The sequence below is a fragment of the Bradyrhizobium sp. CCBAU 11361 genome, assembly GCF_028128935.1.
Lineage (GTDB): Bacteria > Pseudomonadota > Alphaproteobacteria > Rhizobiales > Xanthobacteraceae > Bradyrhizobium > Bradyrhizobium niftali.
The window spans coordinates 1-57,671 of the sequence record NZ_LBJZ01000178.1 but is presented as its reverse complement, the minus strand read 5'-3'; the positions used below and the strand labels follow the sequence as shown (position 1 = coordinate 57,671).

The following is a 57,671-nucleotide window of genomic DNA, read 5'->3' as shown; positions in this document are numbered from 1 at the left end:
CGTCGGCTGGCGCACCCGGACCGGCCGCGAGCGCGGCGTCGGCGACTTGCCGGGGGCATCGCACGCGCCGCGCTCGCATGAGCTCCGGGCCGGGGGGCATCGCCCGGCAGCTCATCGATCTCCCGGTGGAAGATCGGCGGTATCAGTCAGCGAAGCAGACAGACGGCCGAGATCAGGCCGGTCCGAAGCCCGACAGGTGCAGCTTCACCATGCCTGCCCTCGCCCCCGTCCCCGGTCATTCGGCTCACCATTTGTAGGAGACGCTGGCGGTGATGCGCCGGCGGTCGCCGTAGAAGCAGGACGAGGCCGCCGCGCAACTCGCGACGTAGACCTTGTCGGTCAGGTTGATCACGTTCAGCGCCGTGCGCCAGTTCTGCCATTCGTAGTGGAGCGCGAGGTCGCCGAGAACCACCGCGGGAACTTCGAGCGTGTTGGCGGTGTCGGCCCAGGACGAGCCGACGTAGCGGACGCCGCCGCCGAAGCCGAACCCCGTCAGCGGTCCTTCCTTGAAGGTGTAGTCCGCCCATCCTGACGCCAGGAGTGAAGGCGTGTTGGTCGGCGTCTTGCCGATCAGCGTCGGATCGAGATCCCTGCTGGTGAAGATGTGATAGCTGGTGAAGGCGCCAATCAGCTTCAGCTCCTTCGTAACATTGGCCACCGCCTCGAGCTCGATGCCGCGCGAGGTCACCTCACCGGTCTGGTTCTGCAGCAATGAATTCGACGGATCGGTCGTCAGCGCGTTCTGGCGCTTCAGGTCGAAAGCCGAAACCGTGAAATAGCCATCGAAGCCCTTGGGCTGCACTTTCAAGCCGACTTCGGCCTGCTTGCCGGTTTCCGGCAAGAGCAACTGGTTGCTGGCATTCAAGCCAATGACCGGGTTGTAGCTCGTCGAATAGGAGACGTAGGGCGCGATGCCGTTGTCGAAATTGTAGATCAGGCCTGCGCGTCCGCTGAACCTGCTGTCGTCGCGGCTGGCAACCGTGGCGCCCGTAAAGCGTTTGTCCTGGGTGGTCTCGACCCAATCATTGCGGCCGCTCAGCACCAGCGTGAAATTGCCGAGCTTCATCTGGTCCTGGAGATAGGTACCGGCCTGCTTCTGCGTGATCCGGAAGTTTCGGAACGGATCGCCCGCGAACGGAATGTCGCTCAATCCGTAGGTGGGATTGAAGACGTTGATCGAGGGCACGCCGCCCCCGAAGAGCTGGTAATCGTCGATCTGATAGCCCTTCAGGTCGACGCCGAACAGCATCGTGTGTTTCACCGGGCCGGTGTCGAAGCGATACTCCAGCTGGTTGTCGAGATCGGCCTGGTTGGCGGTGTTCTTCGCATACCAATTGTAGCGGTTGAGAGTGGCCGTGTTGACGTCGGCCCAACCATTGCCGACGTAACCGCGATAGGTCACGTCGACATGGGCGAAGCGCGCATTCTGCCGGAACGTCAGATCGTCGTTGAGATTGCGCTCGAACTGGTAGCCGAGCATCTCCTGCTCGCGCGTGAACTTGTCGACACTGGGATCGCCGGTAAAGAAGCTGGTCGGAATCTTGCCGAAGGGCGCATTGGTCACCGTGCCCTGGTAGGGCAGGAAGTTGATGCCACGCGTGTCCTGCTTCGAGGCCGAGGCCAGCACCGTGAAGGTGGTGTCGGCATCCGGCTTCCAGGTGACCGACGGCGCGATGAAGTAGTTGTTGTCGGGCGTGAAGTTGACCTGGGTCGGGCCGTTCTGGACCTGGCCGACGACGCGATAGAACAGCTTGCCGTTCTCGCTCTGCGTCGTGACCGGCCCGCCGACGTCGAATCCGACATAGGCGTTGCCGAAATTGTTGACACCCGTCTCGACGTAGCGGATCGGCTCGGCCGGCGGCATCTTGCTGATGACGTTGACGATGCCGCTCGGGCTCGATCCGCCATAGAGCACCGCCGACGGGCCGCGCAGCACCTCGACACGTTCCATGTTGGGCGTCTGGAGCTTCCAGCTCGCATAGGACGTGTAGAACAGCTGCATGCCGTCGAGGAACAGCCCGACGTCGTCGGACTTGAAGCCGCGGATCAACCACCAGTCGTTGCGCGTATCCGCGCCGAAGGTCCCTGCCCGTACGCCGGCGGTGTAGCGCAGCACCTCGTCGAGCTTGTTCGGCTTCTGGTCGCGGATCTGTTCCGCGCCGATCACCGAGACCGCCTGCGGCGTCTCCATGATCGGCGTGTTGGTTTTCGTGCCCGACGAACTGCGACCGGCGACGTAGCCATTCACCGGCCCGCGCGGCGTCTCGACGAAGCCGACATTGCGCTGCGGTTGCGGCTTGTTGCGATTGGCGGCCTGCACCGACCGCCGCTGCGCGCTACGCACGACCGAAGCGGGTGCGCGGCGGCGCGCCTCCGGCGCCGTGACGGTCACCGACGGCAAGCTCTGTGCGCCACCCTGCATAGACGATTGTGCGAGCGATGCCTGCGGCACCAAGACCCAAGCGGATGCGGTCGCCAACACGGCCGACCGCAGCATTCCAAGATTGTTCAACGCGCCACCCCAAAGCTGCATGTTCGATGCGTCATGCCGCCTGTCCCGGGACGGCATGCGCTTAAGGGTGACGCTTATGAGAGGGCGCGCGATTTCGCTAATTGAAAGCTTCTTAGAGAGACTCTTAGAAGCGATCTATCATTTCCGGAGATTGCCGAGAGATCAGCGCGAATTCTTTTCCGCCTCGAGCATCTCGGCGGCAACCGCGCTGAGCTGATCGATCTGCCGCAGCAGCGCATCGAACTCGGCTTCGCTCAACTGTTCCAGCAGGCGCCGGTTGCGTTCCTGCGCGCCTTCGACGATCGCATCATGCGCGGCAAGGCCCGTTGCGGTCAGCGAGACCAGCACTTCGCGGCTATCCTTCGGATTTGCCGACTTCGCAATCAGCTTGCGCGACACGAGGTTCGCGAGCGCCCGGCTGATCTGTCCCTTGTCCTGGCCGACGGCCTCAGCGAGCCGCGCCACGCTCATCGGCGGGCGCCGGCCGAGCGAGGCGACGAGACCGAACTCGACGGAAGACAATCCGGTGAGGCGCTTGTAGCGCAGGATGGCGCCGCGCTTGAGCAGATTGGCGAGCACCATCAGCCGCGACGACAGCATGACGGTGATCGGCGCCGGCTCGCTCTCGTCCGCCTCGGGCGTCGTCCACCCGTCCCTCGGTGTCTGGTTCATGATCCACCTGTGCCAAGAAAGCGGTGGCCTGCCAAGCCCAAGCCAAAGCCCAAGTCCAAGTCCAAAGCCCAAGTCCGAAGCAAGTCCCAAGCTCAAGGCAGGCCGCCTCCCCCCCTCATCCGACTGCGACTAAGAGGCATTTGGAAGATCGTTGACATTGTCATCGAACTATTTTTCACTGAGGAAAAGGCATCAAAAAGGCCCAGCCAGCCCACAGCGGGAGGACCAGCATGACCATCACCCAGCGGGATCGCGATCTCGGCACGGCCTATGCGATGAAGCCGGCGCAGACGCGCACGGAGCTCACCTCGGTCGTGCGCGGCACGCCGATGGGCGAACTGCTCCGCCGCTACTGGCACCCGGTCGGGCTCGTCGGTGACGCCACCGGCACTCCGAAGAAGGTGCGCGCGCTGGGCGAGGATCTGGTGCTGTTCCGCGACAAGCTTGGCCGTGCGGGTCTCCTGCACGCGCGCTGCTGCCATCGCGGCACCACGCTCTACTATGGCAAGGTCGAGGAGGACGGCATCCGCTGCTGCTATCACGGCTGGAAGTTCGACACCGAGGGCCACTGCCTGGAGCAGCCCTGCGAGCCCGACGGCGGCCAGTTCAAGGTCAAGGTGCGCCAGCCCTGGTATCCGGTCGAGGAACGTTACGGGCTGATCTTCGCCTATATGGGCCCGGCCGAGAAACGCCCGGTGCTGCCGCGCTATGAGTGCCTCGAAAACATGGACGACGGCGAGTTCGTCGAGGCGGACGATTCCTCGATCGGCGGCGGCGGACCGGCAGTGATCCCCTGCAACTGGCTCCAGCATTTCGAGAACGTGGTCGATCCCTATCACGTGCCGGTGCTGCACGGCTCGTTCTCGGGGCCGCAATTCACTGACATGATGGCCTCGATGCCGGAGGTGAGGTTCGACACGACGCCGCGCGGGATCGCCGTGCGCTCGATCCGCAAGCAGGATGACGGCAAGGTGTTCTATCGCGTCACTGAAGCCGCCCTCCCCACCTTGCGCGTCGTGCCCAATCCGCGCGTGGCGCAGTTCGCCCGCGTCGAGTCGATCGGCTGGACGCTGCCGATCGACGACACATCGTTCCGCATTTACGTCGCCGGCCGCGTCAAGACATCAGGCGACATCGGCCGCATGCGCTCGAAGTTCAACGGAAAATTCTGGTGGGACATGACCGAGGCCGAGCACCAGCAATTCCCGGGTGATTACGAAGCCCAGGTCGGCCAGGGCGAGGTGACGGTTCACTCCGAGGAGCATTTCGGCCAGAGCGACCGCGGCATCCTGATGATCAGGCGCATGCTGAGCGAACAACTGGAGGCGATGGACGCAGATCGCGACCCGATCGGCGTGTCATTCGATGCAAGTGCTGCGCTGGTCGAATTCGAAGCGGGGAATTACATCCGCGACGCGTGAAGCTGCCAGCTCCAATCAGTGCTGGACCGACAACGACAACAAAGACAAATTGGGGGGATGCGATGGTCGATGTGACGTCACAAGTGTCGGTGCAAACGGCCACCGCGGCAAAGCCCTCGGCGCGGCGCTATTACGTGCTGGGGCTGCTCACCATCATCTACGCGCTGAACTTCCTCGACCGCACGATCTTCAACGTCCTGATCGAGCCGATCAAGAAGGAGTTCGCCCTCAGCGACACCATGATGGGCCTGCTCGCAGGCTTCGGCTTCGCGCTGTTCTACTCCCTGCTCGGCATCCCCATCGCGCGCGCCGCCGACCGGCTCAACCGGCGCAACATCGTGGCCGTGGCCTTCGCGTTCTGGAGCGCGATGACGGCGCTGTGCGGCGCGGCCTCGAGCGTGACCTCGCTGGCGCTGGCGCGCATCGGCGTCGGCATCGGCGAATCCGCGGGCTCGCCCGCCTCGCAGTCGATCGTCGCCGATCTCTTCGCCAAGAACGAGCGCCCGCGCGCGCTCGGCATCTACGCCATCGGCACCTATCTCGGCGTCTTCCTCGGCTATTTCGTCGGCGGCTACGTCAACCAGCACTATGGCTGGCGGATGGCGTTCTATGTCGCGGGCTTGCCGGGCATCCTGCTCGCATTGGTCCTGTGGCTGACGATCTCCGAGCCGAAGCGCGGCGCCATGCAGGAGAGCTTCGTGCCCGAACCGCTCGGACCGACGCTGCGGTTCCTGGCCTCGCAGCGGAGCTTCGTCATCGTGCTGATCGGCTTCTGCCTCACCACCTACACGAACTACGCGACCGCGGCGTGGATCCCGCCGTTCCTGGCCCGCGTGCACCATCTGTCGAGCGCCGAGATCGGCACCTATGCCGGCACCTTCAAGGGGCTGGCCGGCATGGCCGGCACCCTGCTCGGCGGCTTCGTGGTGGCGCAAGTGAGCCGCAGCGACGACCGCTGGAAGCTGTGGGCGCCCGCGATCACCTCGGGCCTCGCCGGCCCGGTGTTCGCGCTGTGCATGCTGACGCAGGATTTCGCAATGATGGTGGCGATGCTGGCGCTGACCTCGTTCCTGGTCGGCTTCCATCTCGGGCCGATCTTCGCGATCGCCCAGACCGTGGCAAAGCCGAGCATGCGGGCGCTGGCCTCCGCGCTGATCGCGCTCACCGCGACCTGCTTCGGCCAGGGCGTCGGCCCGCTCGCCGTCGGCATGGTCAACGATGCCCTGAAGGGGAGTTACGGCGCAGACGCCGTGCGTTACTCCCTGCTCTCGGCGGCGGTCACGACCACGCTGGGCGCCCTGCTGTTCGTCTGGGCCGCCCGCGCGATCCGGGCCGATATCGGCCGGGCCGCGGCCTGAGGCCATTTTCGGCCATAAGCCCGGCGAAACCAACCGGGCATATTAATGAAACCATTTTGCGGAACCCGCGAAACCATCCGGAAACAGATGGTCCTTAAGACATGAGCCCATAGACGGCGGCAAAGCCCGTCGGGAGGCTCAGATGAACCACTCAATTCACTCTGCTGATCGTGCGACCCACCTGAAGATCGTGGTGGTGGCGCTTGTAGCCGGCATTGTCGTGGCCGGCTTCGGGATCGCGGCCCGCACCAATGCCGATTACAGCCAGACCGCCCAGTCGACCCACGTGGTCAAGGCCGGCAAGCCGGTGGTGGTGACGAGCGCGGGCTCGTCGGAGATTCGCTGACACGCCCCGTTCCGGGCTGACCATTGGCCGCCTCCGGGCGGCCTTTTTCGTTTTCCAGAGCAATGCTTAGCCGATGTGTCCTGACGAAGCGCAACGTCCTTGACTTCAACAGGTCCCGCCTTTAAGTCCCCCCTCGTTCCGCGCGCTTTCAGCGAACCACGCGGGAGTAGCTCAGTTGGTTAGAGCGCCGGCCTGTCACGCCGGAGGTCGCGGGTTCGAGCCCCGTCTCTCGCGCCATTTTGGCAATACCTTCATAGTCTTAGCCCGACCCCCCCGATGCTTTCACGGCACTGACGGCGCTTGCCGGCGTCCGGCGGGAACTCGTGGCATAGTCAGCCCGCGCCCGAATCGTCTACGCCTTCCAGGACTTAGAGGGATCCCCACGCTTTACCGGCTTTTCCGGGGCTTCCCTGTCATTGAGGAGGCCAGACATGGCTAAAAAAGATTCGGCTAAGAAGGATTCGGCGAAGAAGGCAGCCGCTCCCGCCACCATCACGCTCAAGCACCTGGCCGCTGACATCGCGGAGAGCCAGGACCTGTCGAAAAAGCACGCCGAGGCCGTCCTGACCGACATGGTCGACCTGATCGCCAAGCATCTCAAGAAAGGCGACCGCGTCCGCATCGTCGGTCTTGGCATCCTCCAGGTCCGCAAGCGGGCCGCCCGGACCGGCCGCAACCCCGCCACCGGCGAGGCCATCCACATCAAGGCCAGCAAGAAGGTCGTCTTCCGCCCGGTCAAGGAACTGAAGGAAGCGATCTAGAGGCGGTTCCGACGCCCACTTCGCTCGAAAACGCTCTGGCCGCTACTTTTCGTTAAGCCTGATCCGCATCGTTCCGGCCGCATCAAAGCCCCGCTTTTCTGATATACCGCCTGCATCCCCAAAGACCCGGCGGTTTGATCAGAAATGTCCTCCCTCACCTTCGCGCATACCGTGACCGAGCGCTTCCTGCGCTACGTCACCATCGACACCCAGTCCGATCCGGAATCCCCTAGCTCGCCTTCGACCGAGAAGCAGAAGGACCTCGGCCGCGTCCTCGTCACCGAGCTGAAGGAGATGGGCGTCGCCGACGCCCATCTCGACGACTACGGCTACGTTTACGGAACGATCCCGGCCAACACCGACAAGAAGGTACCGGTGATCTGCTTCTGCTCGCACATGGACACCTCGCCCGACGTCACCGGCAAGGACGTCAAGCCGCAAATGGTGAAGAACTATCGCGGCGGCGACATCACCCTGCCGGGCGATACCAGCCAGGTGATCCGCTTCACCGAGCATCCCGCGCTGAAGAACCAGATCGGCAACGACATCATCACCACCGACGGCACCACGCTGCTGGGCGCCGACAACAAGGCCGGTGTCGCCGAGATCATGGATGCCGCGTATTTCTTCATCAACAATCCCGATGTGAAGCACGGCACCCTCAAGATCCTGTTCACGCCCGACGAGGAGGTCGGCCGCGGCGTCGACAACGTCGACATCAAAAAGTTGGGGGCCGATTTCGGCTACACCATGGACGGCGAGAGCGCGGGCTCTGTCGAGGACGAGACCTTCTCGGCCGACGGCGCCACCATCACCATCAACGGTGTCAGCGCCCATCCCGGCTACGCCAAGGGCAAGATGGAGCACGCGATCAAGATCGCGGCCGCCATCATCGAGCGACTGCCGAAGGAAGGGTGTTCGCCCGAGACGACGTCAGGCAAGCAGGGCTTCCTGCATCCGATCAGCATCGACGGCGCGCTCGAGCAGGCGACGCTCTCCTTCATCGTCCGCGACTTCACCGAGGAAGGCCTGAAGGAGAAGGAGATCCTGCTCGAGAACATCGTCAAGGACGTGATGAAGGACTATCCGCGCTCGACCTACACGTTCGAGGTCAGGGAGCAGTACCGCAACATGAAGCAGGTGATCGACCGTCACCCGCACATCCTCGAATACGCCATCGAGGCGATCCGCCGCGCCGGCCTGCGGCCGATGCGCACCGCGATCCGCGGCGGCACCGACGGCTCGCGCCTGTCCTTCATGGGCCTGCCCTGCCCCAACATCTTCGCCGGCGAGCACGCGTTCCACTCGCGCCTCGAATGGGTCAGCCGGCAGGACATGGAAAAGGCGGTGCAGACGATCGTCCATCTTGCCATGATCTGGGAGGAGAAGGCGTAGGCGCGCCGCTAATCCCGGCAACGGGCGCAAAAGCCTCCACGACGTCATGGCGCCCTCTGTGCGACTGCCCCGATGACGGGCGCAAAATAATTCCATGCCCCACGGAACGAGCCGGCGCGAGGCGCGTTGGTGATGCAAGTCCCAAGGATGAAGATTGTGAGCACAAAAGGCCTCAGCCGGTCAGCCCCGGGCTGGGGCCTTTCCGCGTTTGGCATGCCCGTCCGGCGAGGCATCGGGCAGTAGCATCGTACTCCGCGATCGTTCGAGACAGTTAACCACCCACGCGCTGCTCGCACACTCGTGAACCACCGGACTTTCCAATGTTGTTCCCGTGTGAGAGTGTCGCGCCATGATTGCTCGTCGCATCCTCAGGCTCGTGCTCGCGGTCCTCGTGACCGCGGGGCTGATGGTTGCGCCGCTGGTGACGCCAGCGGCGGCAGGACATCTCGTGGCCAGCGACATGCAAATGACCGACGCGCAAGACATGTCGGCCGGCATGCCTTGCTGTCCCGATCAGCACGACAGCAAGCAATGCCAGGACTGCCCTCTCCTCGCGATCTGCATGTTGAAGGTGTTGCAGGCTGGGCCGGCGGTCGTGACGGCAACTCTCGATCCGCGTGCGCTCGAGCTTCTCCGGCCGCTCGATGATACCATTGCCGACGGTCTTACCCGTCCACCTCCGGATCATCCACCTCGATCGATCGTCTGACCGGCGCCCCAGCGCCCGGTGAACATGCGTGTCGGAAGCGGCACGCATCGCTGCCTGCCGTCTGACCGCGCGTCACGTCGTTGCGCGCGGTCCCGGCGGCTCCATCAGACCCATCGAGGAATTGAAAATCATGACAACGTCCAACGTCGCGCGCGCCGCCATGGCCGCGCTGATCGCCACTGCGTTTGCGGCTTCCGCGCGCGCCGAAATCAAGAACTACGAATTCCAGCTGGTACAGCCGACCGTCAAGGCCGGCGCCGATCGCATCGTGACGGTGCGGCTGGTCAACAAGGCCTCCGGCAAGACCGTGCCGGATGCCGTGATTTTCGCCAGCCGGCTCGACATGGCGCCCGACGGCATGCAGGAGATGGCCACCAAGGTCACACCGATGCCGGGCACCGAGCCCGGTACCTACCGCTTCAAGGCCACCTTCGGCATGGCCGGGCGCTGGCAGTTGTCGCTCGGTGCCAAGGTGCAGAGCGAAACCGGGACGGTCGAGAACAAGCTCCTCGTCACGGCCGAGAAATGACCCGCCGCGTCCTCATCGGCACTGCCGCTGCGATTCTCGCCGCGGCAGGTGTCATGCCGTTCGCGGGGCTGCTGAGACAGCAGCCGAATGACGGCTCGATCGTATCCTCGGCAAACGCGGCGGATACGGTTGCCCCGATCTATTATCAGGACCCGGACGGCAAGCCGCTGTATTCGCTGACCCCGAAGAACACCGAGGACGGCCGCGCCTATCGTGCCGTACCTGCGGGCGCGGACATCAGCTTCGACGAGCCCGAGCAGCCCGCGGAGATGACGGCGGCCGAGCACAAGGCTGATCGCAAGATCAAATATTACCGCAACCCGATGGGTCTGCCCGACACCTCGCCGGTGCCGAAGAAGGATTCGATGGGGATGGATTACATCGCTGTCTATGACGGCGAGGACAGCGACGAGGGCTCGGTCAAGCTCTCGCCCGGCAAGATCCAGCGCAGCGGCGTCAAATCGGAGCCTGCCGAACTGCGCCGGTTGCGGACGCTGGTGCACGCGCCCGGCACCATTCAGCTGGACGAACGCCGCGTCTCGGTGATCGCGATGCGCGCCGAGAGCTACGTGCAGAGGATTGCCGACGTCACCACCGGAAGCCGCGTGACCAGGGGGCAGCCGCTGATGGAGATCTACAGTCCAGCGGTGTCGTCCGCAGCGGCCGAATATCTCGCGACCATCACGTCGAAGGCGACCGCGGGCATCGAACCCTACGGCCGCGGCTCGCGGCAGCGGCTGGTCAATCTCGACGTTCCCGAGCCCGCCATCGCCGAGATGGAGCGAAGCCGCGCGGTGCCGATCACCATTCAATGGTCATCGCCGCGCGACGGCATCGTACTCCAGCGCAACGCGGTCGAGGGCATGCGCGCCCAGCCCGGCGACGTCCTGTTTCGCATCGCCGATATCTCGCTGGTGTGGGCCACCGTCGACGTCGCCGAGCGCGACCTCGGCGGCATCGCCGTCGGCCAGCCCGTGGCGGTGCGGGCGCGCAGCTATCCCGGCCGTGATTTCAACGGCCGGATCGGCGTCATCTATCCGCAGGTGAACAAGGAGACGCGCACGGCCCGGATACGGATCGAACTCGCCAACGACGATCTCGCGTTGCTTCCCGACATGTATGTCGATGCCGAGATCGATACCGGCAATCCGGCGCCGGTGCTGGCGGTCGCCGAAAGCGCAGTGCTCGACACCGGCAGCCGGCAGGCCGTTCTGGTCGACAAGGGACAGGGCCGCTTCGAGCCGCGCGAGGTGAAGCTTGGACGGCGGGGTGACGGCTATGTCGAAATCCGCGACGGGCTTGCCGAGGGCGATGCGATCGTCACCTCCGCCAACTTCCTGATCGACGCCGAGAGCAACCTCAAGGCGGCGCTCAAGGGGCTCGCCGAAGGCGGCAACGCCATGGGAGGCAAGCCATGATCGCGCGCATCATCGCCTGGTCGGCCCGCAACCTGCTGCTGGTGCTGTTTGGCACCGGCTTTGCCGCGGCGGCCGGCCTCTATGCCTTGCTCCATCTGCCGCTGGACGCCATCCCTGATCTCTCCGACACTCAAGTCATCGTCTACACCGAATATCAGGGTCAGGCGCCCCAGGTGATCGAGGACCAGGTCACCTATCCCCTCACCACCGCGATGCTGACCGTGCCGAAGTCGAAGGTGGTGCGCGGCTTCTCCTTCTTCGGCGTCTCCTTCGTCTACGTCATCTTCGAGGACGGTACCGACATCTACTGGGCCCGCTCGCGCGTGCTCGAATTCCTCAACGGCGCGGCGGCGCGGCTGCCCGCTGGCGTCGCGCCCACGATCGGCCCTGACGCCACCGGCGTCGGCTGGGTCTACCAATACGCCGTGATGTCCAAGGAGTTGAACCTCGCCGAGACCCGGACGATCCAGGACTGGAACCTGAAATTCGCCCTCGCCAAGGCCGAAGGCGTCGCGGAGGTCGCCAGCGTCGGCGGCTTCGTCAGGCAGTACAACGTCATCCTCGATCCGCAGCGCATGCGCGATCTCGGCATCACCATGCAAAAGATGCGCGACGCCATCCGCGCCAGCAATGCCGACGTCGGCGGCCGCACCGTCGAGCTCTCCGAGTTCGAGTATGTCATCCGCGGCAAGGGCTATCTGAAAAACGTCGACGATCTCGGCAGCATCGTGCTGAAGACCGACAACGGAACGCCGGTCAAGCTGCGCGACGTCGCCCGCGTCGAGCTCGGGCCGGACGAGCGGCGGGGCATCGCCGAGCTCAACGGCGAGGGCGAGGTGGCGAGCGGCATCGTGCTGCAGCGTTTCGGCATGAACGCGCTCGACGTGATCGAGAGCGTCAAGAAGCGGTTCAGGGAGATCGCAACCAGCCTGCCGAAATCGGTCGAGATCGTTCCGGTCTACGATCGCTCCAACCTGATCAAGGCCGCGATCGAGACGCTCAGGCACACGCTGCTCGAGGAGAGCATCGTGGTGGCCCTGGTCTGCATCGTGTTCCTGTTGCATGTCCGCAGCGCGCTGGTCGCCATCCTGATGCTCCCCGTCGGGGTGCTGATGGCGTTCGGGGCGATGAAGCTGCTCGGGATCGGCTCCAACATCATGAGCCTCGGCGGCATCGCGATCGCGATCGGCGCCATGATCGACGCCGCGATCGTCATGATCGAGAACGCGCACAAGCATCTCGAGCGCGCCGAGCCCGGCCATTCGCGGGTGGCGATCCTGATCGAGGCCGCCGCCGAGGTCGGCCCGGCGCTGTTCTTCAGCCTGCTGATTATCACCGTCTCGTTCATGCCGATCTTCACGCTGGAATCGCAGGAGGGCCGGCTGTTCAGCCCGCTCGCCTTCACCAAGACTTTTGCGATGGCGGCGGCGGCGCTGCTGTCGGTCACGCTGGTGCCGGCGCTGATGGTGATCTTCGTCCGCGGCAGGATCATCCCGGAGCACAAGAACCCGATCAACCGCTTCCTGATCTGGATCTACCGGCCGGTGATATCAGGCGTACTGCGGGCGCGGATCCCGGTGATCCTGCTCGCGCTCGGCGTGCTCGCCGCCTCGATCTGGCCGGCAGGCCGGCTCGGCTCCGAGTTCATGCCGAACCTCAACGAAGGCACCCTGCTCTATATGCCGACGACGCTGCCCGGCATATCCGTGACCAAGGCGGCCGAGCTGATGCAGACCCAGGACCGCATCATCCGGTCGTTTCCGGAAGTGGCCTCGGTCTACGGCAAGGCCGGCCGCGCGGCCACCGCGACCGATCCGGCGCCATCGGAAATGTTCGAGACCATCGTCGACCTCAAGCCGAAGAACGAGTGGCGCGCCGGCGTGACTATCGACAGCCTGATCGCCGAGATGGACAAGGCGCTGCAGTTTCCGGGCGTCTCCAACGCCTGGACGATGCCGATCAAGGCCCGCATCGACATGCTCTCGACCGGCATCCGCACCCCCGTTGGCATCAAGGTCATGGGCACCGATCTCGCCGGGATCGACAGACTGGCCCGGCAGATCGAGCAGGTGATCAAGGCGGTGCCCGGCACCTCCTCGGCCTATGCCGAGCGGAGCCTCGGCGGCTACTATCTCGAGATCACGCCGGACCGCGAGGCGCTGTCGCGCTACGGCATCATGGTGCAGGACGTTCAGGACACGATCGCGACCGCGCTCGGCGGCCAGACGGTGACGACGACCGTCGAGGGCCGGCAGCGCTTCACCGTCAACATGCGCTATCCGCGCGATCTGCGCGACAATCCGAAGGCGATCGCCAGCGACATCCTGGTGCCGATGCCGGGCGGCGGCGCCGTTCCGCTCGGCGAGGTCGCGAGCGTCACGCCGGCGCGCGGGCCAACCTCGATCCGAACCGAGAACGGACAGCTCGCCACCTATATCTATGTCGACATCCGCGACCGTGACCTCGGCGGCTATGTCGCCGATGCGAGGGCGGCGGTGCAGGCGAGCGTCCAGTTCCCAGCAGGCTATTATGTGGTCTGGAGCGGGCAATACGAATATCTGGAGCGCGCCACCGCGCGGCTGAAGATCGTGGTGCCGGTGACGCTACTGATCATCTTCCTGCTGCTCTACCTCAACTTCCGCTCGATCACCGAGACCATGATCGTGATGCTCTCCCTGCCCTTCGCCCTCGTCGGCGGCCTGTGGCTGATGTGGTGGCTCGGCTTCAACCTCTCGGTCGCGGTCGCGGTCGGCTTCATCGCGCTCGCGGGCGTGGCGGCCGAGACCGGCGTGGTGATGCTGATCTATCTCAACCAGGCCCTCGCCGAGACCAAGGCGCGCTGCGCGCATGCTGGCCGTGCCCTGACCCGCGCCGATCTCGACAAGGCGATCATGGAAGGCGCCGTCGAACGCGTCCGCCCGAAGATGATGACGGTGGTTGCGATCATGGCCGGCCTGCTGCCGATCATGTGGAGCAGCGGAACGGGCTCGGAGATCATGCAGCGGATTGCCGTGCCCATGATCGGCGGCATGATCTCGTCGACGCTGCTGACGCTGATCGTGATCCCCGCAATCTTCGGTCTGGTGAAGGGCTTTGGGCTGCGCACCGGCGATGGGGTTATCGCGTCGGAGCAGCTTCCGGAGGCCGCCGAATGAACGCGTCACGGCCGTATGTTGCGAGCCGGTCGCAGTCGCATCGTGAGCTGCGGCTGCGACGTTGAGTTCCCCACACGTAACATTATTGCGGGTCGACACTGTTCCCGCCGCCATGCTAGGCCAGCCGAACCGACAGCGAGAATGAATTCGTGGTCCTGAACCGCCGGCCCTTCAGACTGAGCTACACGCGCAACTGGCGTGGGCTCGTGGCTGTGCTCGTCGCGGTCATGTATCTGCTCTCTAGCGCGCTCCACGGCGCCCACGACATCGACGTCACCAGCCCGTCCGGCGGCTCGGAGATCGCCTCGATGCTCGAAGACGGCGCGGCCGGCCATGGCGATCACAAGGCGTTTGCCGGCCATCACTGCCACGGCTGTTTCTCCGTCGCCGTCGTGCAACCGGTGCAACCGGAAGCCGCGGCCGAGGTGATGCCCGCGCCGGTCCCGCAGCGGCAGCCGGCGCTCGCCGGCATCGCGCCCGATACGGACTCTCCGCCCCCCAAACACCTGACCTGAACGGATCAGCCGGGCGTCCATCGCGCCCACCGGTTCTCCTTCACAGGTTCTGTTCATGTTTTGCAGGCGACTGGCCGCGCGCATCGCGTGCGCGACGGCTATTCTCATCAGCCCACCCCTGGTGCTGACGTCACACGCCCAGACGCTGACGATGCGCGCGGCGCTCTCGCGCGCGCTGGCCGCGAGCCCGCGCCTGACGGCGGCGGAGCGCGACGTCGGCATTGCCTCGGGACAACGCATCCAGGCCGGCGCCCTTCTCAATCCGGAACTGTCCTATGAACAGGACAATTCATTCGGGTCGGGCATCTATCGCGGCACGCGATCGGCCGAGACCACGCTCCAGATCAGCCAGGCCTTCGAGCTGTTCGGCAAGCGCGACGCCAGGATCGCGGCCGGACAGGCCGGCATCGAGGTCGCCGCGATCCAGCGCAAAGGTGTCAGGTTGGAGGTGCTGTCGGAGACCGCAATCGCCTTCCTGAGCGTGCTCGGCGCGCAGCGCAGAATCCAGATCATGGAAGAGCAGATCGCCGCGATCGACCGGCTGACGCCGCTGCTGCGCCGCCGGGTCGAGGCCGGCGCCTCCTCGCCGGCCGAGACCGGCCGCGCCGAGGTCGCCTCCGCGCTGGTCAAGGCCGATCGCGAACGCCTCAAGGCGACGCTGGCGAGTGCCCGGCGCGAGCTGGCGGTGCTGATGGGCGATCCAGCGGCGAAATTCGGAGAGGTCTCCGGCCGGCTCGACACCACGGGACGCCCGCCCTCCTTCCAGGCGGTGATCGCCGCCATCGATGCCAATCCGCAACTGGTGCGCTGGACGGCGGTCTTTGCCCAGCGCAATGCCGAACTCTTGATGGCGCGGCTCAAGCCCTATCCGGACGTGCGGATCGCGGCCGGCTGGCGCCATTTCAACGAGACCAATGACGATGCGGCGCGCCTCACCGTCTCCGTGCCGATCCCCGTGTTCGACCAGAACCAGGGCAACATCCTCTCCGCGCAGGAAAGCCTCGCCAAGACCAGGGCCGAGCGCGAGGCCAACCGCAACACGCTGATCGTGATTGCGGGCCGCGCCTACGACTCGCTCCAGGGCTCGCTGCGCGAGCTCGCCGTGCTGCGCGAGACCGCCATCCCCAAAGCCACCGAGGCTGCGGAAGCGATCTCGCAAGGTTACGGCCAGGGCCGCTTCACCCTGCTCGAAGTCCTCGATGCCCAGGCCAGCGTCGCGCAGGCGCGGCTGCGCGAGCAGGAGGCGCTCCAGAATTTCCATGCCGGTGTGGCGACCATCGAAGGTCTCGTCGGCAATCCCTTTGCACTGGCCCGGGAGGGCGCACGATGAAGACATCCTCCACCATCCTCGTCGCGATCGTCACCGCAGCGCTCGGTGCCTATGGCTACGCCATGCTTGCACCGGCCAAGGTCGCACCGACCGAGCATGCCGCCGACAAGAAGCCGGAGAAACCGAACGACCATGTCGAGCAGGACGAGCACGGTGCCGACCGCATCCGCATCTCCGACGTCAAGCTGGCCGCCGCCGGCGTCATGCTGGCGGAGGCCGCGGGCGCCACGCTGACCGACACGCTGGCCTTCAACGGCATCCTGCGCGCCAACCAGGAGGCGGTCGTTCAGGTCACCCCCCGCTTTCCCGGAATTGCAAAATCGATCCAGAAGCGCATCGGCGACAGGGTCGCCAGAGACGACCTGCTCGCCGCGATCGAGAGCAACCAGAGCCTCACCGTCTACGAGCTGAAGGCGCCGATCGCCGGCACCGTCATCGAGCGGCAGATCTCGCTCGGCGAATACGCCTCCGAGCAGAAACCGGCCTTCGTCGTCGCCGACCTCTCCAGCATCTGGGTCGATCTGTCGATCTACCGGCAGGACCTCCGGCGCGTCCGCCTCAACGACGAAGTGCTGATCGATCCCGACGATGGCCGCGGCGAGATCAAGGGCGCGATCTCCTACATGGCACCGATCGGCTCGAGCGAGACCCAGACCGCGCTGGCGCGCGTGGTGCTGCCGAATCCCGATGGCCGGCTTCGCCCCGGCCTGTTCGTCACGGCGCGGCTGATCCTGGCCGCCCGCAACGTCGCAGTTGCCGTGCGCCGAAGCGCGATCCAGACGCTGGAGAACAGGACCATCGTGTTCGTCCGCGAGGACGGCGACAAGATCGAGGCGCGCCCCGTGGAGCTCGGCGACTCCGATCCGAAATTCGTTGAGATCCGCGCAGGGCTCTCCGTCGGCGAGCGCTACGTCGCCGAGAACAGTTTTGTGGTCAAGGCGGAGATGGGCAAGGGAGACGCCGACCATGATTGACGCCCTCCTCGCATTCTCCATTCGTCAACGATGGCTCGTGGTCCTGTTCGCGCTCGCGGCCGGCGCCTTCGGCGCCTGGAATTTCACCCGCCTGCCGATCGACGCGGTACCCGACGTCACCAACGTCCAAGTCCAGATCAACACGCGCGCGCCGGGCCTGTCGCCGCTCGAAGCCGAACAGCGCATCACCTTCCCGATCGAGACCGCGATGGGCGGCCTGCCCAGGCTCGACTACACCCGCTCGATCTCACGTTACGGCCTTAGCCAGGTCACCGTCGTATTCCAGGACGGCACCGACATCTATTTTGCGCGCCAGCTCGTCAACGAGCGCATCCAGCAGGCAAAGGACCAGCTGCCTGCAGGCACCGAGGTCGCGATGGGGCCGATCTCGACCGGGCTCGGCGAGATCTATGTCTACTCGGTCGAGGCCAAGGCCGGCGCGAAGTCGCCGTCCGGCACCGAGTTCACGCCGACGGAACTGCGCACCATCCAGGACTGGATCATCAAGCCGCAACTGCGCACCATCCCCGGCGTGATCGAGGTCAACTCGATCGGCGGTCATGAGCGGCAATTCCACGTGCTGCCGATCCCCGGCCGGCTGATGGCCTACAAGCTCGGCTTCCGCGACATCATGACGGCGCTGGCCGCCAACAACGCCAATGTCGGCGCCGGCTATATCGAGCGCAACGGCGAGCAATATCTCGTCCGCGCGCCCGGCCAGGTCGCCAATATCGAGGAGATCCGCGACGTCGTGATCGGCTCGCGCGGCGGCGTGCCGGTGCGCATCCGCGACGTCGCCGACGTCCAGGAAGGCCAGGACCTGCGCTCGGGCGCTGCGACCACGAACGGCAGCGAGACCGTCCTCGGCACCGCCATGCTGCTGATCGGCGAGAACAGCCGCACCGTGGCCCAGCGCGTGAAGGCCAGGCTCACGGAGATCGCGAAATCGCTTCCCGACGGCGTGATCGCGCGCGCCGTCTACGACCGCACGCATCTGGTGGAAGCGACCATCCAGACCGTCGAGAAGAACCTCGTCGAAGGCGCGGCGCTGGTGATCGCGGTGCTGTTCCTGATCCTCGGCAACATCCGCGCCGCGCTGATCACGGCCTGCGTCATCCCGCTGTCGATGCTGTTCACGATATCGGGCATGGTCGAGAGCAAGGTCAGCGCCAATCTGATGAGTCTGGGCGCAATCGACTTCGGCATCATCGTCGACGGCGCGGTCATCATCGTCGAAAACTGCCTGCGGCTGCTCGCTGCCGAGCAGCGCCGGCGCGGCCGGCTGCTGTCGCTCGAGGAACGGATGGAGACCATCCGCGCCGCAAGCAGCGAGGTCATCAAGCCGAGCCTGTTCGGCACGCTCATCATTGCCGTGGTCTACCTGCCGGTTCTGACCCTGACGGGGACCGAGGGCAAGATGTTCACGCCGATGGCCCTGACCGTGCTGATGGCGCTCGCGGGGGCGGCGCTGTTGTCGATCACCTTCGTCCCGGCCGCGGTGGCGATCTTCGTCAGCGGCAAGGTCTCGGAGAAGGAAAACATCTTCATGCGGGCGGCCAAGCGGCTCTACGTTCCCCTGCTCGACCGCGCCGTCCGCTACCGCGGCAGCGTCGCGTTGGGCGCCGTGCTGATCGTCGCCGGCAGCGTCTTCGCCGCGACGCGCATGGGCGGCGAATTCATCCCGAGCCTGGACGAAGGCGACATCACCATCGAGACCATAAGGATTCCCGGCACCAGCCTGACCCAGAGCGTCGACATGCAGCTCCGGCTGGAGACGGCGGTCAAGCAGGTTCCGGAAGTCGCCACCATCTTCTCCAAGATCGGTACCGCCGAGATCGCCAACGATCCGATGCCGCCGAACGTCGCCGACACCTATGTCACGCTGAAGCCGCGCGACGAATGGCCCGATCCCGCCAAGCCGAAGAACGAAGTGATCGAGGAGATCGAACGCGCCGCCAACACCCTGCCCGGCACGGCTTACGGCATGACCCAGCCGATCCAGATGCGCTTCAACGAGCTCATCGCCGGCATTCGCAGCGACGTCGGCGTCAAGATCTTCGGCGACGATCTCGACGTGCTCGCCGGCATCGCCCAGCAGGTCAACGGCGTGGTCCGCGGCATCGAGGGCGCCGCCGACGTCAAGACCGAGCAGGTCGCGGGCCTGCCGATCCTCACCGTCAGGCTCGACCGTCAGGCGCTGTCGCGCTACGGCCTCAGCCTGAGCGAGGTGCAGAACCTGGTCGAGATCGCGATCGGCGGCAAGCCGGTCGGAAAGCTGTTCGAGGGCGATCGCCGCTTCGACATCGTGGTGCGGCTGCCGGAAAGCCTGCGTGCCAACCCCGACACGATCAAGTCGCTGCCGATCCCGCTGCCGCCGGGGGAGGATACCGCAGCCGTCACCAAGACCGCCTGGCCAGGTGCATCGGGAACGGCGCTGCGCTACGTCCCCCTGTCCTCCGTTGCGGCGATCGAGATCGCGCCCGGGCCGAACCAGATCAGCCGCGAGAACGGCAAGCGCCGCGTGGTCGTGATGGCCAATGTCAGGGGGCGCGATTTGCGCTCCTTTGTCGCCGAGGCCCAGAACGCGGTCGCGGAGAAGGTCAAGCTGCCGCCCGGCTACTGGATCGGCTGGGGCGGACAGTTCGAGCAGCTGGTCTCCGCCACCAAGCGGCTGACCATCGTCGTACCGGTGGCGCTGCTGCTGGTGTTCCTGCTGCTGTTCATGGGCATGGGATCGGCGGCGGATGCGGCGCTCGTGTTCTCCGGCGTGCCGCTGGCGCTGACCGGCGGCGTCGCCGCGCTCCTGCTGCGCGGTATTCCCTTGTCCATCAGCGCCGGCGTCGGCTTCATTGCGCTGTCGGGCGTCGCCGTGCTCAACGGCCTCGTCATCATCGCCTTCATCGAGCGGCTGCGCAGCGAGGGACGTCCCATTGCGGAGGCCGTGCGCGAGGGCGCGTTGACCCGCCTGCGCCCAGTGCTGATGACCGCGCTCGTCGCCTCCCTCGGCTTCGTGCCGATGGCGCTCGCCACAGGTGCCGGCGCCGAGGTGCAGCGGCCGCTTGCGACCGTGGTGATCGGCGGCATCATCTCCTCGACCGTGCTGACGCTCCTGGTGCTGCCGGCGCTCTACGTGCTGTTCCGGCGTGACGAGGCTACCGAAACGCCTACAATGGCGCCTGATTTGGCAGCTTCCGGGGAGCGCTAGATTTGGGCAGCCACGACCATCACGGCCATCATCATCATGACCATGCCGGCCACGCCCATGATCATGGCCATGGTCACGACCACAGCCATGCTCACGGTCTTGGCCACGCGCATGTCCACGCCCCCGCCAGTTTCGGCAAGGCGTTCGCGATCGGCATTTCGCTCAACATTGCGCTGGTCGTAGCCGAGGCGGTCTACGGCTATATCGGCAACTCCACCGCGCTGCTTGCGGACGCCGGGCACAATCTTTCCGACGTGCTCGGCCTGGTCGTGGCGTGGGGCGCCTCGATCGCGGCGCGGCGCGCGCCGCGCGGCCGGTTCACCTATGGCCTGCGTGCCTCGACCATCCTGGCGGCACTGGCCAACGCGGTGTTCCTGCTGGTCGCGACCGGCGCGATCGGCTGGGAGGCGATTTTGCGCCTGCGCGAGCCGGAGCCGGTCGCGGGGGTGACCGTGATGGTGGTCGCCGGCATCGGCATCCTCGTCAACGGCTTCACCGCCATGCTGTTCGCGCGCGGTCGCAAGGACGACATCAACATCGAGGGCGCCTATCTGCACATGGCCGCCGACGCCGCCGTCTCGCTCGGCGTCGTGGTCTCGGCGGCGCTGATCATCTGGACCGGCTGGCTCTGGCTCGATCCCGTCACCAGCCTCGTCATCTGCGCCACCATCCTCTGGAGCACGACCAGCCTGCTCCGCGGCTCCATCGACATGTCGATGGCGGCCGCCCCCAAGGGCACCGACCTTGCCGCCATCAGGGCGTTTCTGCAGCACCGGCCCGGCGTCTCCGCCATCCACGATCTTCACGTCTGGCCGATCTCGACCACCGAGACGGCCCTGACCTGCCACCTCGTCATGCCCGCAGGTAGCGGCGATGCGTTCCTGATGGAGACCGCGCAACTGCTGAAGGCGTCCTTCCGCATCGGCCACACCACGCTTCAGATCGAGACGCATCCGGACAGTGGCTGTGCGCTGGCGCCGGATGATGTGGTGTGAGGCATTCTGCCCCCACACCGGCATTGCGAGCGAAGCGAAGCAATCCAGACGACCACCGCGGCACATCCTGGATTGCTTCGTCGCAAGAGCTCCTCGCAATGACAGCGCGGTGAGAGTCGCTGACTTACGCCGCCTTCGCCGTCACGATCCAGATCGCGCCCTGGAGCGTCACCGACTGTCCCTTCAGGAACGGCGCCAGCATCTCGCGGATCGAGGCTTTTGCGGCCTGGTACGTCTCCGGCGGATGGCCCTGGAGCGCGCGGCTGGCCGGGCCGATCTGCAAGGCGCCGTCGACGGCCGCATCGAGACCGCCGCCGATCGCGACATCCATCGCGAGATTGTGCGGCTCCATCGCCACATCGACGAAGCCTGCACCTTTCAGGATGCGCGTCACGCGCTCCTCCGATGCAAAGGCGAACGGGCCCGGCTCCTCCGGCCCGACCGGCGGCATCTTCGGTACGTGTTTGTAGACCGCCATTAGCGGCGCCATCATCCAGGGATTTTCCTTCGGCTCGCGCCAGCAGGCAAAGGCAAGCCGCCCGGACGGCTTCAGCGCACGGCGAAGGTTGGTGAAGGACGCGATGGGATCGGCGAAGAACATGACGCCGAAGCGCGATGCGAGCAGATCAAAGCTCGCCGGCTCGAACGGATGGACCGTCGCATCCGCCAGCACGAACTCGAGCGGCAGGCCATTCGGCGCCAGCGCCCGTGCCTGCGACAGCATCGGCTCGGAGACGTCGAGCCCGAGCGCAAGCCCGTTCGGCGCAACCTCCTTTGCAAACGCGACCGTCGTCGCACCCGAGCCGCAGCCGACGTCGATCACGCGCTCGCCCGGCTTCGGCTTGGCCCGTGCGATCAGCACATCGGCGATCGGTCCGAGTAGCCGCTCCTGCGCCGCATGGCGGTCGGCCCAGCGCTGCCCGCTCGGTCCGTTCCAATAGGCGATCTGGTCGGCGTTCTGCGCGTCACCGCTGGGCTGTTGCATCGGAACCTCATCGCACGCACTCGCGCGCCGTTTACGCTTCGTAATGGTGCATATTCCGCAAGCCGGCGGCCCGCGCCGATCGCGGGGCCTCAAGCGATGCGCTTGACGAGCTGCGCCGGATTTCCGCCCATCATGACATTCGGCTCGACATCGGTACTGATCAGGCTGCCAGCCATGACCTGAACATTGTCGCCGATGATCCTGTTCGGAAGGACGCCGCTCTTCATGCCAAAGAAGCAATTGGCGCCAACCCTGACCCGGCCGCCGAACGTCACGCCGACCGTCACCTGGGACAGCGCACCGAGAGCACAATCGTGGTCGACGCTGGAAAGGGTGTTGACGATCGTGTCGCGCCCGATCAGGGCTCTGGAGCCGATGACAGCACCGGCCCCGATCACGGCGCCGCTCTCGATTTCGGCATCCCTCGCGACAAAGGCTGTCGGAGCGATGCACGGCGGCATATTCACCTTGGCTGCCCGCAAGCGCGATGCACAGAGTTCGCGCGCCGCGTTGGCTCCTATTCCGAGGTAGGCATCCCCGAGCGGGAGCTCACGGAAATACTCGTCCTCGGACATCATGCTTCCCGGCAGCGCCGCCTGGCCGTCCAGGCTGCGAACGACAAAGACCGGCGCTACATCGAGGAACGAGGCGATCACGCGCGCATGGCCACCCGCACCGAAGATATATGCCTTAGCCACGGGATGTCTTCGTCATCATGTAGGCCATCACGACACCTTCGCTCCTGGAAGCATTCCCTTGACCAGGGATCACATAACCCGACGCGGATGGCCGGATAGACCGCATCAGCAAGCGTATCTGGTGGGCGGTCACGGATTCGAACCGCGGACCCTCTCGGTGTAAACGAGATGCTCTAACCAGCTGAGCTAACCGCCCCTCGCCGCCTCTTTATCCCTACCCGCCCTCGGTGGGCAAGTACGGAACATCAATCCCCCGGCCTCCCCGGCAGCGCCGGCACGGCGTCGATCCAGACCGCCGCCGACTGGCACCAGATCTGCCGGCTGGGCCTCAGAGCGTCGCGCTGGCGGATGCTGCCCCAGCGGATGCCCCAATCATCGGCCTGGTCGCCCTCGCCGCCGGTGAACAGCGGGGAACCGCAATCGGCGCAAAAATGCTGGAAGCGCATCCGGCCGTTATCGCCGCGCTTACCGTAGATTTTCGGCGTGCCGCCGGTGAGCCTGACGTCGCCGGCGGAACAGATCGCGGTGACCCGGAACGGCGATCCCGTCAGCGTCTGGCAGTCCCGGCAATGGCAGATCGAGACCGCCTCGGGGTCGATCTCGGCCTCAAAGGTTATCTGCCCGCAATGGCATTGCCCGTCGATCTGCATCGCCCTCGTTCCCTTGCCTCAAAACAAAAACGGCGCCCGAAGGCGCCGTTTTATCATCTTTCGCTGGAGATCAGTGAGCGGTCAGGCCGCCGGCGGCTTCGTCGCCGTCCGGCTTCACCGTCACCTTGGTGTCCTCTTCCCAGACGATCGGCACCGGCTTCTTCACCAGCGCCTTGGCGACGACGTCATCCAGCCGCGAGACCGGGATGATCTCCATGCCGCCCTTGATCGCATCGGAGATCTCCGTGAGATCCTTGGCGTTGTCCTCGGGGATCAGCACCGTCTTGATGCCACCGCGGGCAGCAGCCAGCAGCTTCTCCTTCAGACCGCCGATCGGCAGCACGCGGCCGCGCAGCGTGATCTCGCCGGTCATCGCGACATCGTGGCGAACCGGAATGCCGGTCATGACCGAGATGATCGCGGTGGCCATTGCCACGCCCGCCGACGGACCGTCCTTCGGCGTCGCGCCTTCCGGCACGTGCACGTGGATGTCGCGCCGGTCGAACAGCGGCGGCTCGATGCCGTAGACGATCGCGCGCGAGCGGACGTAGGACGCCGCCGCCGAGATCGATTCCTTCATCACGTCGCGCAGGTTGCCCGTGACCGTCATCTTGCCCTTGCCGGGCATCATGACGCCTTCGATGGTCAAGAGCTCGCCACCGACATCGGTCCAGGCAAGGCCGGTGACGATGCCGACCTGCGGCTCGCTCTCGATCTCGCCGAAGCGGTACTTCGGCACACCCAGAAGCTCTTCGAGAGACTTCTCGGTGACCTTGACCGACTTCTTCTTGGAGATCATCAGCTCCTTCACCGCCTTGCGGGCGAGTGTGGAGAGCTCACGCTCCAGGTTACGCACGCCCGCTTCGCGGGTGTAGCGGCGGATCAGCAGCAGCAGCGCGTCGTCGTCGATCGAGAACTCCTTGGAGTCCAGGCCGTGTTTGGACACCGCGTTCGGGATCAGATGCTTGCGCGCGATCTCGACCTTCTCGTTCTCGGTGTAGCCCGCGATCCGGATGATCTCCATGCGATCCATCAGCGGTCCCGGAATATTGAGCGTATTCGCGGTCGTGATGAACATCACGTTGGACAGATCGTAGTCGACCTCGAGATAGTGGTCGTTGAAGGTCCCGTTCTGCTCGGGGTCGAGGACCTCGAGCAAAGCCGAGGACGGATCGCCGCGGAAGTCGGCGCCCATCTTGTCGATCTCGTCCAGCAGGAACAGCGGATTGGACGACTTGGCTTTCCGCATCGACTGGATGATCTTGCCGGGCATCGAGCCGATATAGGTGCGGCGGTGACCGCGGATCTCGGCCTCGTCGCGCACCCCGCCGAGCGAGACGCGCACGAACTCGCGCCCGGTCGCCTTCGCGATCGACTTGCCGAGCGAGGTCTTGCCGACGCCGGGAGGTCCGACGAGGCACAGGATCGGTCCCGTCAGCTTGTTGGCGCGCGACTGCACCGCGAGATACTCGACGATGCGTTCCTTGACCTTCTCCAGTCCGTAGTGATCGGAGTCCAGGATGGCTTGCGCCGATTCCAGGTCCTTCTTGACCTTGGACTTCTTGTTCCACGGGATCGACAGCAGCCAATCCAGATAGTTGCGCACGACGGTCGCTTCCGCGGACATCGGCGACATCTGGCGCAGCTTCTTCAATTCGTGCTGCGCCTTCTCGCGCGCTTCCTTGGAGAGCTTGGTCTTGGAGATCTTCTCTTCGAGATCGGCGAGCTCGTCGCGACCGTCGTCGTCGCCGAGTTCCTTCTGGATCGCCTTCATCTGCTCGTTGAGATAATACTCGCGCTGGGTCTTCTCCATCTGGCGCTTGACGCGCGAGCGGATGCGCTTCTCGACCTGGAGCACCGAGATCTCGCTCTCCATCAGGCCCAGCACCTTCTCGAGGCGCGTGGTGACCGACAGCGTCTCCAGGATACCCTGGCGATCCGCGATCTTGACGGCGAGATGGGAGGCGACGGTGTCGGCGAGCTTGGCGAAATCGGTGATCGCCTGCACGACGCCGACGACCTCGGCCGAGATCTTCTTGTTGAGCTTCACATAGCTCTCGAAGTCGGACACGACCGAGCGCGCCAGCGCCTCCGCCTCGACCGACTTCGCATCGGTGTCGGCCAGCGCGATGGCGGTCGCTTCATAGTAGTCGGCGCGATCGGTGTATTTCTGCACGCGCGCACGCTCGAGCCCTTCGACCAGCACCTTCACGGTGCCGTCGGGAAGCTTCAAGAGCTGGAGCACGCTGGCAAGCGTACCGGTCTCGTAAATCGCATCGGGCGCCGGATCATCGTCGGACGCGTTCTTCTGCGTTGCGAGCATGATCAGCGCGTCGTTCTTCATCACCTCTTCGAGCGCGCGGATCGACTTCTCGCGGCCGACGAAGAGCGGCACGATCATGTGCGGAAAGACGACGATGTCGCGCAAGGGAAGCACGGGATAAGCGTGCGTCTCGCCATGGACGATGGTTGGCCGGGGTTTTGGATTAGTCATGGCCTTTTCCTTTTGCTTTGCCCCCTTGCACGCAGCCCGCCATGCTCATGCGCAACCGCCACAAGGTGCCGAGGTGATCCACAAAACCGGTCTACCATTCGAAGGGCGGACCGGGCTTGCCGGATCGGAACTGAGGCGAATCTTGAAGAGAATTCACGCTCGCCGCCGACATTAGGTGGCTATCGACCCGGGGGGTGTCAAGTCATTGAAAAACGCGCGCCATCAGGCGCTTGCGCACACGGGTAAGCGACGCAAACTCGGCTGCGGAGATGCATTCCGCAGCCGTCACCTCTCAGGACGATTGGAGCGTTCCAGCGCCGCAAATCAGGCGCTGGCGTTCTCGACGGCACGATCGGATCGATCGGCGTAGATGTAGAGCGGACGGGCCGTGCCTTCCACGACTTCGCGCGAAATCACAACTTCTTCCACACCTTCCAGACCCGGCAGGTCGAACATGGTCTCGAGCAGGATCGCCTCGAGGATCGAACGCAGGCCTCGCGCGCCGGTCTTGCGCTCGATCGCCTTGCGGGCGACCGCGCCAAGCGCCTCGTCGGCGAAGGTCAGCTCGATGTTCTCCATCTCGAACAGGCGCTGATACTGCTTCACCAGCGCGTTCTTCGGCTCGGTCAGGATCTTCTTCAGCGAGGTCTCGTCCAGATCCTCGAGCGTCGCCACGACAGGCAGACGGCCGACGAACTCGGGGATGAGGCCGTACTTCAGGAGATCCTCAGGCTCGACGTGACGGAAGATCTCGCCGGTACGGCGGTCCTCCGGCGCGAGCACCTGGGCGCCGAAGCCGATCGAGGTCGACCGTCCGCGCGCCGAGATGATCTTCTCGAGCCCGGCGAAGGCGCCGCCGCAGATGAACAGGATGTTGGTGGTATCCACCTGCAGGAACTCCTGCTGCGGATGCTTGCGGCCGCCCTGCGGCGGGACCGAAGCCACCGTGCCTTCCATGATCTTCAACAGCGCCTGCTGCACGCCCTCACCCGACACGTCGCGCGTGATCGAGGGATTGTCGGACTTGCGGCTGATCTTGTCGATTTCGTCGATGTAGACGATGCCGCGCTGGGCGCGCTCGACATTGTAGTCGGCGGCCTGGAGCAGCTTCAGGATGATGTTCTCGACGTCCTCACCGACATAGCCGGCTTCGGTCAGCGTCGTCGCGTCCGCCATCGTGAACGGCACGTCCAGGATGCGGGCGAGCGTCTGCGCGAGCAGCGTCTTGCCCGAACCGGTCGGACCGATCAGCAGGATGTTCGACTTCGCGAGCTCGACGTCGTTGTGCTTGGTCTGGTGGTTGAGGCGCTTGTAGTGGTTGTGCACCGCGACCGACAGGACCTTCTTCGCATGGCTCTGGCCGATCACGTAATCGTCCAGCACCTTGCAGATTTCCTTCGGCGTCGGAATGCCGTCGCGCGACTTGACCAGCGAGGACTTGTTCTCCTCGCGGATGATGTCCATGCAAAGCTCGACGCACTCGTCGCAAATGAAGACCGTGGGACCCGCGATCAGTTTGCGGACTTCGTGCTGGCTCTTGCCGCAGAACGAGCAATATAGCGTGTTCTTGGAGTCGCTCGTGCCGACCTTACTCATTCATGTCTCCGTCCGCGGTTCGATCCCGTTCCGCTCGATCGCTCCATCCCGACACACCGGTCGGTATGAAGCTCAAATAGAGCAAATTCCGTACCAAAAAAGACCCTACGCGTTACATCCCGTGCGAATCGCGGTCACTCGATTCTTCCGCGATCATAGCGGATCATTCGTAGCCAACCATGCTGTCACCCGACTATCAAGAATTCGCTAATCGGGGCTCGCCGGCTACCCGTGACAATACCGTGATTTCAGGTCTTGGCACGGGCGAAGTGATCGAAATCACCCCGGCGTTGCTGGATTGCCACGAAAAACAAGCACGAAAGCGGAACTTTCAGCCTGTCGCAGGGCACAAAACGGCGTTTTGCGATGCGCACACGAGTTCTAAACGTGAACGCTCCCCTGGAGGTCCCCGGCGACCCCGAGGGATCGCCGTTGCCGACCAGTAGTGCTACTGGGTCTTCGCTGCTGCCGGCTCTTCGGCGCGCTTGTCGATGACCCTGTCGACCAGGCCGAACTCCTTGGCGTCGTTGGCGGTCAGGAACTTGTCGCGTTCCAGCGCATCCTCGATCGTCTTGTAGGTCTGGCCGGTGTGCTTCACGTAGATCTCGTTGAGCCGCTTCTTCAGGTTCAGGATTTCCTGCGCGTGCAGCATGATGTCGGTGGCCTGACCCTGGAAGCCGCCAGAGGGCTGGTGCACCATGATGCGCGCGTTCGGCAGCGAGAAGCGCATGTCCTTCTCGCCGGCGGCGAGCAGCAGCGAGCCCATCGAAGCCGCCTGCCCCGTGCACAGCGTCGAGACCGGCGGGCGGATGAACTGCATGGTGTCGTAGATCGCAAGGCCCGACGTCACCACGCCGCCCGGCGAGTTGATGTACATCGAGATTTCCTTCTTCGGATTTTCCGCTTCAAGGAACAGCAGCTGCGCGACAACCAGCGTCGACATGCCGTCCTCGACCGGACCGGTCAGGAAAATGATGCGCTCTTTCAGCAGGCGCGAGAAAATGTCGTAGGCGCGCTCGCCACGGTTGGTCTGCTCGACCACCATGGGCACGAGGTTCATGTAGGTTTCAACCGGATCGCGCATGAGTCACCTAGGGTTTTCGGAGGCGGTCATCGCCACTCTTGGCTGCCAGTTTGGCTGGAATTGCCGGAAGGCCGATGGACGCCCGTGATGCAGGAAGTTGGTAGCGTAGAAATTTGGGTACAGGGTGTACCGACAGATATAGCCCAATTCGCGCCAGACAAGTGCGGAGCGAATTAAGGCTTAATCCGCCGGGCACTTGAAGCTGATTCTCGCAAAAAGGCCCAGCCAGCCACATGGCTAGCCGGGCCCTTCCGCTGATCATCCTTAATAGAAGACTGTCTCAAAGCCTTCAGGCCGCGGTCTTTTCCGCCTCGTCGTCCTTGTAGAGGTCCTCGCGCGAGACCTTCTTCTCGGTCACGTTGGCGAGCTCGAGGATGAAGTCGACGACCTTGTCCTCGTAGATCGGTGCACGGAGCTGGGCCAGCGCCTGGGCGTTGCTGCGGTAATAGTCCCAGACTTCCTTCTCACGGCCGGGCATCGAACGAGCGCGCTCGATCACGGCGCGGCCGACCTCGTCGTCGGTCACGGTGATCTTGTTCTTCTCGCCGATCTCGGAGAGCACGAGGCCGAGCCGCACCCGGCGGTCGGCGATCTTGCGGTACTCTTCCTTCGCCTTGTCTTCAGTGGTGTCCTCGTCGGCAAAGGTCTTGCCGGCCGAGTCCATCTCGGCCTTGACCGAGTTCCACATCAGATTGAACTCCTCGTCGACGAGCGAGGGCGGCGCCTCGAAGCGATGCGCCTCGTCGAGGCGGTCGAGCAGCGCGCGCTTGACGCGCTGGCGCGTCGCACCCGCGAACTCGGCAACCAGACGCTCGCGCGCGGCTTCCTTCAGCTTGTCCAGCGATTCGAGGCCGAGCGTCTTGGCGAACTCGTCGTCGATCGCAATGTCCTGCGGCGCTTCGATCGTGGTCGCGGTGGTCTCGAACTCGGCCGGCTGGCCGGCGAGCTTGTCGTTCATGTAGTTCTTGGGGAACGACACCTTCAGCGTGCGCGTCTCGCCCGCGCCGATGCCGGTGAGCTGCTCCTCGAAGCCGGGGATGAAGGTGTTGGAGCCGATCACGACCTGGATGCCCTCGCCGGTGCCGCCCTCGAAGGCTTCGCCGTTGATGGTGCCCTTGAAGCTGACGGTGACGCGGTCGCCGGACTCGGCCTTGGCGCCCTCGGCCTTCGCGGCATAGCCGCGGTTGCTGTCGGCGATGCGCTTGATCGCCTCGTCGACGTCGGAGTCGGTAACGTCAGCCACGGGCTTCTCGACCTGGAAGGTCTTGAAGTCGGCGAGCGCGATCGACGGCACCACCTCGATCGCGACCGTGTAGGTCAGATCGGTCTTGCCGCTCAGCAGCTCCTCGACCTCGGCCTGCTCGCTCGGCATCGTGATCTTCGGCTCGGTCGCGAGGCGGAAGCCGCGCTCGGAGAACAGCTGCGTGTTGGTGTCGCGGATGGTCTGGTCGATGGTCTCGGCCATCACCGAGCGGCCATAGACCTTCTTGAGATGGGTGACCGGCACCTTGCCGGGACGGAAGCCGTTGATGCGGACCTTGTCCTTGAGGTCGACGAGCTTGGCGCCGGCCTTGGCGTCGAGATCAGACGCGGGAACGCTGATCTTGAACTCGTGCTTCAAACCTTCCGAGAGGGTTTCTGTGACCTGCATGGCGTCCAATCTTCTTCTCGTTCGGTCCCGGCACGCATGCGTCGGGACGCTGTCATTAATCGATCCGACGCGAGGCAAACGCCTCAATGCCGGTGGTTCATCAGAGCCCTGCTCCCGACGGAAAACGTCCGCACGAAGCGAGGCCCTTTGGTAATCCGTGCAAACGCTGAAAGCGCTTGGTGCGGGCGGAGGGACTCGAACCCCCACAACTTTCGTCACTGGAACCTAAATCCAGCGCGTCTACCAGTTCCGCCACGCCCGCGTGAATTTGCATCAAGACCGGCCGCGATGCCGCGGGCGGCCGGGCTTATAGCATGCGCCTGACTGTTCGCAGCAAAAAAATGGCCTGATGGCGGCAGGCTTCAAGTAGGCACGATGGCTGGACTTATCCAGCGCGGCGTGGTCCGGATCGGGCCATGAAACCGCGGATCATTGACCCGACGAGGCGCGAGGTTTTGGCCGGCCTTCTTGGCGGCCTCGGAGCCTCGGCGGCCGGGTTGATGGCCGGTGGCGCGGTCCCACCCGTGACCGCCCAGCTCGCCCTCCAGGCCCGCCTGGCGACCCTGGCCTTGAGGCCGGGTCAGCCGCCTACACCCGTCTGGGAGCTGGCCGCCGTAAGCCATACCAGGGGCGTCCATCTCAAGCGTGGCGACCGCTGCGAGGTGGTGTTCCGTAACAACCTGCCTGTGCCACTTGCGCCAGTCTGGTACGGCCTTAACGGCCCGGCTGCGGCCGACCCGCTACGGGGGCGCGCGCCGACCGCGCCAGATGCGACTGAAACTTCAATTATTTCAATACCAAACGCCGGTACCCTGCTGACCGACTTTCGTCTCTTCGAGGACGGCCTGAAGCAACCGGCGCGCCCGCTTCCGATCATCGCGGAGGAGACGAGCCGCATCGCCGTCGATCGTGACGAGGTTCTGCTGATCGAGGAATGGCGCCTGCGGCCGGACGGGACAGCGCTGCCCCCGGGCCGCGACCCGAAGGACACGACCCCGCTCTATACGATCAACGGGCAAACTTCATGTGAGCTCTCAGCCGCGGCCAATGAGCGGCTGCGGTTGCGCTTTATCAATGGCTCCCAACGCACTGTTCTGGCAATCAAATTGGAAAGTCACGACGTCCGCGTGATGGCCCTGGACGGACAGCCGGCCGAGCCGTTCCCGGCGCGCAATGGCGCGCTGGTGCTGGCTCCCGGCGCGCGTGCCGACGCCTTTGTTGATGCAGCCACATCGGCCCCCTTTCAGCTGCATGACGGCAAGGAGGCCCGCCCGATCGGAAACCTCACGATCTCCGGCACGATGGAGCGGCGCGCGCCGCTGTCGCCGCCACAGCCGCTCCCTGCGAATGCCCTGCCCGACCAGCTCGACCTCAGAGGCGCCCTGCGGTTCGATGTCGCGCTCGGTGCCCCCGACACCGGCTGGGCACGGCCTGCGAATTTCTCGACCGCCTCGGCGCCCGCCTTCCGCGCCAGGACCGGCCGCACCGTCGTGCTGACCCTCAAGAACCCTGCGCCCCTCACCGCTGTGTTCCACCTGCACGGCCACCACTTCCGCCTGCTCGACCGCCTCGACGATGGCTGGAAGCCCTACTGGCTCGACACACTCGCGGTCGAGCCCGGCCAGACCCAGCGTATCGCGTTCGCTGCGACCTCACCGGGACGCTGGCTGATCGAATCCGTCGTGACCGACTGGGCCGCGCCGCGGCTGGTGCGCTGGTACGCGGTGGAGTGAGCTATGCGCGCGCCCAGACGTAGCGGGCGTCGGGCTCCTTCTCCTCGTTCCGCGCCCCGTCCGTCTGCTCGACCAGCGCGAATCCACGGGCCTCGTAGAAGCGTCGCGCGCGTTCGTTGCACTGGAAGGTCCAGAGCTCCAGCCGTTCGCAGGCACGCTTGGCGACATCGAGGAGCTCGGTGCCGACACCGCGGCCCTGGGCAGCGGGAAGGACATAGAGCTGCCCGACCCAGCCATCGCGGAAGGCAATGAGCCCGCTGAGTGCGTCCTGGTCGAAGCGGCCCCACACGCGGCACGTTTTGAAGACATGCTCGCGATAGAACCAGCGATCTTCGTCCGGCGTGTGCAGCCCGACGAGCCGCGGCATGGCCCGGTCAAACGCGATCCGATGGACCTGCGCGGCCGCGCCCATATCGGCGAGCGCGAGCTGCCTTAGCACTAGTACTCGATCCCGAGCGCATTATAGATCCGCCGGTGCACGGCCGGCAGCGTTTCGGTCAGGTCTTCCGCGATCAGCCCCGGCCCCGCCTCGCTTGCCGCCTCGCCATGCATCCACACGCCGATGCTGGCGGCTTCGAACGCCGGCACACCCTGCGCCAAAAGCCCTGCGATGACGCCGGAGAGCACGTCGCCGGCGCCCGCTGTGGCCAGCCAGGGCGGCGCGTTGGCGGCGATGGTGGCGCGGCCGTCGGGCGCGGCGATGGTGGTATCCGGCCCCTTCAGCAGCACCACGGCGCCGGAACGTTCGGCGGCGGCGCGGACGCGCTCGAGCTTGGAGCGGCCGGGATGCTTGTTGCTGAGATCGGAGAACAGGCGCGGGAATTCACCCTCGTGCGGCGTCAGCACCACCGCACTGTCCTGCGAGGACTTGATCGATTCAAACAGGCGCTCGGGATTCGCGGCAAAGCTCGTCAGCGCATCCGCGTCCAGCACCAGGTGTCGTTGCGCGGTAAGCGCCGTGTGGACGAAATCGCAGGTGCGATCGCTGACGCCCGTGCCGGGGCCAATGATGCAGGTGTTGTAGCGCTTGTCGCCGAGCAGCTCGCCAAACTCGATCGCGGTGTCGACGGGGCGAACCATCACCGCAGTCAGCGCCGCCGCATTGATCGCGAGCGCATCGCGCGGGCTCGCCAGCGTCACCAAGCCGGCACCGGCCCGCAACGCGCCGCGCGCGGCTAGCCGCGCCGCACCGGTCGCGGCTGCGTCGCCCGAAACCGCCAGCACATGCCCTCGCGCATATTTGTGACCGTCGATCCGCGGCACCGGAAAGGCCGCGCCCCAGAAATCCGGATCGTTCTCGAAGGTCTGCGGCCTGATCTCGTCCAGCACCTGCGCGTCGATACCGATGTCGGCAACGCGGACGCGGCCGCAATGCATCCGCCCCGGCAGCAGCAGGTGCGCCGGCTTCTTGCGGAAGAAGGTGACGGTCTCGGTGGCGTTGACTGCAACGCCCAGCACGGCGGCGCTGGTGCCGTTGATGCCGCTCGGCAGATCGACCGCAAGCACCAAGGCACCGTTGGCGTTGATCGCCTCGATCATCGCGCGCGCCTCGCCGTCGACGGGGCGGCTGAGGCCCGCACCGAACAGCGCATCGATGATCAGCGCGGGCTTTCCGATCGCCTGCGGATTGAACGGGAGCACCGGATGTTTCCAGCCGCGCGCGGCGGAGGCCGCATCGCCCTGGAGCTGGTCGCGCTCGCACATCAGGATCACCGAGACCTCGCGGCCCTGGGCGGCGAGCTCGGCGGCTGCGACAAAACCGTCGCCGCCATTGTTGCCGGGGCCGGCCACGATCAGGATCGGCCCCTCCTCCACCAGCGCATTGGCGGCCTCAGCGACCGCCTGGCCCGCGCTCAGCATCAGCTTGAAGCCGGGCGTGCCGGCCGCGATCGAGAGCTGGTCGGCGCGCTGCATTTCGGCGTTGGTCAGAACTTCCATGCCACTTCCCTGTACAAACGCCTCTTCAGCAGGCATCTTCCGTGCCGATCTGACCGGCGGAACGTCGATTTGCACATAGATTGAACCGTTTGCCTATTTCGTAGTCTTCGGTATTTTGGGCCGGTCGGCTCCACCTATCAGAGATGCTCGTTAAAAGGCTGATAACGCTCCAATAATCAGGGCATTTGCAACTTGGCATAGACCCTGCTTTCGAGGAAGCCGCTTCGGTTCGTCGTGCTCACTGACGTCTATCAGGGTGTGACCGGCCGTTGGTGCCGGACTGGTCAGGGATCCCGGCATAGCGAGGACAAGATCGTGCGTGAGAAAAGCGCATCCTGACGAGACGTTGCTATTTGATCGAAATGCCGGGAGGCGCGCAGTGAAGAAAATCGAAGCCATCATCAAGCCGTTCAAGCTCGACGAGGTGAAGGAAGCGCTTCAGGAAGTAGGCCTTCAGGGCATCACTGTCACCGAAGCCAAGGGCTTTGGCCGGCAGAAGGGCCACGCCGAACTCTACCGCGGCGCAGAATACATCGTCGACTTCCTGCCGAAGGTGAAGATCGAGATCGTGATCGGCGACGATCTGGTCGAGCGTGCCATCGACGCGATCCGCCGCGCTGCGCAGACCGGTCGCATCGGTGACGGCAAGATTTTCGTCTCCAATATCGAAGAGGCGATCCGCATCCGAACCGGCGAATCCGGGCTGGACGCTATCTGAGCCGGGTGCTATCCCGCATTTTGCGACACTCTGACAAGAAATAAGGCTGCTTCGGCGGCCTGAATTCGTTTGTGCGGTCGCGCGCGAACTCGCCAAAAGCGAGAATAATCCTGCTCATCTGGAAACCGACCCGCAGAGCCAAAAGGGGTATGCATGAAGACCGCCAAAGACGTCCTGAAATCGATCAAGGACAACGACGTCAAGTACGTCGACCTGCGCTTCACCGATCCGCGCGGCAAGTGGCAGCACGTGACGTTCGACGTCAGCATGATCGATGAAGACATATTTGCCGAAGGGACGATGTTCGACGGCTCCTCGATCGCCGGCTGGAAGGCGATCAACGAGTCCGACATGTGCCTGATGCCCGATCCGGTGACCGCGACGATCGATCCGTTCTTCGCAGAGACCACCATGGTCATCACCTGCGACGTGCTCGAGCCGACCACGGGCGAGCCCTACAACCGCGACCCCCGCGGCATCGCCAAGAAGGCCGAGGCGATGGTGAAGTCGATGGGCGTGGGCGACACCGTCTTCGTCGGTCCCGAAGCCGAGTTCTTCGTGTTCGACGACGTGCGCTTCTCCTCCAGCCCCTACAACACCGGCTTCCGCCTCGACTCCTCGGAGCTGCCGACCAACACCGACACCGAATATGAAGGCGGCAATCTCGGCCACCGCGTCCGCACCAAGGGCGGCTACTTCCCGGTCCCGCCGCAGGATTCCGTGCAGGACATGCGCTCGGAAATGCTCGGCGCCATGGCCAAGATGGGCGTCAAGGTCGAGAAGCATCACCACGAGGTCGCCTCCGCCCAGCACGAGCTCGGCATGAAGTTCGACACGCTGACGCTGATGGCCGACCATCTGCAGATCTACAAATACTGCATCCACCAAGTCGCCCACATCTACGGCAAGACCGCCACCTTCATGCCGAAGCCGGTCTATGGCGACAACGGCTCGGGCATGCACGTGCACCAGTCGATCTGGAAGGACGGCAAGCCGGTGTTCGCCGGCAACAAGTACGCCGACCTGTCGGAGACCTGCCTCCACTACATCGGCGGCATCATCAAGCACGCCAAGGCGATCAACGCCTTCACCAACCCGTCGACCAACTCCTACAAGCGTCTGGTCCCGGGCTATGAGGCTCCCGTGCTGCTCGCCTACTCCGCGCGCAACCGTTCGGCCTCCTGCCGCATCCCCTACACCGCTTCGCCGAAGGCCAAGCGTGTCGAGGTGCGCTTCCCCGATCCGCTCGCCAATCCCTATCTCGGCTTCGCCGCGATGCTGATGGCCGGCCTCGACGGCATCAAGAACAAGATCGATCCGGGTCCGGCGATGGACAAGGATCTCTACGATCTGCCGAAGGAAGAGCTGAAGCAGATCCCGACGGTGTGCGGCTCACTGCGCGAGGCGCTCGAGAACCTCGACAAGGACCGCGCGTTCCTGAAGGCCGGCGGCGTGTTCGACGACGACTTCATCGACAGCTACATCGAGCTGAAGATGACCGAAGTCGAGCGCTTCGAAATGACCCCGCACCCGGTCGAGTTCGACATGTACTATTCGGGCTAAGCGGCCCGAACTGAATGCGACAGGCAAAAGGCGCTCCGCGAGGAGCGCCTTTTCGTTTGTGATCGACCCTTGCCGGAATCAGCAGGACCCACATGGGTCCGATCACCACGTCGCCGTAAAGGCCCGCTGGAGCTCGGCCGGAGCCGTCACGCCGCTCGCGATCAGCAATTGGGTCAGAACGCGCGCCTTCTGCGGATTGAGATCCTCAGAGACGACGAAACCGTTCTTGTCATCGTCGACCTCGACGTTCCGCGTGACGAAGCCGGACCGAACCCGCGTGGAACGGACGACGAGGATGCCCTTCTTGGCGGCGGCTTCGAGCGCATCGAGCGCCGGTTTCGACGTATTGCCGTCACCGACACCGGCCAGCACGATGCCCTTGGCGCCGTGGGAAATGGCGTCCTCGATCGGAACGGCGTCCATGTTGGCGTGCGAGTAGACGATCTCGACGCGGGGCAATTGCTCGCCCGCCGGAAGCTGATAGGTCGCGCGCTTGAGACCGGCAGCCTGTGCCATGAAACGGATGCCGCCCGCGGTGTCGACATAGCCGATCGGGCCGTCATTGGGGGAGCTGAACGTCTCGATGCTCGTAGTGTTGGTCTTGGTGACCGAGCGGGCTCCTTGAATCTTGTCGTTCAACACGGCCATGACGCCGCGCCCGCGAGAACGTGGATCGGCCGCCACCTGCACCGCTTCGTACAGATTGCCCGGGCCGTCCGCGCTGACGGCCGTCGCCGGCCGCATCGAGCCGGCGATCACCACCGGCTTGTCGCCGCGCACCACATTGTCGAGAAAGAACGCGGTCTCCTCCAGCGTGTCCGTGCCGTGGGTGATGAGGATGCCGTCGGCCTCATTCTTGTCGAAGGCCTCCTGGATGCGACGGGCCAGCGCAAACCAGACCTTGTCGTTCATGTCCTGGGACCCGATCGACGAAATCTGTTCGGCGTTCAGCTTTGCCAGCTTGTCCAGCCCTGGCACCGACTGCATCAGCTGTTCGCCGGTGATCTGGCCGGATTTGTACGCGCCGGTCGCACGCGGGTCGGCCTGGCCTGCGATGGTGCCTCCCGTCGCAAGCACGAGAATGCGCGGCAGGCTGGCAGCCGAAGCGTCCTTGCCCGGCTCCGCGGCGTGCGCCGCACCGATCTCCCACGACCAAAGTGCGAGGGCGACCAGCGGAACGGTGAGCGTCAATGTCCGATTTCGGCGTCGGCTTGCTGGTCTGGCGGCGTGCTTCGTCATCGAATTTTCCTCCCGTTTAAGTTGGGAGCAATATTCGACACGTGCATTTGGGCCGAAGATGGGTCATCCCGCCGCTTTTGGCTACGGGTTGTCGCGCCGCGGCAAGAAATGGTCGAGCAGGCCCATCGGCAGCGGGAAGACGACGGTCGACGACCGTTCGCCCGCGATGTCGTGCAGGGCCGCGAAATAACGTAGCTGCATCGCCTGAGGCTCCTGCGCGAGAATCCGGCCGGCCTCGACGAGCTTTTCGGCAGCCTGCTGCTCGCCCATCGCATTGATCACCTTGGCCCGCCGCAACCGCTCCGCCTCGGCCTGTTTGGCAATCGCGCGCACCATGGTTTCGTTGAGATCGATGTCCTTGATCTCGATCCCGGTGACCTTGATGCCCCAGACGTCGGTCTGCTTGTCGAGGATCTCCTGGATGTCGGCGTTCAACCTGTCGCGTTCGGCCAGCATCTCGTCGAGTTCGTGCTTGCCGAGCACCGAGCGCAAGGTGGTCTGGGCGAGCTGGCTAGTGGCGGCCATGTAATCGCCGACCTTGATGATGGCCCGTTCGGGGTCGACGATGCGGAAGTACAGAACGGCGTTGACCTTGACGGAGACGTTGTCCCGCGAAATCACGTCCTGCGGCGGCACGACCTGCACCATCACCCGCAGATCCACCTTCACGAGTTGCTGCACGATCGGAATCAGGATGATGAGGCCCGGGCCCTTCACGCCGGTAAAGCGGCCGAGCGTGAAGATGACGCCACGCTCGTATTCGCGCAGGATTCGAATAGCCTGGGACAGGAACATGATGACAAGCAACGCGAGCGCCGCATAAGTCAGATATTCCAGCATCATGACGTACCTCCCTCGCCTGTTGGTGCGCGCCGTATCAGCAGCGTCAGGTCGATGATGTTGGCGACTTCGACCCTCTCTCCGGGCTTGAACGTTTCGGCGCCGCGCGCCTGCCAGCGCTCACCATGGGCGAAGACATGACCTTCGTTCCCATTCCAGTCGAGAACCTCGGCGGGCAAGCCGCGCATGGCCTGCGCGCCGACCCGTGCAGGAGCCCTACCGACGCGCCGGAGCGAACCAAGCACGACGAGCGCAAAGCCAACGAACACAGCCGCAGTGATGCCGATCACCCACCACGACAGGTGGTAGCCCGGCGCCTCGCCCCTGAAAAGCATCAGCGCGCCCAGCACGAAAGCGACGATCCCTCCGAGCCCGATCACCACGGTCGGGTTGAAGGCTTCGATGGTGAGAAGCACAAGTCCAACCAACATCAGGGCGAGGCCGGCATAATTGATCGGCAGCAGATTGAGCGCATAGAGGCCGATCAGCAGGCAGATCGCGCCGACGACTCCGGGGGCGACGGCACCGGGAGACATGAACTCGAAGATCAAGCCGTAGATGCCGACCATCAGGAGAATGAACGCCACGTTCGGATCGGTGATCACCGCCAGGAAGCGGGATATCGGTCCGGGATCGATGGCTTCAACGACGGCATCCTTCGTCATCAGCCGTTGCGTCTTGCCGCCTGCAACCTCGACCACGCGACCATCGAGCTGTCTCAGCAATTCGGCCTGATCGCGCGCGACGAGATCGATGGCATGAGCCTCCAGCGCGGCGTTGGCGGAGAGCGTGGCGGCCTCACGGACCGCCTTCTCGGCCCAGTCCGCGTTGCGGCCACGCAGCTCGGCGAGGCTGCGGATGAAGGCGACGGCATCGTTCGTCACCTTCGCCGTCATCGCGTCCTTCGGCTCGTCCTTCTTGTCTTTGCCATCCTTGTCCGCTGGTCCGCTCGGAAGTCCCGGCAGCGGCCCGCCAATCTGCACCGGCGTCGCGGCGCCAATATTGGTGCCCGGCGCCATCACCGCGATGTGGGTCGCATAAAGGATATAGGTCCCCGCGCTCGCCGCGTGGGCGCCGGAGGGGGCGACGTAACCGACGACAGGAATCGGCGAGGCCAGCACATCCGCGATGATCTCGCGCATGCTGGAGTTGAGACCACCGGGCGTATTCATTCTCAGAATCACGATCTCGGCGTGTCGTTCGCCTGCCTTGACCAAGGCCTCCTTCGCGTAACTCGCCGACGCCGGGCCAATGGCTCCATCGATCGTGACAGTGAGTGCAAGACGGCGATTCTCCTCCGCTGAGCCGGGATGGAGACAGGACAAAGCGACGATGCCGATCGCCGCAACGAGGGCCGCCTTTATGATCTGCACGGCAAGGGCTCCCTTGCCGAAGATATGGTGTTCCGCTTCGGAACCTCAATGCCCGGATCGGGATGAGGGATCACGCGCGTCGTTGTGCAGTGCAATGGTGCAGGTCGGTCGAGGGACTTTTGCTGCCTGCGGTGCAGTCGCGCGGTTCATGAAGCCCGCTCGAGATCCGACTTGAGTGCAACCAGGAAACGCGCGGCTTCGCCGCCCATCACAACACGATGGTCGAAGGTGAGCGACAACGGCAAAAGGCGCCTGACCGCGAGCTGGCCCCGATGCGCGACCGCCCGTTCCGAGATTCGGCCAGCACCTACGATTGCCGCCTGCGGCGGCACGATGATCAGATTGGCAAACCGGCCTCCGATCATTCCGAAATTCGACAGCGTGATCGTGGCGCCGCGCAGTTCTTCCGGAGGTATCGCGCGCGCGATGGCGTCCGCCCGCAGACGATCGAGGCCAGCCCGCAAGTCGGATACCTCGCGCGCGGCAACATTGCGCAGCACGGGAACAATCAGGCCACCCTCGGTATCGACGGCGATCCCGAGATCGACGCGGTCGATCAGCCGCCGTTCTCCCGTACCTGAATTGTACCAGGCATTGAGCGCGGGGGCGGCTTTGCAGGCGGCAGCGATCGCCCGCGCGAGGCGGATCGTCACGTCCTCGCCCTGCCGCCAATCGTCGATGTCGGCTTCGTCGGTGACAGTGGCGGGGACGATCTCGGCATGGGATGCCGCCATGCGTTGCGCCATCGCGCGCCGCATCCCGCGCAGCGGCTCGGCAGGCCCCGTGTCGGACGTGCCCTTGGCAGCCCGCTCGACATCGGCCCGCGTAACGGTACCGCCGGGACCAGTGCCCTCGACGAGCTCGAGCGCGACGCCGAGCTTTTGCGCGAGCGCGCGTACCGCGGGGAACACCTGCGGTCCGGCCGGTTGTGCAGTAGCGATCGTTGCCGCCCGCGCGGCCTCGTCGCCGCCGAGTTCGCCAACGATGGTGCCCGTGTCCTGTTCGGCGCCCTCGGCAAATTCGACGAGCGGCATGCCGACCTTCACGATATCGCCCTTGGTGCCAAACACGCGCGCGATGCGCCCGCTCGACGGCGACGGGATCTCGACGACCGCTTTGTCGGTTTCGACGGAAACGAGCGGCTGATCGGTGACGACGTGATCGCCTTCGCCGACATACCAGCTGACGATCTCCGCCTCCTCAAGCCCCTCTCCAAGATCCGGCAGCGTGAACTGGCGCATGGGCCAAGATTCCATTGCAATCTAGCTGAACTGGCAGACCTTGCGGGCGGCAGTCACGATGCGTTCGACCGAAGGCATATAATATTGCTCAAGGCGTGCCATGGGGACGATCGTGTCGTAGCCCGTGACGCGGGTGACAGGTGCAAGCAGCGACGACAGGCTGCGTTCGGCGATCGTCGCGGCGATCTCGGCGCCAAATCCGCCGGTGCGCGCCGCCTCGTGCACGATCACGCAGCGGCCGGTCTTTGCGACCGAACCGAGCACGGTGTCTTCATCATAGGGTTTTAGCGTGGCGAGATCGATGACCTCGGCGGCGATCCCGTCAGTCGACAGTGCATCGGCTGCAGCCATGGTCTCCTTCAGCATGGCGCCCCAGCTGATCAGCGTGAGGTCGCGCCCCTCCCTCAGGACAAAGGCGACATCCAGCGGCAAGGCTTCGCCATTGTCCTCGACCTCGCCCTTGGCCGCGCGGTAGAGGCGCGTCGGCTCCAGAAACACCACGGGATCGGGGTCGCGGATGGCGGCAAGGAGAAGTCCATAGGCGCGTTCCGGCGACGACGGCATGACGACGCGCAAGCCGGGAATATGGGCGAGCATCGCCTCGGTGCTTTCGGAATGATGCTCGGGCGCGCGGATGCCGGCCCCGTGCGGCGTGCGCAGTACCATTGGACAGGTGAGCCGTCCCTGAGTCCGGTTGCGCAATCGCGACGCATGGTTCACCAACTGGTCGAGGCAGGGGTAAATGAACCCCATGAACTGGATCTCGCCCACGGGCTTCAGCCCCTGCGCAGCCATGCCGACGCAGAGCCCGCTGATCAGCAGCTCGGCCAACGGCGTGTCAAGGACGCGCTCTGCGCCAAAACGCTTCTGCAGGCCCGCGGTCGCGCGGAAGACGCCTCCATTGACGCCCACATCTTCGCCAAGCACGACAACATCGGGATCATCCTGCATCGCGCGTCCGAGCGCCAGATTGATGGCTTCCACCAGCGTTGCCTCAGGCATCGTGGTCTCCCGCGAGTTCGCGGCGTTGCGCGGCATAGACCTCGGGCAGATCTGCATAGAGGTGATCGAACATGGTCTCCGGCCGGCGCGGTGCTGTTGCCAGATAGCGTCCGGCCGCCGCCTCGACGTGCTCATGGCATTCGGCGGCGAGTTGCTCCTCCTCTGCCTTGCCCCACATCTTCTGGGCGACGAGATAGGCCCGCAGCCGCGCGATCGGCTCTTCCTTCCAACGCGCCTGGACTTCCTCGGCCGAACGGTAGCGCGCTGCGTCGTCGGAGGTCGTGTGGTCACCGAGCCGGTAGGTGACCGCCTCGATGAAGCGAGGACCATTGCCGTCACGGGCGGCGGCAATGGCCTCTTCAGCCGCGGCGCGCACCGCCACCACGTCATTCCCGTCGACCTGCTCACCGGTGAAGCCTGCGGCGATCGCCTTTTGGGCCAGCGTTTCGCAAGCCGTCTGCAGACGTAGCGGCACCGAGATGGCCCATTGATTGTTGGCCACCACAAAAACGAGCGGCAATCTATGCACGCCGGCAAAGTTCATCGCTTCGTAGACGTCACCTTTCGAGGTGGCGCCATCGCCGAACAGGCAGACGGCGACGCGCGATTCCTTGCGAAGCTTGAGGGCATAGGCGACGCCGGTGGCATGCGGCGCCTGGGAGCCGACCGGAACGCAAAATGGGAAATCGTGAACCGGTCCTGAAAACTGATTGCCGCGCTCGTCGCCGCCCCAGAACAGGAGGATCTCCTCCAGTTTGACGCCACGCCAGAGCAGCGCACCGTTGTCGCGATAGGACGGCAACAACACGTCCTCCTCCCGCATCGCACTGGCAATCCCGACCGACACAGCCTCCTGACCGAGCGAAACGGCGTAAGTCCCAAGCCGGCCGGTGCGCTGCAACGCAACAGCCTTTCGGTCGAACAGGCGCAGCAGCACCATCGACCGGTAAAGCGCAACCAGACGCTTGGCGTCGGAGGCGAAGGCAGGCAGCGGCCGCTGGATCGAGCCGTCCGGCGCAAGGTAGTTGCGACGACGTACCTCGAAGCGCGCGATGACGGGAAGGTCCTGGTTTACCCTTCGGCTGGCCACGCTCTCACTCCCGGAGCGATTGTGCCTTCTACAACTCAGTCAGGTGGCGTTTGTGCCGACACGATGCAATACCACTGGAGGATTAGCTCCGGCGCGCCGATCGCTGCTGCACCGCCACTTTGGTGGCGGTCGATCCATACGATCATGGAAACGAGGTCGTAACGGAGGTATAGGAGACAATGGCAAATGGTCAGGTTGTGCTGGTGACAACTGAACCTTTGGGCGGCGGCGCGCCCGTCCGCTCGGTTTTCTTTGTGGCCGAAGGAGATCCGGCAAGGGCCACCGCGATCATCGCAGCCATAATGGCCCCGAATGAGCGGGTCGAAGCATATGGACCGCTTCCGGAAGTCGCCGTTAAAGCGCTCGGACTAAGACCCGGCGACTTCACGCACGGCTGACGCGCGGTCAACCGCCAGGGATCGCAACCTCAAGAGCGGTTCGAACGATCCCGCCTGCTCATCAAACGGGGCACGCCTTCCCCGCCGCACGATGCGCGCTACGCGGTCGCACGCTGGCGTACGACCATCGCCTCTCCAAACGCCTCGAACAGCTTGCGGTTGATCGGATTGCGCTGGGGGTCGTATTCGGCGTGCCATTGCACACCGAGCGCGAAGGTCGGGGCTTCCGCAATGCGGATCGCCTCGATGGTGCCGTCCTCGGCGACGCCTTCGATCAGCACGCGCTTGCCGGGATCGAGAATGCCCTGGCCGTGCAGCGAATTGACCCTGATCTTCTCGCAGCCGAGCAGCTGCGCGAAGGCGCCTCCGGGCGTCAGGTCGACGTCGTGACGGTCGGCGAACACCACGGTCGGATCGGGATGAATCTCGCCGTTCTCGAGCCTGGGCATGCGGTGATTCATGCGGCCGGGGATTTCGCGGATCTCCGGATGCAGCGAGCCGCCGAAGGCGACGTTCATCTCCTGCAGGCCGCGGCAGATTCCGAACAGCGGAATGCCGCGGGACACGCAGGCAACGGAGAGCGCCAGTGCCACCTCGTCGCGGTGGATGTCGTAGGGCTCGTGCCGCTCGCACGGGTCGACATTGAAGCGGGTCGGATGGACGTTGGCGCGGGCGCCGGTGAGCACGATCCCGTCGACCACGTCGAGCAGCGCGCCGATATCGGTGATGTCGGGCGCTCCCGCAAACATCATCGGCAGGCCGCCGGAAACCTCGGCCACAGCGCGCAAATTGCGCTCGCCGACCATCTGGACCTGAAATCGATTTTCGACGCGATGGGCGTTCCCGATCACGCCGACGACCGGCTTTCTCATCTCCCGTTCCGACCTCCCGCGTAAGAAGATTCTCCAAACATGCCCTTGGGGTGGAACAAATTCAACAGAAGGGATCGCGGGACGGCAATGCTATTTTCGCGCAAATGCCTCCCGGGCCTCGGTTGTCCCCACGACGGGCAGGCCGGCCGCCTTCAGCGCAGTCGCCGCCGCCTCACCGGGCACGCCCAACCAGGGCAATTTCGCCTCGATTCCGCGCGTCACGGGCTCCCCGAGCGCGCCACCGAAATCGATCGGCCAAAAGCCATTGGGCACCACCTCGGCGGTGAGGCCGCGGACGGCGTAGCCGTCGCCCAGAACCGTATCCGCATGGTCGCCGGCGACAGGGCGCGCGGTCTGGGGATCTCGGGGATCGCCAAAGCTGACGAGCACCGGGATCAGCTCCCCCTGCACTGGGACAATGCCGGCCTGCCGGCTGATATCGTTGAACGAGACGCGGTTGCCGCGCGCAGCGCCATAGGCACGCAGTGCGACGTAGTTGATGTCGTCGAGGTCGAGCTTGCCGCCCTGCTGATGCGCCAGCAAAGCCACCAGGTTCTTTCCTCGGCCGAGGTCGACGAACACAGCCTCCCCGCGCATCGTGGTGCGGCCGCCGCGGTTATAGTTGCGGTCAGGCACGACAGCCAGAACGCCGGCCCCCGTCTTGATCCCGTCAGGCGTCGTCACCTCGACCGTGAGGCGATATTTGTGGCCGGGCCGGCTGATCCGGATCTGGTCGCCGATCACGATCACCGCCAGAAGCCCGAGCAGACCGGCCCACTTGCTAATGAAACTCAAGCGCCCCCCACCTGTTCTGTCCTCATCGCTCTGCACCGTTCGCGCGGCAGCGTCAAACCAGCGCGTTGACGCGGTCTTGATCGGAAGCGCTTTTCTCGAAAGAGTGCCCCGCCCGCAGCCGCCGAAAAGGACATGATGTGACCATCCTCGCAGACCAACGCTCCTCGACCCGCACCGATCTGGCTTGGGCAATTTCGGTCGGCGGCATCGGCGTCGTGCTGTTCACGGCGATGCTGGTCTTCACCTGGTATTTTGCAACCACCCTGCTGCTGATCTTCACTGGCATGCTGCTCGGTGTCGCCCTCAACGCACTGACCAACGCGCTCGGCCGCCGCGTGCACCTGCCGCATCCGGTCCGGCTCGCGATCGTCTGCGTCGTGCTTGCGGTGCTGCTCGCAGGCGTCGCCTATCTCGGCGGCGCCACCATCGCCGAGCAGGCCTCGCTGCTGAGCAAGACCATCAAGTCGCAGATCGGCAACGTGAAGACCTTCCTGGAAAACCACGGGATCGACACCAGCTTCTTCGATCTCGGCAACGCTGCGTCTGACGCCTCGGCCAATCCGGCATCGGACTCGACACCCTCACCCGCAGCGCCCCCGCGCGGTCCCTTGCCTGGCGCCGGCGCGCTGGCCTCCAGCGGTGGAGCGATTGTGAGCCAGACCTTCAAGCTGCTGCTCGGCACCATCCACGGCGTGGGAAACATCTTCATCGTGCTGTTCCTGGGGCTGTCCTTCGCCGCCCAGCCCAGCGTCTATCACGACGGCCTGTTGTTCCTCGCGCCGGCGAGGCATCGCACCCGCGTCACCCTGATCATCGACCGCATCAGCGAGACGCTGGAACGCTGGCTGATCGCGCAGATCGTCGTGATGATTGCGGTTGGCGTCGTGACCTGGATCGGGCTTGCCATCATCGGCATCCCGGGCTCGTTCATCCTGGGGATTCAGGCGGGCCTGCTCGCCTTCATTCCGACCGTCGGCGCCATCATTGCCGGCGTCGTCGTGGTGCTGGCGAGCCTCGCCTCGGGCTGGATTCCGGCACTGTCGGCCTTCCTCCTGTTCATGGGCGTGCACGCGATGGAGAGCTATGTGCTGACGCCAATCCTGCAGCGGCAGGCACTGGACATCCCGCCGGCCACGCTGTTCGCGTTCCAGATCCTGCTCGGCGTCGTGTTTGGGATCTGGGGCCTGGCGCTGGCGCTGCCACTGGTCGCCATCGCCAAGGTCATGATCGACCATTTCAAGACATATGAGGCGCCGCCTCTGGCAGAGGCGGCGTAAGGCGTCGTGAAGTAGCCTCAGGTCGCCAGCACGGTCTCGGTGTGCTCGACCTCGGGGGGCGCGGCAAAATACTGGCCGACGAGGCCGCGCCATTCGGTGAAGTTCTCGGAGCCGCGGAAATCGACGGTGTGGTTCTCCAGCGTCGCCCACTTCACCATCAGACGATAGCGCTGCGGCTTCTCGATCGACTTGTGCAGCTCGAAGCCGTGAAAGCCCTTGGAGCGGCCAAACGCGGCCTTGGCCTTGGCCACGGCGGCCTCGAAATCCTTCTCGCTGCCCGGCTTGACGTCGATTTGCGCGATCTCGGTGATCATCGGTTTTCCACCCTTCTTGCTTGATGGGCGTGTCTACCGCACCCCGCCCCAAAGAAAAAGGCGCCGAAACGGCGCCCTGGCTGGCCGGAAACTGCGGGTCTGTCAGGCGAACAGCAGAACGATGCCTGCCACGACGAGCGCGCAACCGACGAACAGCACGAGCGGCCAATAGCTGCGGCTCTGCGTGTAGCGTCCCTGAGCGCGGCGCTCGGTGATCAGCGCCGTCTCGTATTCCTCTGCGGTCGAGAACAGACAAGCGAAGCCGCCTCGCGCCGAGGCGGCTTGGGCTTCGAGCGACATCAGGGCGGTCTGCGGGGTCTGTCGACGGATCGATTCCATGACCGGAATGGTAGGGATCGAATGGTAAACAGAGGGTTACCGCAGGGCCCTTTGCCTCAAGCCGTAACCGGACGCGCCTGCGGCGCGCCGATCCGCGCGGCGCTCTGGCGGCGCCAGTTCTCCAGCGACAGCGGCAGCTCCTCCGCCGCCTCGACGCGGTTACGGCCACCGCGCTTGGCCTGGTAGAGCGCCGTGTCGGCCGAGGCCAGCAGCACCTCGAGCTCGGTGCCGGCCGGGCCACCGGCCACGCCGATGCTGACGGTGGTATCGACCGGGCCTTCATCGACCACGATGCCGGAGGTCTCGAACGCCTCGCGCACGCGCTCGGCAACCAGCACGCCCTCCTCCAGCGAACACGGCAGCAGCGCCGCGAATTCCTCACCGCCGATGCGGCCGGAAAGGTCGGTCATGCGCAGATTGCTGACCACCACGGTCGAGAACAGTTTCAGCATTTCGTCGCCGGCGGGATGGCCGAAGCGGTCGTTGATCGACTTGAAGTGGTCGATGTCGAAGATCATCACGGTCACGGGACGCCCGGCCTTGGCCTCGCGGTCGATCACGCGGCCGCAGGCTTCCGAGAAGCCGCGGCGGTTGAGCATGCCGGTCAGGGGATCGGTCGACGCGGCGGTCCGGTGCGCGGTGACGGTACGCTCCGACACCAGCATGAAGATCACGAACACGGTGCCGACGGCGTAGAGCACGAGCTCGACCGCGAACACGGTGACCCAGATGCTCGAGGAGAAGCCGGCATCGTGCGGGCGCAGGAAGCTGCCGAGCAGGATCGGCAGCATCAGCACGCAGCCGTGCATCACCGGCACCACGAAGGCCGGCCAGCGCCGTTGCAGGCTCTTGCGCCGCTCGACCCAGAGCTCGCTCGCGGTCAGCGCCGCATAGACCGAGACGATGCCGGCGCCGATGATCATGCGCAGCATGGACGCCGCGGGATCGAGCAGCGTCGCGGCCGCGGCCCAGGCGAGCGCGCCGAGCACGAGGCCGGGCCAGTTCGGCTTGCGGCCGTGGAAGACGCGCGCCGCATTCCACACCATGCCGCAGGCGACGAAGCCGACGGCATTTAATGCCAGATAGAGATGCGGCCCCAGCCTGTCGCCTGCCGCCGTCCACAATGCGACCGAGGCCGCGCCGAGGAGATAGGCGGTGCCCCACCATTTCAGCGCAGGACTGTCCTCCTGCTTACCGAAGAACACCATCATGGCGCCGAGCAGTGCGGCGACCATGGTGGCAACCAAATAGAGCGTGATGCTATCGAGCGACATCATGTCGGCCCCCTTGAAAACATAGCAGTTACGCGATCGGCCCAGCCGATTTGCGCGCCCTTCCAAATGCGACGCTAGGTTCCCGCGGGTTCCATTCAGGTTTTCACGCGGCCGCAAGTTTTCGGGAAACACGTCGTCAATTTGCATACAAACGAACAACAAAAAGGGCGCTGAAATCAGCGCCCTTTTGCATCTCATTGAAGCCGCTTTCGCGGCGAATGTGACCGAAGCGATTAACGCTTCGAGAACTGGAAGGACCGGCGGGCCTTGGCCTTGCCGTACTTCTTGCGCTCGACCACGCGGGAGTCGCGGGTGAGGAAGCCGCCCTTCTTGAGCACGGTGCGCAGCTCCGGCTCGAAATAGGTGAGCGCCTTGGAGATGCCGTGACGGACGGCGCCGGCCTGGCCGGACAGACCGCCGCCAGCGACGGTGCAGATCACGTCGTACTGGCCGGAACGCTGGGCCACGGAGAACGGCTGCTCGATCATCATGCGCAGCACGGGACGGGCGAAATAGACCTCGACCTCACGCGAATTGACCGTGACCTTGCCGGCACCCGGCTTGATCCAGACGCGGGCGACCGCGTCCTTGCGCTTGCCGGTGGCATAGGCGCGGTTGAACTTGTCGACCTTCTTCTCGTGCTTGGGCGCGTCGGGCGCCGCCGCCGTCTTGAGCTGCGAGAGCTGGTCGAGCGACTGAATGGATTCGGCCATGTTATGCGGCCCTCGTGTTCTTGCGGTTCAACTTGGCGATGTCGAGCTTCTCGGGCGTCTGCGCCTCGTGCGGATGATCGGCACCGCCGTAGACACGGAGATTTCCCATCTGCACGCGACCGAGCGGACCACGCGGGATCATGCGCTCGACGGCCTTCTCGAGCACGCGCTCGGGATGCTTGCCCTCGAGGATCTGGCGCGCGGTGCGCTCCTTGACGTGGCCGACATAGCCGGTGTGCTTGTAGTAGGTCTTCTGCTCGCGCTTGCGACCGGTGAGGACCGCATGCTGCGCGTTGATGATGATGACGTTGTCGCCGCAATCAACGTGGGGGGTGTAGGTCGGGAGGTGCTTGCCGCGCAGGCGCATGGCGACGATGGTGGCGAGACGGCCGACGACCAGACCCTTGGCGTCGATCAGCACCCACTTCTTCGTCACCTCAGCCGGCTTTGCCGAAAAGGTTTTCATATCGGAGTTTCCGTGGACGGGAGATATCGGCGCGAACACCGCACCGGACTGCGCGGTTTTCTAGAGAAGAGACGCGCAACGGTCAATGCCCGAAGACGGAAATTACATATGTACAATCAATAACTTAAAAATATGGTGCTATATTACCTGCTAAAAGCTCAAACATTTGGAATGGAATAGGTCGAGATGACATGGGCGATCGGATCGGGCGAGGTGCCCGACAGCAGGTTCACCTCCCCGACCGCCAGCCGCTTGCCGAGCTTGAGGAGCCGAGCCTCGGCCAGAACGTCCTGGCCGGGCTGGCCCTTGCGCAGGAAGTTGATGTTGAGATTGGTGGTGACCGCGAGCCCGATCGGCCCGATCGCGGACAAAAGCACCACGTACATCGCGAAATCGGCGAGCGCCATCAGCGTCGGGCCGGACACGGTTCCGCCCGGCCGCAGCATCCTTTCGCTGTAGCGCTGGCGCAGCAGGCAGGTCTGGCCGTCCGCGCTCTCGATCGTGATGTCGTCGCCGCTGAAGGCCTGGGGAAACTCGCCGCGGAGAAACTGCTCGACCTCCGCCACGCTCATTTTCGCTAACGCCATGCTCCGCCTCGCCCTCGCTTCACGTCCGCTGTTACATTAGGTTATCTGCATCATCCAATTGCAATAATCCAACTGGAAACGTTCAATGTCCGTCCAGCCCGCCCGCACCCCCTCCCCGGAACCGCCGATCCTGCTGCGCGAGATCGTCGGCACCGTCGCCGTGCTCACGCTGAACCGCCCCGCCGCGCGCAACAGCCTGTCGGCGGCGATGATCGGCCAGCTGCATGCGAGCTTCAACGCAATTGCCGAGGACAAGCGCATCCGCGCCGCCGTCATCGCCGCCAACGGTCCGGCCTTCTCCGCCGGCCACGACATGAAGGAATTGACCGCGCGCCGCAGCGACCCCGATCGCGGCCGCGCCTTTTTCGCCGAGATGATGAACGCCTGTAGCGCGATGATGCAGGCGATCGTGCATCTGCCAAAGCCCGTGGTCGCCGCCGTCCAGGGCATCGCGACCGCCGCCGGCTGCCAGCTCGTCGCAAGCTGCGATCTCGCGATCGCCTCGGAAGCGGCGAGCTTCGCCACGCCGGGCGTCGACATCGGCCTGTTCTGCTCGACGCCGATGGTGGCGCTGTCGCGCAACGTGCCGCGCAAGCAGGCGATGGAGATGCTGCTCACGGGCGAGCCGATCCCGGCCGCCTGCGCCCGCGAGATCGGGCTCGTCAATCGCGTCGTGACAGCGGGTACCGAGCGCAGCGCCGCGATTGCGCTGGCGGAACAGGTTGCGCTGAAATCCGCCTACACGGTCAAGCTCGGCAAGGAGGCGTTCTATCGCCAGGCCGAGATGAGCCTTGCGGACGCCTATCGCTATGCGGCAGAGGTGATGACCGAGAACATGATGGCGCGCGACGCCGAGGAAGGCATCGGCGCCTTCATCGAGAAGCGCGCGCCGACATGGCGGGATGAATAGCTGTATTTCTTACGCCGTCATTCCGGGGCGATGCGAAGCATCGAACCCGGAATCTCGAGATTCCGGGTCGGCTCTTCGAGCCGCCCGGAATGACGAATGAAGGATCACATGAATCACGACGCCTATCCCGATAATTACATCCGCGCCATCCTCAACAGCGTGAAGACGATCGCGATGGTCGGCGCCTCGCCGGTCAATGTGCGGCCGAGCTATTTCGCATTCAAATATCTGGCGCAGCGTGGTTACGACATGATTCCGGTCAATCCCGGCCATGTCGGCAAGGAGCTGCTCGGAAAGCCCTTCGTCGCCTCGCTGTCCGACATCGGCCGTCCCGTCGACATGATCGACATCTTCCGCAACTCCAGCCACATCATGCCCGTGGTCGAGGAAGCCCTGAGGCTCGATCCGCTGCCCAAGGTGATCTGGATGCAGCTCGGCGCGCGTGACGACGTTGCGGCGGCGAAGGCGGAAGCGGCCGGCATCAAGGTCGTGATGAACCGCTGCCCCAAGATCGAATATGGCCGCTTGTCGTCCGAGATCTCCTGGATGGGCGTCAATTCGCGCACGCTCAGCTCCAAGCGCGCGCCGGCGCCGACGCAAGGGATGCGGCTATCCCTCAATCGGATGAGTGTCGGCGGTGGCGATACCGCGGCATCCGATCGTGCCGCCAAAAACAAGAGCGAACAAAGCTGACGCAACTGCGAAGGATTCGTTTCGCGAACGCGACAATACGCAGCACGATCGTCCGTTGTGAAGTCGCGCCTTGACGCCAGCAGCGGCGCCGATCAGCATGCCGCGCGATTTCAGACCACAAGAACAGGACGCCCTCAATGAGCGATCGCCTTCCGGGATTTTCAACCCTCGCCGTGCATGCCGGTGCACAGCCCGACCCGACGACCGGTGCGCGCGCGACTCCGATTTATCAAACGACCTCTTTCGTCTTCAACGACGCCGACCACGCTGCCTCGCTGTTCGGATTGCAGGCGTTCGGCAACATCTATACCCGCATCGGCAACCCCACCAACGCGGTGCTGGAAGAGCGCGTCGCGGCGCTCGAAGGCGGCACGGCCGCGCTGGCCGTTGCCTCCGGCCACGCCGCGCAGGTCGTGGTGTTGCAGCAATTGCTCCAGCCCGGCGACGAGTTCATCGCCGCGCGAAAGCTCTATGGCGGCTCGATCAACCAGTTCACGCACGCGTTCAAGAGCTTCGGCTGGAACGTGGTGTGGGCCGATTCCGATGACATCGCCAGCTTCGAGCGCGCCATCACCCCGCGCACCAAGGCGATCTTCATCGAGTCCATCGCCAATCCCGGCGGCAGCATCACCGACATCGAGGCGATCTCGACGGTCGCGCGCAAGGCGGGCGTGCCGCTGATCGTCGACAACACGCTGGCCTCGCCCTACCTGATCCGGCCGATCGACCACGGCGCCGACATCGTCGTGCACTCGCTGACGAAATTTCTGGGCGGCCACGGCAATTCGCTCGGCGGCATCATCGTCGATGCCGGCACGTTCGACTGGTCGGCGGGCGGCAAATATCCGATGCTGTCGGAGCCGCGGCCGGAATATCACGGCATCCGCCTCCAGGAGACCTTTGGCAATTTCGCCTTCGCGATCGCCTGCCGCGTGCTCGGCTTGCGCGACCTCGGGCCGGCGCTGTCGCCGTTCAACGCCTTCATGATCCTCACCGGCATCGAGACGCTGCCGCTGCGCATGCAGAAGCACTGCGACAACGCCAAGGCGGTCGCCGAATTCCTCGCCGGCCATCCGGCGGTGGCCTCGGTGAGCTATGCGGGCCTTGCCAGCGACAAGTACAACCAGCTTGCGCGCAAATACGCGCCGAAGGGCGCAGGCGCCGTGTTCACCTTCAGCCTGAAGGGCGGCTATGACGCAGGCGTCAGCCTGGTGTCGAAGCTGCAGCTGTTCTCGCATCTGGCCAATGTCGGCGACACCCGCTCGCTGGTGATCCATCCGGCCTCGACCACGCACAGCCAGCTCGACGACGCCGCCAAGGTGAAGTCCGGCGCCGGCCCCGACGTGGTGCGGCTCTCGATCGGCATCGAGGACAAGGAAGACCTGATCGCGGACCTGGAGCAGGCGCTGGGCGGGTAAGCCTCCGAGTCATTCCGGGGCGCGCGTAGCGCGAACCCGGAATCTCGACGTGGCCGGGTCATCTCTGGATTCCGGGTTCGGTGCTTCGCACCGCCCCGGAATGACGGGGCTCGTTAACAGTCATTAACCACATCTGCCGCATACATCGTCTTTGGATCGCCCTTTGATTCGGAGCCGACGATGCTGCGCTGGATGGTGCCTGCCCTTGCGGCGATGCTGACGCTCTCAAGCGCGCTCGCCGCCGATCTTCGGGCCACGCCGAAGCGGCGGGCCGCCGCGCCGCCGCAGGAGGCGCCGCAGGTCTATGTCGAGACCGATCCGGATGCGCTGATCTCGCCGGCCTATGGCATCGGCAGCTACATCCGCAACCTGCCGGGCACGCCGCTCCTGCCCGGCTCTCACACGCTGCCGGGCTATTACGGCCGCCCCTGGGACTACGACTATCAGGGCTCGTATTACGGCGGCAAGCAGGTCGACTATTTCTGGCGCCTGCCCTACGCGTGCGGCGTCTACGGCTATTGCTGATCAGCCGGGCTGACTGACAGGGACCACACGCGGCTGCGCCTCGGCAGATTGCCGCGAGGCCAGCCGTTCCACCTGCATCACCGCAAGCGTGAGCACCACGATCGCAACCGCCTGGTGCGCGAGCGCGAGCCCGATCGGCACCTGGTTGAGCAGCGTGAGGATGCCGAGTAGAGCTTGCAGGCTCACCGCCGCGAACAGCCACAGCGCGCCGCTCGCAGCTGAACCTGCGCGCGAGCGCACCGCATCGAACGCGTGCAGCGCCGCCAGCACGAACAGCGCATAGGCCGTCATGCGGTGCTCGAACTGCACCGTCAGCACATTGTCGAACATGTTGCGCCACCACGGCGTCTCGAACCACAGCCGCTCGGCAGAGGGAATGAGCGCACCGTCGATCTGCGGCCAGGTGTTGTAGGCGCGCCCGGCGCGCAGGCCAGCGACCAGCGCACCGAAATAGATCTGCACGAAGGTCGCGACGAGCAGCAGCGCACTTGTGAACCGCAGCCGCGCGGGACCTGCGATCTTCGGCCGGTCGGCCAGTCGCCGTACCGTCCAGACGATGCCGGCGAAGATCAGCAGCGCGAGCACCAGATGCGTCGCCAGCCGATATTGCGACACCTCGACCCGCCCCGTGAGACCCGAGGCCACCATCCACCAGCCGACCGCTCCCTGCAGCCCGCCGAGCGCGAACAGCAGCCACAGCCTGCGCTTCAACTCGCCGGACAGGCCACCGCGCCACAGGAAGAACAGGAACGGCAAGAGATAGGCGACGCCGATGAAGCGGCCGAGCAGCCGGTGGCTCCACTCCCACCAGAAAATCTCCTTGAACTCGGACAGGCTCATGCCCACGTTGAGCTCGCGATATTGCGGGATCTTCTTGTAGGCCTCGAACGCCTCGGCCCACTGCACCTCCGAGAGCGGCGGCAGGCTACCCGTCACCGGCTTCCATTCGACGATCGAGAGACCGGATTCCGTCAGCCGCGTCGCGCCGCCGACCAGCACCATCAGCGCGATCAGCGCGGCCACGGAAATCAGCCACCAGCGCACGGCGCGATACGGCTCGGACGGGGCGGAATTCGTCGTCATTTCAGGGCGAAACCAAACCTTGTGCCAAAGAGACTTGAACCAAGAGGCTTGAACCGGATTGCGTGCCCCTTATAGTCCCCCGCTCCCGCAGCGCAAGTTACGCGAAAGCCGCAGCATTCCGTCATGACGATCCGCACCCGCAAGTTCCTCGGCGCCATCCTGCTCCTGGTGCTGGCCACGGTCTGGGCCCTGCTCGGCATGGCGCTGGCGCAGATGCCGTGGATCGCCGAATCCGGCTGGCGGCAGGCGATCTACTACGTGGTGGTCGGCATGGGCTGGGTGCTGCCGGCGATGCCGATCGTGAGCTGGATGCAGCGGCCTGATCGCGCCAAGTCGGCGTAACGCTCCTACGCAGCGCGGCCCGTCGGTTTCACCGGCGCAAAGGCAATTCCCGACACCAGCACGCGCAGCATGCGCAGCGAGCGCACCCGGCCGTCCCAGGAAATCCGCGGCAGCGCGCGCAGATTGGTTCGCCCTTCCGCATCCACGATGCCCGGTATGGTCGACACCGCGCTGGCAAAGCCCGCCTCCTCCGCCATCACCACGTGGCTGCGCCGGAACGAGGCGCGATCGCCGAACGGAAAGGCGAGATGCCTGATCTCGCGGTTGAAGGCCGCTTCCGCAACCACCCTGCCCATCGTCATCTCGCGCAGCGCCGCCGTGTCCTTCATGTTGGCGAGAACGGGATAGTTCACGGTCGCGCTGCCGATCGTGACGAGCGGATCGGCCGCAAGCTTCGCCAAATCCTCCCAATCCATCGACGCCTCGCGCGAGAGCCTGGCGAGATCGATCCGGTAGCGCGTGCAGAGATCGGCGATCGCAGCCGACACATCCGCCGGCGGCAGCGAGCGCAGCCAGCTCTCGAGATGCGAGAACAACGCCCGCTTCTCGGCATTATCAGTGACGGTGAAGCGCTGCTCCTTCTCGCCCATCATCAGGCTGATGCGGCTCTCGCGCGCGATCACCTGCTCGAGCCCGAGCCACCAGGCTTCCCCGACGCCATCGGGAAACGCGGTGGGCACATAGATCGTGAACGGTACGGCGTGGCGGGCCAGCACCGGATAGGCGAACGTGATGAGATCCTTAGGCGCGCCGTCGAAGGTGAGCGCCGCGAAGCGCCGCTTCTCCGGCAGCGTCACCGCACGCCGGCAGACCTCGTCCATGCCGAGAATGTCGTAGTTCCAGCGCTTCAGCGCCCGAATGGCACGGTCGAGGAATTGCGGCGTGATCTCGCTCTCGCGCAGGGGCTGAAACCCGCCGCGCCGCCGCGGCCGCACGTGCGCAAAGCGCAGGATGGCGCCGGCCCCACGACTGCGCAGCGCAGCCTGGCCGGTGAACCAGGTCAGCTCGAGGCGCAGCCGTTCCAGCCATCTGTCGTTGGATGCCAATATCCCACCTTCGCGCTCGCCGGCGGCCCGTTCCCTCGTCCATTGTCATTACCCTTTGTTGACATTTCTTTGCAAAGGTCGGCCACAGGCCGAAATACGTACATTTTTGATTTCTCGACAGGTTTCGCGAATGACCATGGCTGCGGCGATGCAAAGCCGGACGGCAGAAGCGCCAGCGCGGTCGAAAGCGAGCCGTATCGCGCATGTCGATATCGTCCGGGATCCCGGCGAGGCCGAGCCGGTCTGGCGCGCCTTCGAGGAGAGCGGCCACCTCTTCACGCCCTACCAGCGCTTCGACCTGCTCAGTCCCTGGCAGCGGCTGGTCGGCGGCCGCGATGGCGCCCGCCCCTTCATCGTGATCGCCCGCGACGTCGAGCGCAGGCCGCTGGTGCTGCTGCCGTTCTCCTTGCGCCAAGGCCACGGGGTGCGCACGGCCGGCTTCATGGGCGGCAAGCATACAACCTACAACATGGGGCTGTGGAACGCCGAGTTCGCGGCACAGGCCGTCGCCGCCGATCTCGACGCGCTGCTTGCTCCGCTGCGCGAGCATGTCGACGTGCTCTCGCTGACGCAGCAGCCGCTGAGCTGGGACGATCAGCAGAACCCGTTCGCGCTGCTGCCGCGGCAGAGTGCGATCAACGGCTGCCCGCTGCTGGTGATGGAGCCGGGCGGCCCGCCCGCATCGCGGATCAGCAACTCGTTCCGCCGCCGCCTCAAGAGCAAGGAGAAGAAGCTCCAGGCGCTCGCCGGCTATCGTTATCACCTCGCCACCACCGACGCCGACGTCACCCGCCTGCTCGACTGGTTCTTCCGCGTCAAGCCGGTGCGGATGGCCGAACAGAAACTGCCCGACGTCTTCGCCGAGCCGGGCGTCGAGCAGTTCGTCCGCAGCGCCTGCCTGTCGCCGCGCGGCGAAGGCCGTGTCATCGACATCCACGCGCTCGAATGCGACGACGAGGTGATCGCGATCTTCGCCGGCGTCGCCGACGGCCAGCGCTTCTCGATGATGTTCAACACCTACACCATGTCCGAGCACGCCCGCTATAGCCCGGGCCTGATCCTGATGCGCTACATCATCGACCGCTACGCCGAGCGCGGCTACCGCTCACTCGACCTCGGCATCGGCTCGGACGACTACAAGCGGATGTTCTGCAAGGACGACGAGGACATTTTCGACAGCTTCGTGCCGCTGACCTCGCGCGGCAAGCTTGCGGCAATGGCGATGTCCTCGGTCAGCCACGGCAAGCGGCTGGTGAAGCAGAACCAGATGCTGTTCGATCTGGCGCGACGGCTGCGGCAGGCGTTCGGGTAGCTCTCACCACTTGCGAGCTGCCCTTCCCTTCTCCCCTTGCGGGCCTGTTGCGTTATTGGCTTTTGAGGCTGAAGACGTCACGAGAGAAGGCCTTAGTCGCGGCAATTGCCTGCCAAT

52 protein-coding genes and 3 tRNA genes are annotated in these 57,671 nt (G+C 64.9%); 26 read left to right on the top strand and 29 right to left on the bottom strand.

The genetic code is table 11. The features are described 5' to 3' along the window. Positions 1-244 precede the first annotated feature (244 nt). Positions 245-2,497 carry a TonB-dependent siderophore receptor gene (locus XI08_RS22160; protein WP_271576005.1) on the bottom strand — a complete coding sequence of 751 codons (2,253 nt, stop codon included), beginning with the start codon at positions 2,495-2,497 and terminating at the stop codon, positions 245-247. A 177-nt stretch (positions 2,498-2,674) separates the two neighbouring features. Then, the gene (locus XI08_RS22155; protein WP_025576485.1) at positions 2,675-3,184 is read right to left on the bottom strand and encodes a MarR family winged helix-turn-helix transcriptional regulator; all 510 of its coding nucleotides are present in this window, start codon (positions 3,182-3,184) and stop codon (positions 2,675-2,677) included. Between the two features lie 230 nt (positions 3,185-3,414). On the opposite strand from XI08_RS22155, the gene XI08_RS22150 reads away from it, so the two are divergent. From XI08_RS22150 to XI08_RS22080, 15 genes are all read left to right on the top strand, one after another. Then, a complete protein-coding gene (locus XI08_RS22150; RefSeq protein ID WP_271575962.1) occupies positions 3,415-4,605 on the top strand; it encodes an aromatic ring-hydroxylating dioxygenase subunit alpha in 1,191 nt (396 codons plus the stop codon). 62 nt (positions 4,606-4,667) lie between these two features. Further along, entirely contained in the window at positions 4,668-5,963 is a 1,296-nt protein-coding gene (locus XI08_RS22145) for a spinster family MFS transporter (protein ID WP_025576487.1), read from the top strand. Positions 5,964-6,105: 142 nt separating this feature from the next. After that, entirely contained in the window at positions 6,106-6,309 is a 204-nt protein-coding gene (locus XI08_RS22140) for a hypothetical protein (RefSeq protein WP_271575961.1), read from the top strand. Positions 6,310-6,469: 160 nt separating this feature from the next. Then, positions 6,470-6,546, top strand: a tRNA-Asp gene (locus XI08_RS22135). A gap of 194 nt (positions 6,547-6,740) precedes the next feature. Then, positions 6,741-7,070, top strand: coding sequence for an HU family DNA-binding protein (locus XI08_RS22130; RefSeq protein ID WP_027548111.1), 330 nt, complete (start codon positions 6,741-6,743; stop codon positions 7,068-7,070). 144 nt (positions 7,071-7,214) lie between these two features. Next, positions 7,215-8,465 (top strand): peptidase T, encoded by a 1,251-nt coding sequence (pepT, locus tag XI08_RS22125; protein ID WP_271575960.1) that lies wholly within the window; start codon positions 7,215-7,217, stop codon positions 8,463-8,465. Between the two features lie 349 nt (positions 8,466-8,814). Continuing rightward, positions 8,815-9,174 carry a hypothetical protein gene (locus XI08_RS22120; RefSeq protein ID WP_271575959.1) on the top strand — a complete coding sequence of 120 codons (360 nt, stop codon included), beginning with the start codon at positions 8,815-8,817 and terminating at the stop codon, positions 9,172-9,174. Between the two features lie 130 nt (positions 9,175-9,304). After that, complete coding sequence (locus XI08_RS22115) at positions 9,305-9,703, top strand: FixH family protein (protein WP_271575958.1); 399 nt, start codon at positions 9,305-9,307, stop codon at positions 9,701-9,703. Continuing rightward, positions 9,700-11,121 (top strand): efflux RND transporter periplasmic adaptor subunit, encoded by a 1,422-nt coding sequence (locus XI08_RS22110; protein WP_271575957.1) that lies wholly within the window; start codon positions 9,700-9,702, stop codon positions 11,119-11,121. Before XI08_RS22115 ends, XI08_RS22110 begins: the two co-directional genes overlap by 4 nt. Continuing rightward, positions 11,118-14,276 carry an efflux RND transporter permease subunit gene (locus XI08_RS22105; RefSeq protein WP_271575956.1) on the top strand — a complete coding sequence of 1,053 codons (3,159 nt, stop codon included), beginning with the start codon at positions 11,118-11,120 and terminating at the stop codon, positions 14,274-14,276. Before XI08_RS22110 ends, XI08_RS22105 begins: the two co-directional genes overlap by 4 nt. A gap of 149 nt (positions 14,277-14,425) precedes the next feature. Further along, positions 14,426-14,791 (top strand): hypothetical protein, encoded by a 366-nt coding sequence (locus XI08_RS22100; RefSeq protein ID WP_271575955.1) that lies wholly within the window; start codon positions 14,426-14,428, stop codon positions 14,789-14,791. Positions 14,792-14,846: 55 nt separating this feature from the next. Next, on the top strand, positions 14,847-16,121 hold the full coding sequence (ihpA, locus tag XI08_RS22095) for a divalent metal ion exporter subunit IhpA (RefSeq protein ID WP_271575954.1): 1,275 nt from the start codon (positions 14,847-14,849) through the stop codon (positions 16,119-16,121). Further along, complete coding sequence (ihpB, locus tag XI08_RS22090) at positions 16,118-17,095, top strand: divalent metal ion exporter adaptor subunit IhpB (RefSeq protein WP_271575953.1); 978 nt, start codon at positions 16,118-16,120, stop codon at positions 17,093-17,095. The genes ihpA and ihpB overlap by 4 nt, the downstream gene beginning before the upstream one ends. Beyond that, on the top strand, positions 17,088-20,300 hold the full coding sequence (ihpC, locus tag XI08_RS22085) for a divalent metal ion exporter subunit IhpC (RefSeq protein WP_271575952.1): 3,213 nt from the start codon (positions 17,088-17,090) through the stop codon (positions 20,298-20,300). Before ihpB ends, ihpC begins: the two co-directional genes overlap by 8 nt. Before the next feature lie 2 nt (positions 20,301-20,302). After that, positions 20,303-21,295 carry a cation diffusion facilitator family transporter gene (locus tag XI08_RS22080; RefSeq protein ID WP_271575951.1) on the top strand — a complete coding sequence of 331 codons (993 nt, stop codon included), beginning with the start codon at positions 20,303-20,305 and terminating at the stop codon, positions 21,293-21,295. Between the two features lie 124 nt (positions 21,296-21,419). Here the strand turns inward: XI08_RS22080 and XI08_RS22075 are convergent, their stop codons facing one another. The 9 genes from XI08_RS22075 to XI08_RS22035 form a co-directional block, all read right to left on the bottom strand. Further along, positions 21,420-22,280 carry a class I SAM-dependent methyltransferase gene (locus tag XI08_RS22075; protein ID WP_271575950.1) on the bottom strand — a complete coding sequence of 287 codons (861 nt, stop codon included), beginning with the start codon at positions 22,278-22,280 and terminating at the stop codon, positions 21,420-21,422. Positions 22,281-22,369: 89 nt separating this feature from the next. Continuing rightward, on the bottom strand, positions 22,370-22,978 hold the full coding sequence (locus XI08_RS22070) for an acetyltransferase (protein WP_271575949.1): 609 nt from the start codon (positions 22,976-22,978) through the stop codon (positions 22,370-22,372). Positions 22,979-23,097: 119 nt separating this feature from the next. Continuing rightward, positions 23,098-23,174: transfer RNA gene (locus XI08_RS22065), tRNA-Val, on the bottom strand. A 49-nt stretch (positions 23,175-23,223) separates the two neighbouring features. Then, complete coding sequence (locus tag XI08_RS22060; RefSeq protein WP_271575948.1) at positions 23,224-23,628, bottom strand: GFA family protein; 405 nt, start codon at positions 23,626-23,628, stop codon at positions 23,224-23,226. 70 nt (positions 23,629-23,698) lie between these two features. Beyond that, positions 23,699-26,122 (bottom strand): endopeptidase La, encoded by a 2,424-nt coding sequence (gene lon / locus XI08_RS22055; RefSeq protein ID WP_027547359.1) that lies wholly within the window; start codon positions 26,120-26,122, stop codon positions 23,699-23,701. 324 nt (positions 26,123-26,446) lie between these two features. After that, positions 26,447-27,718, bottom strand: a complete 1,272-nt coding sequence (gene clpX / locus XI08_RS22050; protein WP_008547851.1) for an ATP-dependent Clp protease ATP-binding subunit ClpX — start codon at positions 27,716-27,718, stop codon at positions 26,447-26,449. Between the two features lie 448 nt (positions 27,719-28,166). Further along, the gene (locus XI08_RS22045; protein ID WP_011087708.1) at positions 28,167-28,802 is read right to left on the bottom strand and encodes an ATP-dependent Clp protease proteolytic subunit; all 636 of its coding nucleotides are present in this window, start codon (positions 28,800-28,802) and stop codon (positions 28,167-28,169) included. A gap of 289 nt (positions 28,803-29,091) precedes the next feature. Next, complete coding sequence (gene tig, locus XI08_RS22040) at positions 29,092-30,453, bottom strand: trigger factor (protein WP_271575947.1); 1,362 nt, start codon at positions 30,451-30,453, stop codon at positions 29,092-29,094. Between the two features lie 177 nt (positions 30,454-30,630). Further along, positions 30,631-30,715 (bottom strand) — tRNA-Leu (locus XI08_RS22035). A 154-nt stretch (positions 30,716-30,869) separates the two neighbouring features. Here XI08_RS22035 and XI08_RS22030 point away from each other — a divergent pair. Then, entirely contained in the window at positions 30,870-32,186 is a 1,317-nt protein-coding gene (locus XI08_RS22030) for a multicopper oxidase family protein (protein ID WP_271575946.1), read from the top strand. 1 nt (position 32,187) lies between these two features. Here the strand turns inward: XI08_RS22030 and XI08_RS22025 are convergent, their stop codons facing one another. Further along, a complete protein-coding gene (locus tag XI08_RS22025) occupies positions 32,188-32,625 on the bottom strand; it encodes a GNAT family N-acetyltransferase (RefSeq protein WP_271575945.1) in 438 nt (145 codons plus the stop codon). Continuing rightward, the gene (locus XI08_RS22020; protein WP_271575944.1) at positions 32,625-34,124 is read right to left on the bottom strand and encodes an NAD(P)H-hydrate dehydratase; all 1,500 of its coding nucleotides are present in this window, start codon (positions 34,122-34,124) and stop codon (positions 32,625-32,627) included. Before XI08_RS22020 ends, XI08_RS22025 begins: the two co-directional genes overlap by 1 nt. Positions 34,125-34,503: 379 nt before the next feature. Between XI08_RS22020 and XI08_RS22015 the strand changes: the two genes are divergently transcribed. Both XI08_RS22015 and glnA read left to right on the top strand, forming a co-directional pair. Continuing rightward, the gene (locus tag XI08_RS22015) at positions 34,504-34,842 is read left to right on the top strand and encodes a P-II family nitrogen regulator (protein WP_007603495.1); all 339 of its coding nucleotides are present in this window, start codon (positions 34,504-34,506) and stop codon (positions 34,840-34,842) included. Positions 34,843-34,995: 153 nt separating this feature from the next. Beyond that, complete coding sequence (gene glnA, locus XI08_RS22010; protein ID WP_011087712.1) at positions 34,996-36,405, top strand: type I glutamate--ammonia ligase; 1,410 nt, start codon at positions 34,996-34,998, stop codon at positions 36,403-36,405. Between the two features lie 102 nt (positions 36,406-36,507). Here glnA and XI08_RS22005 read toward each other — a convergent pair whose 3' ends face one another. The 6 genes from XI08_RS22005 to pdhA all read right to left on the bottom strand — a co-directional run bounded on the left by XI08_RS22005 (position 36,508) and on the right by pdhA (position 43,190). Continuing rightward, positions 36,508-37,596, bottom strand: a complete 1,089-nt coding sequence (locus XI08_RS22005) for an asparaginase (RefSeq protein ID WP_271575943.1) — start codon at positions 37,594-37,596, stop codon at positions 36,508-36,510. A 129-nt stretch (positions 37,597-37,725) separates the two neighbouring features. Then, a complete protein-coding gene (locus XI08_RS22000) occupies positions 37,726-38,487 on the bottom strand; it encodes a slipin family protein (RefSeq protein ID WP_027547365.1) in 762 nt (253 codons plus the stop codon). Then, positions 38,484-39,857 carry an NfeD family protein gene (locus tag XI08_RS21995; protein WP_271575942.1) on the bottom strand — a complete coding sequence of 458 codons (1,374 nt, stop codon included), beginning with the start codon at positions 39,855-39,857 and terminating at the stop codon, positions 38,484-38,486. Before XI08_RS21995 ends, XI08_RS22000 begins: the two co-directional genes overlap by 4 nt. 146 nt (positions 39,858-40,003) lie before the next feature. After that, entirely contained in the window at positions 40,004-41,098 is a 1,095-nt protein-coding gene (locus tag XI08_RS21990) for a dihydrolipoamide acetyltransferase family protein (protein WP_027547367.1), read from the bottom strand. A 21-nt stretch (positions 41,099-41,119) separates the two neighbouring features. Further along, entirely contained in the window at positions 41,120-42,100 is a 981-nt protein-coding gene (locus XI08_RS21985; protein ID WP_271575941.1) for an alpha-ketoacid dehydrogenase subunit beta, read from the bottom strand. Further along, the gene (gene pdhA / locus XI08_RS21980; protein WP_271575940.1) at positions 42,093-43,190 is read right to left on the bottom strand and encodes a pyruvate dehydrogenase (acetyl-transferring) E1 component subunit alpha; all 1,098 of its coding nucleotides are present in this window, start codon (positions 43,188-43,190) and stop codon (positions 42,093-42,095) included. Before pdhA ends, XI08_RS21985 begins: the two co-directional genes overlap by 8 nt. A 179-nt stretch (positions 43,191-43,369) precedes the next feature. On the opposite strand from pdhA, the gene XI08_RS21975 reads away from it, so the two are divergent. Then, on the top strand, positions 43,370-43,588 hold the full coding sequence (locus XI08_RS21975) for a hypothetical protein (RefSeq protein WP_084302658.1): 219 nt from the start codon (positions 43,370-43,372) through the stop codon (positions 43,586-43,588). Between the two features lie 98 nt (positions 43,589-43,686). Here XI08_RS21975 and XI08_RS21970 read toward each other — a convergent pair whose 3' ends face one another. Both XI08_RS21970 and XI08_RS21965 read right to left on the bottom strand, forming a co-directional pair. After that, a complete protein-coding gene (locus XI08_RS21970) occupies positions 43,687-44,460 on the bottom strand; it encodes a gamma-glutamyl-gamma-aminobutyrate hydrolase family protein (RefSeq protein ID WP_027547370.1) in 774 nt (257 codons plus the stop codon). 90 nt (positions 44,461-44,550) lie between these two features. Next, entirely contained in the window at positions 44,551-45,255 is a 705-nt protein-coding gene (locus tag XI08_RS21965) for a hypothetical protein (protein WP_271575939.1), read from the bottom strand. A gap of 137 nt (positions 45,256-45,392) precedes the next feature. Here XI08_RS21965 and XI08_RS21960 point away from each other — a divergent pair, with 137 nt between their 5' ends. Next, positions 45,393-46,532: an AI-2E family transporter gene (locus XI08_RS21960; RefSeq protein ID WP_271575938.1), complete on the top strand. Its 1,140-nt coding sequence runs from the start codon at positions 45,393-45,395 to the stop codon at positions 46,530-46,532. A gap of 17 nt (positions 46,533-46,549) precedes the next feature. Here the strand turns inward: XI08_RS21960 and XI08_RS21955 are convergent, their stop codons facing one another. The 6 genes from XI08_RS21955 to XI08_RS21930 form a co-directional block, all read right to left on the bottom strand. After that, positions 46,550-46,846, bottom strand: a complete 297-nt coding sequence (locus XI08_RS21955) for an antibiotic biosynthesis monooxygenase family protein (RefSeq protein WP_027547373.1) — start codon at positions 46,844-46,846, stop codon at positions 46,550-46,552. Between the two features lie 102 nt (positions 46,847-46,948). Further along, entirely contained in the window at positions 46,949-47,185 is a 237-nt protein-coding gene (locus XI08_RS21950) for a hypothetical protein (RefSeq protein ID WP_027547374.1), read from the bottom strand. A 56-nt stretch (positions 47,186-47,241) separates the two neighbouring features. Next, entirely contained in the window at positions 47,242-48,462 is a 1,221-nt protein-coding gene (locus tag XI08_RS21945; RefSeq protein WP_271575937.1) for a GGDEF domain-containing protein, read from the bottom strand. A gap of 230 nt (positions 48,463-48,692) precedes the next feature. Beyond that, entirely contained in the window at positions 48,693-49,172 is a 480-nt protein-coding gene (gene rpsI / locus XI08_RS21940) for a 30S ribosomal protein S9 (protein WP_011087725.1), read from the bottom strand. Between the two features lies 1 nt (position 49,173). Continuing rightward, the gene (gene rplM / locus XI08_RS21935) at positions 49,174-49,638 is read right to left on the bottom strand and encodes a 50S ribosomal protein L13 (RefSeq protein ID WP_015685724.1); all 465 of its coding nucleotides are present in this window, start codon (positions 49,636-49,638) and stop codon (positions 49,174-49,176) included. A gap of 158 nt (positions 49,639-49,796) precedes the next feature. Beyond that, the gene (locus tag XI08_RS21930; protein WP_271575936.1) at positions 49,797-50,225 is read right to left on the bottom strand and encodes a PaaI family thioesterase; all 429 of its coding nucleotides are present in this window, start codon (positions 50,223-50,225) and stop codon (positions 49,797-49,799) included. Between the two features lie 85 nt (positions 50,226-50,310). Here XI08_RS21930 and XI08_RS21925 point away from each other — a divergent pair, with 85 nt between their 5' ends. The 4 genes from XI08_RS21925 (at position 50,311) to XI08_RS21910 (ending at position 53,771) form a co-directional block, all read left to right on the top strand. Continuing rightward, a complete protein-coding gene (locus tag XI08_RS21925) occupies positions 50,311-51,135 on the top strand; it encodes an enoyl-CoA hydratase (RefSeq protein WP_271575935.1) in 825 nt (274 codons plus the stop codon). A gap of 108 nt (positions 51,136-51,243) precedes the next feature. Next, positions 51,244-51,828, top strand: a complete 585-nt coding sequence (locus XI08_RS21920; RefSeq protein WP_027547379.1) for a CoA-binding protein — start codon at positions 51,244-51,246, stop codon at positions 51,826-51,828. A gap of 137 nt (positions 51,829-51,965) precedes the next feature. Then, complete coding sequence (locus XI08_RS21915; protein WP_027547380.1) at positions 51,966-53,246, top strand: O-acetylhomoserine aminocarboxypropyltransferase; 1,281 nt, start codon at positions 51,966-51,968, stop codon at positions 53,244-53,246. 180 nt (positions 53,247-53,426) lie between these two features. Next, the gene (locus tag XI08_RS21910; RefSeq protein WP_271575934.1) at positions 53,427-53,771 is read left to right on the top strand and encodes a hypothetical protein; all 345 of its coding nucleotides are present in this window, start codon (positions 53,427-53,429) and stop codon (positions 53,769-53,771) included. Here XI08_RS21910 and XI08_RS21905 read toward each other — a convergent pair whose 3' ends face one another. Beyond that, entirely contained in the window at positions 53,772-54,854 is a 1,083-nt protein-coding gene (locus XI08_RS21905) for a COX15/CtaA family protein (RefSeq protein WP_271575933.1), read from the bottom strand. It abuts the gene before it with no gap. A gap of 123 nt (positions 54,855-54,977) precedes the next feature. Between XI08_RS21905 and XI08_RS21900 the strand changes: the two genes are divergently transcribed. Next, on the top strand, positions 54,978-55,196 hold the full coding sequence (locus XI08_RS21900; RefSeq protein WP_092180772.1) for a DUF2842 domain-containing protein: 219 nt from the start codon (positions 54,978-54,980) through the stop codon (positions 55,194-55,196). A 5-nt stretch (positions 55,197-55,201) separates the two neighbouring features. On the opposite strand, the gene XI08_RS21895 is transcribed toward XI08_RS21900, so the two are convergent. Then, complete coding sequence (locus XI08_RS21895) at positions 55,202-56,242, bottom strand: polysaccharide deacetylase family protein (RefSeq protein WP_271575932.1); 1,041 nt, start codon at positions 56,240-56,242, stop codon at positions 55,202-55,204. A gap of 130 nt (positions 56,243-56,372) precedes the next feature. On the opposite strand from XI08_RS21895, the gene XI08_RS21890 reads away from it, so the two are divergent. Next, positions 56,373-57,554, top strand: coding sequence for a GNAT family N-acetyltransferase (locus XI08_RS21890; protein ID WP_271575931.1), 1,182 nt, complete (start codon positions 56,373-56,375; stop codon positions 57,552-57,554). Positions 57,555-57,671 lie beyond the last annotated feature (117 nt).

Excerpts from the sequence above, each read along its gene's own strand:
- XI08_RS22160 (WP_271576005.1), bottom strand. The coding sequence starts at position 2,497 with ATGCTGCGGTCGGCCGTGTTGGCGACCGCATCCGCTTGGGTCTTGGTG.
- XI08_RS22155 (WP_025576485.1), bottom strand. The coding sequence starts at position 3,184 with ATGAACCAGACACCGAGGGACGGGTGGACGACGCCCGAGGCGGACGAG.
- XI08_RS22150 (WP_271575962.1), top strand. The coding sequence starts at position 3,415 with ATGACCATCACCCAGCGGGATCGCGATCTCGGCACGGCCTATGCGATG.
- XI08_RS22145 (WP_025576487.1), top strand. The coding sequence starts at position 4,668 with ATGGTCGATGTGACGTCACAAGTGTCGGTGCAAACGGCCACCGCGGCA.
- XI08_RS22140 (WP_271575961.1), top strand. The coding sequence starts at position 6,106 with ATGAACCACTCAATTCACTCTGCTGATCGTGCGACCCACCTGAAGATC.
- XI08_RS22130 (WP_027548111.1), top strand. The coding sequence starts at position 6,741 with ATGGCTAAAAAAGATTCGGCTAAGAAGGATTCGGCGAAGAAGGCAGCC.
- pepT (WP_271575960.1), top strand. The coding sequence starts at position 7,215 with ATGTCCTCCCTCACCTTCGCGCATACCGTGACCGAGCGCTTCCTGCGC.
- XI08_RS22120 (WP_271575959.1), top strand. The coding sequence starts at position 8,815 with ATGATTGCTCGTCGCATCCTCAGGCTCGTGCTCGCGGTCCTCGTGACC.
- XI08_RS22115 (WP_271575958.1), top strand. The coding sequence starts at position 9,305 with ATGACAACGTCCAACGTCGCGCGCGCCGCCATGGCCGCGCTGATCGCC.
- XI08_RS22110 (WP_271575957.1), top strand. The coding sequence starts at position 9,700 with ATGACCCGCCGCGTCCTCATCGGCACTGCCGCTGCGATTCTCGCCGCG.
- XI08_RS22105 (WP_271575956.1), top strand. The coding sequence starts at position 11,118 with ATGATCGCGCGCATCATCGCCTGGTCGGCCCGCAACCTGCTGCTGGTG.
- ihpA (WP_271575954.1), top strand. The coding sequence starts at position 14,847 with ATGTTTTGCAGGCGACTGGCCGCGCGCATCGCGTGCGCGACGGCTATT.
- ihpB (WP_271575953.1), top strand. The coding sequence starts at position 16,118 with ATGAAGACATCCTCCACCATCCTCGTCGCGATCGTCACCGCAGCGCTC.
- ihpC (WP_271575952.1), top strand. The coding sequence starts at position 17,088 with ATGATTGACGCCCTCCTCGCATTCTCCATTCGTCAACGATGGCTCGTG.
- XI08_RS22075 (WP_271575950.1), bottom strand. The coding sequence starts at position 22,280 with ATGCAACAGCCCAGCGGTGACGCGCAGAACGCCGACCAGATCGCCTAT.
- XI08_RS22060 (WP_271575948.1), bottom strand. The coding sequence starts at position 23,628 with ATGCAGATCGACGGGCAATGCCATTGCGGGCAGATAACCTTTGAGGCC.
- lon (WP_027547359.1), bottom strand. The coding sequence starts at position 26,122 with ATGACTAATCCAAAACCCCGGCCAACCATCGTCCATGGCGAGACGCAC.
- clpX (WP_008547851.1), bottom strand. The coding sequence starts at position 27,718 with ATGAGTAAGGTCGGCACGAGCGACTCCAAGAACACGCTATATTGCTCG.
- XI08_RS22045 (WP_011087708.1), bottom strand. The coding sequence starts at position 28,802 with ATGCGCGATCCGGTTGAAACCTACATGAACCTCGTGCCCATGGTGGTC.
- tig (WP_271575947.1), bottom strand. The coding sequence starts at position 30,453 with ATGCAGGTCACAGAAACCCTCTCGGAAGGTTTGAAGCACGAGTTCAAG.
- XI08_RS22030 (WP_271575946.1), top strand. The coding sequence starts at position 30,870 with ATGAAACCGCGGATCATTGACCCGACGAGGCGCGAGGTTTTGGCCGGC.
- XI08_RS22020 (WP_271575944.1), bottom strand. The coding sequence starts at position 34,124 with ATGGAAGTTCTGACCAACGCCGAAATGCAGCGCGCCGACCAGCTCTCG.
- glnA (WP_011087712.1), top strand. The coding sequence starts at position 34,996 with ATGAAGACCGCCAAAGACGTCCTGAAATCGATCAAGGACAACGACGTC.
- XI08_RS22000 (WP_027547365.1), bottom strand. The coding sequence starts at position 38,487 with ATGATGCTGGAATATCTGACTTATGCGGCGCTCGCGTTGCTTGTCATC.
- XI08_RS21990 (WP_027547367.1), bottom strand. The coding sequence starts at position 41,098 with ATGCGCCAGTTCACGCTGCCGGATCTTGGAGAGGGGCTTGAGGAGGCG.
- XI08_RS21985 (WP_271575941.1), bottom strand. The coding sequence starts at position 42,100 with ATGCCTGAGGCAACGCTGGTGGAAGCCATCAATCTGGCGCTCGGACGC.
- XI08_RS21975 (WP_084302658.1), top strand. The coding sequence starts at position 43,370 with ATGGCAAATGGTCAGGTTGTGCTGGTGACAACTGAACCTTTGGGCGGC.
- XI08_RS21970 (WP_027547370.1), bottom strand. The coding sequence starts at position 44,460 with ATGAGAAAGCCGGTCGTCGGCGTGATCGGGAACGCCCATCGCGTCGAA.
- XI08_RS21955 (WP_027547373.1), bottom strand. The coding sequence starts at position 46,846 with ATGATCACCGAGATCGCGCAAATCGACGTCAAGCCGGGCAGCGAGAAG.
- XI08_RS21950 (WP_027547374.1), bottom strand. The coding sequence starts at position 47,185 with ATGGAATCGATCCGTCGACAGACCCCGCAGACCGCCCTGATGTCGCTC.
- XI08_RS21945 (WP_271575937.1), bottom strand. The coding sequence starts at position 48,462 with ATGATGTCGCTCGATAGCATCACGCTCTATTTGGTTGCCACCATGGTC.
- rpsI (WP_011087725.1), bottom strand. The coding sequence starts at position 49,172 with ATGGCCGAATCCATTCAGTCGCTCGACCAGCTCTCGCAGCTCAAGACG.
- rplM (WP_015685724.1), bottom strand. The coding sequence starts at position 49,638 with ATGAAAACCTTTTCGGCAAAGCCGGCTGAGGTGACGAAGAAGTGGGTG.
- XI08_RS21930 (WP_271575936.1), bottom strand. The coding sequence starts at position 50,225 with ATGGCGTTAGCGAAAATGAGCGTGGCGGAGGTCGAGCAGTTTCTCCGC.
- XI08_RS21925 (WP_271575935.1), top strand. The coding sequence starts at position 50,311 with ATGTCCGTCCAGCCCGCCCGCACCCCCTCCCCGGAACCGCCGATCCTG.
- XI08_RS21920 (WP_027547379.1), top strand. The coding sequence starts at position 51,244 with ATGAATCACGACGCCTATCCCGATAATTACATCCGCGCCATCCTCAAC.
- XI08_RS21915 (WP_027547380.1), top strand. The coding sequence starts at position 51,966 with ATGAGCGATCGCCTTCCGGGATTTTCAACCCTCGCCGTGCATGCCGGT.
- XI08_RS21910 (WP_271575934.1), top strand. The coding sequence starts at position 53,427 with ATGCTGCGCTGGATGGTGCCTGCCCTTGCGGCGATGCTGACGCTCTCA.
- XI08_RS21905 (WP_271575933.1), bottom strand. The coding sequence starts at position 54,854 with ATGACGACGAATTCCGCCCCGTCCGAGCCGTATCGCGCCGTGCGCTGG.
- XI08_RS21900 (WP_092180772.1), top strand. The coding sequence starts at position 54,978 with ATGACGATCCGCACCCGCAAGTTCCTCGGCGCCATCCTGCTCCTGGTG.
- XI08_RS21890 (WP_271575931.1), top strand. The coding sequence starts at position 56,373 with ATGACCATGGCTGCGGCGATGCAAAGCCGGACGGCAGAAGCGCCAGCG.